The sequence below is a fragment of the Pedobacter roseus genome (genome assembly GCF_014395225.1).
GTDB lineage: Bacteria > Bacteroidota > Bacteroidia > Sphingobacteriales > Sphingobacteriaceae > Pedobacter > Pedobacter roseus.
In genome coordinates this window covers 3,460,293-3,517,963 of the sequence record NZ_CP060723.1, presented here as the reverse complement: position 1 = coordinate 3,517,963, position 57,671 = coordinate 3,460,293, and the positions used below count along the sequence as shown (strand labels likewise).

The window sequence follows — 57,671 nt, the reverse complement described above, 5'->3', positions numbered from 1 at the left end:
CTGATGATGGGCAAGATTTTCCAGAATGGAGGATATCAAACAGGTTATGTAGGGAAATGGCATTTGCCCGTACCCACCACAAAAATCAGTCAGCATGGATTTGAATACATCCAGAATACCAATTTTCTCGATTATAATGATGCCGGCACACCGGCTTATTGTGCACGTTTTATCAAAGAAAATAAGGACAAACCCTTTTTGTTAGTGGCATCGTTTTTAAACCCGCATGATATCTGTGAATGGGCCAGGGGCGAAACCTTAAAGATGGATTTATTGGCCGATGCGCCTCCTGCAGATCAATGTCCGCCATTGCCTGCCAACTGGAAAATACCGGCCAATGAACCTCAGATTGTGCGCGAGCAACAAAAAAAAGTGGGTTTACGCACTTATCCCTCCGTTAACTACAGTCCTGAAAAATGGCGTCAATACCGCTGGGCTTACAACCGCCTGGTAGAAAAGGTAGATGGTTATATCGAAATGGTATTGGCCTCATTAAAAAAGTACGGGGTAGAAAAAAATACGATCATCATTTTTACTGCCGATCATGGAGATGGTTATGCGGGCCACAGCTGGAACCAGAAACAGATTTTATACGAAGAAGCTTCAAAAGTACCTTTTATCATTTCGAAAATGGGAGAGTGGAAAGGGCGTACGGACGATATGCTGGTATGTAACGGTACCGATATGATCCCGACAATTTGCGGTTTGGCCGGCATACAAAAACCAGGTTATTTAAAGGGGATAGACATCAGTAAGAAACTGGCAGAACCCAATAAAAACCTGCGCGATACGCTGGTAATCGAAACCGATTTTGCAGATAATGAGGACTTGCTGGGCATTAATGGACATGCGGTAATTACCAAAGATTTTAAATACATCGTTTATAATAAGGGGGAGCAAAAAGAACAGCTATTTGATTTGACTAAAGACCCGGAGAAATGAATAACCTTGCGGTAAATGTGGCTTATAAAAAGAAACTGATAACAATGAGGGCTTATTTAAAACAATGGTGCAAAACAAATGGTGATCAGTTTACAGCCGGGTTATAGGTTTGGAAGGGGTTAAGAAATTTGAAATCTCTGGCATCGTTATCCTGGAAAAATCATATCCCCAAGCCCTGTAAGGGTGAAATTTGAACAAACGCATCGTTCTTAGATTCATATACTTAGCCCTTTATAGGCGATATTATGATAAAACTGCGCTCAGCCGTGTAGGGGCGATATTATGATAAAACTGCACTCAGCCCTGTAGGGGCGACATTATGGTATAAAAAATGGCAAATACATATTCACAAATTTCTATACACGCAGTGTTTGCCGTAAAAGGCAGACAAAATTTGATTGTAAAGCCGTGGAGGGATGAGCTGCACAAATATATAACGGGTATTATTTCAGCAAATGGAGCAAAGTCTTTAGCTGTGGGAGGCTGGTTAGATCATGTTCATATTTTTTTCGGGATGCCAGTTACCACCTGCATTTCTGATTTTATTGCGATTGTAAAAGCCAGTAGTAGCAAATGGATTAACGAACAGGGATTTGTTACAGGTAAATTTAGTTGGCAAGCGGGTTATGGCGCTTTTTCGTATGCCAAGAGTCAAAGAGATAATGTAATTAATTACATCATTAATCAAGAAGAGCATCATAGAAAGAAAACCTTTAAAGATGAATATTTAAAAATGTTAACAGATTTTGATGTAGAATACGATGGCAGATATCTATTTGAATTTATCTAGCTATAATGTCGCCCGCGGGGGCTACCATAATGTCGGCTCTAACGAGCCTTGCAATTTATATCGGGAGAGAATCTGTTAAAGTAAATTTCGCTAATATGATTTAAAATAAAGATGAATATGCGTGAGGGATAGCAGCGAAAAGCCCGGATCCCGATTCTTCATCGGGAGAGGACTTGTAGCGAATAGCCCGACCCGCAGGGGCACGCCCAAATAAAAAGAAAAGAACTGAACCACAAGCAATGAAGAAAATAATTATCCCAATCTTAACACTACTTTCACTAAATGTTATTGCTCAACAGCAGCCTGGCGTGATCAAATTAACCGCCGAAAAACTGCATGCACGGGTACGCGAGTGGCCTTACCCAATAAATGGCATTACGGTGCCTACCAATGCGCCAGCTTTATTGTGGCCGGGTACCAATGGTAAAAATATGGTAACGCCAATGGAAAGTGGAAGTGAAGTGCCCGAAGATCCGAATATTGGGAACGTGCATTATAAGGTAGTATTGGCGAGTGATAAAGATTTTAAAAGCGATTTAACAGAAAGCGAAGAGCAGCGTTGGGCGGTTTATCCTTTACACAAAGCCTTAAAACCCGGTAAATGGTATTGGAAATATGGCTATGCCTTAAAAGGGGCAAAACAATGGTCGTGGTCGCCAACCTATAATTTTGTGGTGGATGGAAAATATGCCAACGAAAAAGTAGCACCGCCCATAATTGAGGTTTTAAAACGCAACCAGGGGGCACACCCCTTGTTGTGGGGTATGAACAGGATAGGGGATGATTTTTACCGCAATAACCTCGAAAATCCGGAAGCTAAAAAGTTTATTGCTTTTGCCGAAAAACTGATAAAAGAACCTTTGCCAACCGAAAAACCACAGCGGATTATTGATACCACGGGGAAAAATGACCGGGAAAAGAAAATTATCATCGAACGCATGTACCATGGTTTTGGCGATGCCGTCGGCACACCTGTACGTAACCTTTGCATTGCTTATCAACTCACTAAAGACAAGCGTTTTATACTCGATGCTAAACGCAGGGCACTTAATATTGCCAAAATGGATCCTAACGGACTGGCCACGGGAGATGATTTTACAAGCGGGGCGGTATTGGAAGCCCTGGGCTGGTTTTATGATGCGGGTTATGCAGTTTTAGATCCGCAGGAGAAAGAACTGTTTAAAAACATCATTACCATCAGGGCTAAACGGGTTTACGACCATTTGCCCAACCGTTTCGAACTGCATGTTAGCGATAACCACGTATGGCAGATAACCCTGCGTAACTTAGCCATTGCTACCGTTGCTGTAGTAAACGAGGTACCCGAAGCCAAAGAATGGTTAACCTATATGTACGAAGTATGGTCGGCACGTTTTCCGGTATTGGGTACAACCGATGGCGGCTGGCATGAGGGCAATGGTTATTTCAGGGTGAATTTTAAATCGATTATTTACCTTTCGCAAATGTTCGGCGATTTTAGCGGTGTAGATTATTTTAAATTGCCCTGGATGCAAAATTTGCCTTATTACCTATTGTACACGCATCCTAATGGAGCTGCATCTACAGCTATTGGCGATATGTGGGAGAATATCCCTGATGTAGTAAAAGGCGAAGCGTGGTTTGCTGATGCACTTACTTTCAGGATGAACAATCCTTACCTAAACTGGTATGTAAATGCAATAAAAACGAGCCATCCCGATTATTTCCGAGGAACGGATGATTACCTTTTATTCCGCCTGTTAAATTATAAACCAGACCGCAAATTGCCAGTTTTATCGCCCGAAAAACTGCCTAAAAGCCGCGATTTTGCTGATGTGGGGGTAGTAGCCATGCACGAGGATTTAGCAAATGCGGATAAAACCTTAAGCAGTTACCTGTTTAGCAGTCCATTTGGTTCATCAGGTCATGGTCATGCCTCGCAAAATGCTTTTACCATTAATTATAAAGGAAAGGTATTGTTTGGTGGAAGCGGCTATTACAGCAATTTTAGTGATAAACATAATTTGTTGTATTACCGTAGTTCAAAAGCATACAACACCATTCTGGCCGATAGTTTAAACCAAAAAATTGGCGAAGAAGGTTATGGCTGGATTCCGAGGGCAATTACCGGACAGCACATTCAATACGCCCTGGGCGATGCCAGCAAGGCTTATGGCGAAATTAAAAGTGAATTTTGGCTGGATCGCTTTAAGCAGATCAATTTAGTGCCAAATAAAGCGAATGGTTATGGCGAAAGTGGTGTAACCCTGTACCGTAGGCATATATTGCAGTTGGAGGGTGGCTACATTTTACTATATGATGAACTGGAAGCAAATAAACCGGTAAAATGGACTACACAATTCCATGCGCCTTATTACACTATAGAAGCACAGCCCACCAATAACACCAATGAACAGCATTTTGCCTTAAAAACAGATCTGGGTAATGTAAATGCTGCCGTATTTGCAAACAGTGCCTTAAACTTAAATGTGCACAACAAATTTTACGAAACTGCGGTGAACTGGAACAAGGTAACCAACGATGAAGGGAAAATTAAAGATTTTGTTGATCAATGGCATGCCGGTATTACCTCATTGCCTGCACAAAAATTTAGGTTTTTTACCATCATTCAGGTTAAAGATGGCAAAACAGAAATGATTAAAACACTGCCAGCCACCAACGGACTTGCTCATTTGCAAGTAGGCGATTGGAATATAAAGGTACAGCTGGATGGTAATAAAAAAGCCGCATTACAGGTTTTTGGCAAACAGGCTAATGCGATGTTCAACTATGGCGATTTACCCATCAGTTTTAATGGTCAGGCTTACAAACCCCAGCTAACGGGCAGTTCTACCTTATTAGAAATGAAAGGAATAAAACTGGATAAACAGGAAGTGGTTGATAAATTACCGGATGTTGCCCTTTATGATAAAGAATAATTTAAACCAATTTTAAAATAAATGTAAATTATAGAGGATTTTTAGTGTAGTAATAGGATGTTGGGAACCGTAATGCAATAAGCTTTAAGATTCCCACCTGCGCTGGATCCGATAGCCATCGGATGACGACTGCAATACACTCGAGATAACAACGAAAATTATTAAATTTGAAAAACGTATGTTTCAAAAAACAACCATAAAAATATTAAACATATCCAGCAGTACTTACCGCTGGCTGGCTGTTTTTGTAACCTTCACCACCCTTGTTTTTGTTGGGAGCCATGCTCATGCACAATTAGAAGAACGTTATTTTCGTAATATTTCGGTTGATAAAGGATTATCGCAAAGCACTGTTTTTTCCATCAAACAAGATACCTTGGGCTTTATCTGGATGGCCACACAAGATGGGCTTAACCGTTACGACAGCAAGGGTTTTAAAGTTTACCGTCCAGTAAAATCAGATCCTAAAAGTTTACAGTCTTACTATACCCGTACCCTTTTTATCGATCATAAAGGCAGTTTATGGGTAGGCGGAAACCAGGGCGTAAGCTGTTACAACTATACTACAGATGGCTTTACCAATTACAAACTGCCCCGTAGTCTTGGCGAATGGTATGTTTCTTCCATTACTGAAGATCCTCAGCATAATATATGGGTTACTTCTGTAGTGGGTGGTATTTTTAAACTGGCTGCGGGCGAATCGCAATTTAAACAGGTTAATTACGACTCATTTAATACCGGTATTAAAAGGGTTGTTTATATCGGCAGCTGGAAACAGACCATTTTAATCGGTACCGAAGTTGGTCTGTTTAAAATGACCGGCGCCAAAAACAAACTCGTTAAAATTGATTTAGGAACCGATAAACCGTCCATTAACGACGTGTATATCGATGGAAATGTATTTTGGGTCGCTACAGAGGGTAAAGGACTTATCCGGTATCATTTCGAGACCGGTGAAAAGAACGTTTTTCTACATTCGCCGGGTGTTAAAAGCATCGCCGATAACAATATCCGCTGCGTTGGAAAAGATACTGACGGAAATATCTGGCTTGGAACTTTTAAAGGTTTATCCATCTTAAACCTGAATAATAATACGTTAGAAAACTATTTTCATCAGGTTTCTCAACCTTATACCATTAGCCAGAATTCGGTCCGTTGTTTTTTTAAGGATAAACAGAATGGCATCTGGCTTGGGACTTTTTACGGTGGGGTTAATTATTACCATAAAAACGACATCAAATTTAACCTGCTCAGTCAGAATACAGGCCGGCTTTCGTTAAATGACGAAGTGGTCAGCGCGATTAAAGAAGACGCTAAAGGTAACTTCTGGATAGGGACCAATGATAAAGGTCTTAACTATTGGAACAGGGCAACCAATACCATCAGCTATTTTTCAAACAACGAAAATAATCCCAATAGCTTAAGTACAAACAACATCAAGGCCATTGCTTTTGATAACGACCAGAACCTTTTGGTGGGCACACATAATGGTGGATTGAACATCTTAAATCCGAATACAGGAAACGTAAAACGGTACCGCCATAACGAGAACGACCCCAACAGTATTGCCGGCGACCTGGTTTATGGCATCTTAAAAGATTATAAAAACAGGATCTGGATAGGCACACGTTCTGGCCTGGACGAGTTTAACCCCAAAAGCCAGACTTTTACACACATTCATTTAGACAGGGCGGGTAAAAGACCGGGTTCTGATGATATCACCTATCTTTTTGAGGATCGTAAACACCAGATCTGGATTGGTTCGACCAACGGCATTACCCTTTTTTATCCGGATAATGTGCTGTTTGGCAATGATATTAACAGTCAGTTAAAAGAAGAAGTAATTACCTGCATTACAGAAGATAAAAAAGGCAGGATCTGGATCGGTTCGAGGGAAGGATTAATTTTGTATGATGAAAACCAGGAATCATTTATTACCTATAAAAACCAAAAGGATTTTATAAAAGGTACCATTTACGGTTTGCAGCCCGATAATGAAGGGAATATTTGGGTTTCAACCAATAAGGGCCTTATCCGTTTCAATCCGGATACCAAAACATCACAGGCTTTTGATGAATCAGATGGCCTGCAGAACAATCAGTTTAACGATTATGCTTTTTGCAAGGCAAAAGATGGAATGTTACTTTTCGGGGGATAAAAGGCCTATCTTATTTTTATCCATCAATGGTTAACCAGCAGCCGCTGAGTTTAAACCTAACTTTTACAGGCCTGGAGGTTTTTAATAAATCTGTTGCTGCGGGCGACGGGACCGATATTTTACAGGGATACATCGATCAGGTAGGTAAGCTTGAACTGGGTACAGAGTTTAAGCAGTTTAGTATTTTGTTCAATACCTTTAATTATATCTCGGCTAACCGTACCCAGTATTACTATAAATTGGAAGGGATTGATAATATATGGCAGCAAACCAGTGAGCTTAAGGTGAGTTACAACAATCTCCCGTCGGGGAATTACACTTTTTTAATTAAAGCTGTTGGTCCAAATGGTGAAGTTAGCCCAGTTAGACAGTTAAAAATTGCAATTTTACCCCCCTGGTACCGTACTTTATGGTTTTACCTGGTGCTGTTTGTGGTGCTTGGTGTAGCTTCATACCTTGGCTATAAAATTATTGCCGAACGGATTAAAGCCCTGCAACAATTAAAGCTGGAGCGGATTGAAAAAGAGCGGGTGAGGGACATTAACCAGGTGAAGATGGATTTTTTCACCAACGTATCGCATGAGCTGAGAACGCCATTAACGCTGATTTTGGCACCATTGGAAGAATTATTGAAACTGCCGCAGGTAGATAAAAGCCTGAAAAAGAAATACGACCTGATGCTGATCAATGCCAAAAGGCTGTACAACCTGGTTGATCAGTTGTTCGAATTCAGGAAAACCGAAATGGGCACCCGGCAGCTTAAAGTAGATAAAACTGACATTGTGAGCTTTGTGCACGAGATTTACGAATCATTCAGGCCGCTTTCAGAAAAAAACAACATCAGTTATACCTTTCATTCAACAGAGGCAAAACTTTCTTTCTATTTTGATAAAGATGCCATGGAGAAGATTTTGTTCAACCTCTTATCCAATGCATTTAAATACACCGTGGCCAGCCAGAAAATAAGTATCGAACTGATTAAGCAGAACGATAACATGCTGATCAAGGTAGCCGACACGGGCGTTGGTATTGCTGAGCAGGATTTATCAAAAGTATTCGACCGTTTTTATCAGGTAAATAACCGCGAAATGAACCTCGGCTCAGGCGTTGGTTTGGCTTTTACCAAAAGTTTGGTAGAGCTGCATCATGGTTATATTACGGCACAAAGCGCAAAAGGACAGGGTAGTGTGTTTACGGTAACCATCCCCATTTCGGATGAAGTGTACCGCAATCATATCAATACGGAAACCAAAATGTACGAATTGTCCATCATACCCGATCAGGCTGCTCCGATAGAAGATATTGCGGTTTGGGAAGAAAGCGAAACCTTACAGGAAGAAGAAAATAGCTCTGCAACCAAACTCTTGATTGTGGATGATAATGAAGAAATCATCGCTTACCTTCAGGAATATTTTAGCAGACTGTATCAGGTAGCCGTTGCCTATAATGGGCAAAAGGCATTAGAAATGCTCGAAATAGAACAGTACGATATCATTATCAGCGACGTGATGATGCCCGAACTGGATGGACTGCATTTTTGTAAGCGCGTAAAACAGAATATCAATACCTCGCATATTCCTTTAATGCTGTTAACCGCCAGAAACGAAACCAGTCAGCAGATAAAGGGTTTGGAAATGGGCGCTGATGATTATATCACAAAGCCATTTTCTACCAGTTTATTAGCTGCCAAAGTGGCTAACCTGCTTCGTTCACGCAAGCGCTTAAAAGAACACTATTCTACCCGAAAAGAAATGGTGCCCGAAAATATTGCCTTTAATACCCTTGATGAAGAGTTTTTGAAGCAGGCCATCGCCATTGTAGAAGAACACCTGGCTGATTCTGAATTCTCGGTTGATAAATTTAGCCGGGCCATTGGCATGAGCCGTTCTAACCTCTATTTAAAGTTTAAAGCCATTACCGGCGAATCGGCTACCGATTTTATCAAGCGGATCCGTTTTAATAAAGCAGTAGAGCTGATGCAGAGCAAACGTTACACCATTGCACAGATTACTTATATGTGCGGCTTTAACTCGCCTTCCTACTTTTCTACTGCATTTAAACAGCATTATGGCTGTATGCCAAGCGAATATCTCACCCGTGCTGATGAAATGAAATAATAGGCTTTTTCTCGCTGATTAGCATAATATTAAATCATTATCCTGATGGTCGGTGTCTCACTGATCATAGTTTCTGACATCGTCATCGTTTGTATTATACGATGCGCGCACAATCACCATAACCCATAGTAGTAAGATTGCTTCATCCAATGAAAAATTGGCTTCGCAATGACGATCCATCTATACTAATCCTCATTACTTATTTTCTTTAGTAAAAAAACACTAAAAATCCCCTCTTAATAACCGTTTAAGCCAAATTTATTTTGCAATCGTCACACCAATCGTTCCAATCAGATTTAACAATTTAATAATCTAACAGGTAAATGGTGCTTACATCAAAAGAACATCTTTGTGCGATTTCTATTAAAACGATTTTCCAAACCAAACACTTACGATTTATTAATTATGCAAGGACTTTATGCTATTAAATTCCGGTTACCGCAACATCTTTTCCAGAAGGTGTTATTATCTGCATTACTGCTAGTTTCGGCGTTTGCCGTATCCGCACAGCAGACCGGCCGCACGGTAAGCGGGCGTGTTACCGATGAAACGAATCAGGCCCTTACAGGTGCCACAGTAAAAGAACAAAACAGCAGCAATGCGGTTTCTACCGACGCCAAAGGCGCGTTTAAGCTGAACAATGTAAAAGGTAAAACCCTTGAGGTTTCTTTTATCGGTTACAAAACAAAACTGGTTGCTGCAAGTGGAGATTTACTCAACATCAGCCTCGAGCCCGATGCTTCTATGATGGATGAGGTAATGGTAGTGGGCTATGGTAAACAAGCCAAAAAAGACGTTACCGGAGCAGTTACCCAGCTCGATGCCGCTAATTTCAGGCAGGGTGTTGTTACCTCTGCCGATAACCTGTTACAGGGCAAGATTGCCGGTGTAAGGGTAGTGGCCAGCAGTGGCGAACCCGGTGGTGGTGTGGATGTAACCATCCGCGGTACCGGTTCAATCCGAAGTGGCAGTACGCCGCTCTTCGTGGTTGATGGGGTGCCTTTAACCAACGATGATGTGAGCCCGGGCGGCTCAAATGTGGGTTTTGGTTCATCAAAAGCCAAAAACCCTTTAAATTTCCTGAACACCAGTGATATCGAATCAATCTCGGTACTGAAAGATGCCTCTGCGGCAGCAATCTACGGTGCCCGCGGTTCGAACGGTGTGGTAATTGTAACTACTAAAAAGGGTAAGTCGGGCCAGGGCAGTTTTACCTACGACTCCTACCTGGGCCTTTCAACTATTGCTCATAAACTCGACCTGCTGAATGCCGATGAATACCGTGCGGCAATCAAAGACAAATCATTCGACCACGGCGGCAATACCGACTGGCAGGATGTGATTTACCGCCAGGCAAAAACTTTAAATAACTCGGTATCCTTCTCAAAGGCCACCAATACAGGCAACTACTATGTTTCGGCAGCACAGATGGATCAGGAGGGGATCGTGAAAAACAGTGAGTTTAAACGTACCTCGGCCAGGATTAATGCATCTGAATCTTTCCTTGACGATAAACGCCTGAAAATCGGCATCAACTTGACCGGTAGCGAAACCCGCGATGACGGTGTACCTACCAGCGACGATGGTGGATCGAACGGCCAGCTGATCATCCAGGCACTGATGTCGAACCCGACCCGTTCGGTATACGATAACAATGGCAATTTCACCAACTTCAATGCCAACGCGCACTATAACCCGGCCTATCTTTTGGATATCTACCGCGACCGTACCCGTACTTTAAGGGTACTGGGTAATATGGACGTATCCTTCAGGATCGTAAAAGGATTAGAGTACAAGTTCAATTTAGGCCTCGACCGTTCGGTAGGCGAGCGTAACACCACCATTTTTCCCAACATAACAGATCTTAATCCAACGGGAAGATATGTACAGACTAATCTCGATTCGAAGAGTACGCTGATGGAGCATTACCTGAACTATAACCTGCTTGCAGGTAAACACAAAATTGATGCTGTTGCCGGTTTCTCTTATCAGAAATTTGAAAGGGGAGGTACGGGTTTTAGTATCATTGGTTTAGCCAGCAAGAATACTGGTGTTCTGCCTGAGAATAATCCGGGTTATGCAGGTACCCAGAATGGTGTAACGGGTTTTGCACAGATTAACGAGTTGCAGTCGTATTTCTCGAGAGTGAATTATGCCTACGATAATAAATACCTTTTTACCGCATCGGTACGTGCTGATGGTTCAACCCGTTTCGGCGAAAACAATAAATACGGTTACTTTCCTTCATTCGCGCTGGGCTGGAACATTGCCCAGGAAGATTTCCTGAAGGCAATTCCTGTTGTAAACGAACTGAAACTGAGGGCAAGCTGGGGCCAAACCGGTAATCAGGAGGTACAGAACAAACTTACCAAGGCAAGTTATGCACTCTCGCCTGCTCAAGGTTACTACCTCAACAACGATCTTACATTGGTAAACGGTATCAATGTGATCAGGACACCAAATCCCGATCTTAAATGGGAGGTGGTTACGCAGTACAATGTGGGGCTAGACTTTGAACTCTTTAAAGGCAAATTTTATGGTACGCTGGACTATTTCAACAAAACCACAACTGATGCCATCCTCAATATTCCTGCGCCGGTGCTGAGCCCTACAAATGATATTTGGGTAAACCTCGATGGAAACTACGGAGGCAAGATTGTAAACAAGGGTTTTGAATTTATGCTTGGCTCAAAATTGATCAGCAATGGTAAATTTAACTGGAGTGTTGATGTAAACGGTGCCACGCTCAACAATAAGGTAAAAGATCTTCCCATTTCGGAAATCACTTCAGGTACCATTTCGGGGCCAGGCCTTTCGGGCGTAACGGCCAATATCTATAGGAACGGTTATGCAGCCGGCTCTTTCTATATGTGGGAGCATATCGGTTTCGATAGCAAAGGCAACAATATCTTTAGAGATGTGAACGGCGATGGGGTGATCGACAACAATGATAAGGTGGTTTTTCAAGGTGCCATTCCTACCTTTACCTACGGACTGAACAGCCAGATGACATACGGGAATTTCGACTTCTCGTTCTCGATTATCGGGCAAAGGGGCGGTTACCTGGTGAATAACACTGGGCTGAACGCACTGAATATCAATAATCTTGCATCGGACAGGAACGTATCAAAACATTATTTTGACATGGGAGCCAATCCGGCCAACCCGCCGCAACTGTCGTCGCTGTACCTGGAGAAATCCGATTTCATCAGGCTTAACTCGGTACGCCTGGGCTATAATATCAAAGTAAAACAACTGAGCTGGTTACAAGGGCTAGGTATTTATGTTACCGGGCAGAATCTGTTCACCATTACCAATTACAGCGGTTACGACCCGTTGATCAACAGTCCGAAGGCAGTTAATGGTAACCAGTCTATAGGTATCGATTATACCAGCTACCCAACCGCTCGTACAATTATTTTTGGTGCCACCTTAAAACTATAATAAAATGAAAAGCTATCACATATTCAATATAAAAAACATTATGCTGCTTGCTACTGCGCTCGTTTTTACTGGCTGTACCAAGCTCGACGAAAAAGTGCTTGATGAAGTACTGGGCAGTAGTGCTTCCAACCCTGCAGGCGCACTAACAGCGGCATATAGCCGTTTGGGCGAAGGTACCTTTGTAGATCATGGTGCAGTTTTTTCACTGCAGGAATACACTACCGACGAGGCTATTTTGCCCACACGTGGGAGTGATTGGGGCGATGGGGGCAAATGGCGCTCGATGCACGAGTTTACCTGGGCGCCTAACAACCCAATTGTTACCGATAACTGGAACATGCTCACCAACGGGATCACCCGATCATTAACGGCAATAAAGGAGGTAACCAATAGCAGCATCCCACAGAAAACACTCTATTTGGCAGAGGCTAAAGGTTTACTGGCCTTTTATACCTACACCACTTTGGACCTTTTCGGGCAGGCGCCTTACCGCGACCCGATGGATGAGAAAGCCCCATTGGAGATGAAACAGGGTGCCACAGCGATCGATGAACTCATTCTGCAGGTAGAAGCCCTGATTCCGAATCTTGCCCCTCTGGGTGAGCAATCTACCCATAACGGCAGGTTTACCAAAGAGGCTGCTTATGGTTTGCTGGCAAACATGTACCTGAACCGTGCGGTTTTTAAAGACCGTTATGCGGCCAGCTTCAACTTCAACGAGAAATCGGTGAATACGGCTGAAACGGATATGGATAAGGTGATCAGTTACACCTCTTTATTAATCAACTCTGGTAAATTCAGCCTGCTAAGCAACTATTTCGACAACTTTGCGATCAAGAACTCTGGAGGCAAAGAACTGATTTTTGTAGTGGTACAGAAAATCGATTACCTGCGTAATGGCTCGAACTCCTTCGCTTATGTGTGCGTGGAACGTAACCAGAAACCCTCGCCGGCCAACAGGGGTACCAACGCCGCTTGTATCAGTCCGCAGTTTTATGCCAGCTGGGACGGTAACCACGACGACCCGAGGTTTACACAAAAATACCAGTATGCCGACGGTACCTGGTTTACCAACGATGGCCCGGGAAGTGTACCAGCCACCGATATTGTGCCGAAGAGCAACAACCTACCCTGGTTCCACTTTAACAGGGGAATTATGGCGGGCCAGCAGTATGGGCCAAAGCTGACCACTGGAGGTGGTTTTGAAATGACCGCCGATGGCAGGATCAAGGTTTCGGAACTGGTTATGGAGAAGAGTACCTCTACAAAAATGGACTTTACACCAGAACTTAACTTCTCTAATCCAACACAGGCAGTGTTTGCACAGAATGAGATCAACCGCGGTGCACGCTGTTTTAAATACGAGTTCGACCCTGAGCTGGATAACGGAACGAGCAATGTAGATATTCCATTGATCCGTTTGGGCGCCATCTACACCATGCGTGCAGAAGCCTATTTTCGCAAGGGGATGGTGGCAGAGGCCATGGCCGACATTAACAAACTGCGTACCTCAAGAAAACGTGAAGCTTATTATAACAGCACACCAGGTACACCGATCACCTCGCTGAACGAGGCTACACTTTACAAGGAAATTGCTTACGAAACCTATTGGGAGCTGTTAAGGCGTCCGCAGATGATCCGTTTCGGAAAATATGAGCTACCTTTTAGCGCAAAACCGACTACCCAGCCCTTCAGGAGGATTTTCCCGATACCGCAGGCAACGCTTGATGTGACCAAAACGATCAAACAAAACCAGGGCTATTAGTATACCTGATTTCCCGATCAATCCTGAATGAATGAGTAAAAAATAAATTTATTTAAACAGTAGCAAGCATGAGTTTGCTACTGTTTTTGTTTCTTGCGATCTGATTTCAATATTTTTGTTGTTATATATCAGATGTAAAGTTAACCTCACTTTTTTGAACCATTTGTTGAACATCTGACGCAACCAGGCCATCGGGACCAAGAATAATCTGAAACAGCACCAAATCCCGGTGTTGATATCGCTTTCTATCAGGCCAAGATCAAAAAAAATGTCCTGCCCGTTTTCATCTTCGATAACACCCTTTCCAAAAAATGGATCAATTTGTATAACAATACCCTTTCTCATAAATGATTGCTTGAATGTATTAACTGATAAATGTTAACGTGAATATAACACGTTTGTTACATTAAAGCAATAATTTATTGCTGGTTTAAATTTTCTTCATAATTAATTCATGTCCCGTGGCAGAAAGGTGTAAAAAAAGCATATATAAGGATTAGGATTCTTTAATTTATCAAAGATATTCTTTTGCCGTGAGCGCGTTAATCACCTATTATTTTACCGCACCAAAGGCTGCGAAATACGAATTTTTATGCAGGATCTCCGTCACCTTAAACCCTACTTTTTGCAACAGCGCCAACTGATAATTTAAAGAGCGTGGGGTATCCTCATAAGCAATGTAATCGAATACCTTTTGTTTATATTCAGGGCCGCCAAGTGTTTCTAAATAGGCACCGTAATGATCCTGAAAAAGCTGGTCAATCAAATGCGAATCATGTGCTATCAGGTCCGAAATCCAGATGCTTCCCCCAGGTTTTAAAGCCTTATAAACCTTTGTAAATACAAGTTCCCAATCTGCATCCGTACGTAAATGATGAAAAGTTGCGGCAGCAAGTACAATATCAAAATGATTGCCAGGAAGATCGAGGTTGCGCATATCATCCTGTATAATCGTTATTTCTCCGTTGGTTTGTGCCGAAACGCGCTCTTTTGCACGCTCAAGCATCGGCAAGCTAAGATCATTTAAAGTGCAGTTAAGGTCTGGAATCTTGCTCAACATTTTTAAAGTATAATTACCTGCTCCACAACCAATATCCAACAGTTCTTTGGCACCCGGATTAATGTATCCGGCTGCGCCCGTACAAAGTTCCATGGTTAGGGGTGCATCAATAGTGGTCTGCTGACCGCTTTCGAGGTTAGAAAAACGTTCTACATCATGATCGAACCTGGTCTTAATTTCTTCATTCGTTGCTTTCTGCGAATAATCTGTATCCATATTTTATTTTTTTGATAAAGTTAAGCTTGTTAATCATATTTGTAAAATATCAATATTTGCATAAATTGATACTTATTAAGTATTATAAATATGGAACTCCGTCATCTTTTATATTTCAAAACGGTTGCAGAAGAACTTCATTTTACAAGGGCTGCAAACAGGTTATTTATTTCGCAGCCGCCTTTAAGCCGGCAGATTAAAGAACTGGAAGAAGAACTTCAGGTACAGTTATTTAAACGGAGCAACAAACAGGTAACCTTAACCAATGCCGGGAAATACTTTATGGCTGAGGTGGATGCTTTATTTGCCAGGCTCGAAGAAAGCAAGGAACTGGTGCGTAAAATACATACTGGTGTAAGTGGCGAACTGAAAATCGGTTACATCAGTTCTGTTTACCAATCGCACCTTGCCGAAATTTTAAAATCAATGCAAAAAGAATTCCCTTATCTAAAAACCAGTTTGTTCGAAGTACCCACACTTACACAGATCAAGGAACTGGAGGAGGGGAGACTTGATGTTGGCATTTTACGGGCACCCGTATTATCTGAAAAATTAAAAGTAGAATCTTTGTTTTTTGATCCCTTTGTGGTGGTCATTCCCTTAACGGATCAGGAGTTTTTGAGTGAAGAAGCATTTGTCAATTTTTTAAAAACCAGCCCTTTTATCTTCTTTAATAAGGATTTCGCCCCGCAGTACAATCAAAAACTAATCGAAATCTGCCAAAGAATGGGCTTTACACCCGATATTACCCATGAAGCCAATAATGTGCATTCCATTTTGCAACTGGTAGAAGCAGGGTTGGGCGTATCTATTTTGCCTTCATCCTTAAAAAATCAATATGCGCAATTGAAGGTAGCTTATATCACGCTTGATGATATTCCTGTGGATACGGAAGTTGTGCTGGCTTATAAAGAATCGAATCAAAACCCTGCATTGGAATGGTTTATTAGTCATTACAGGGATAACCAGAGGTTTTAGTTTATCCATGATGACACTAATTCCGTCATTTTACTTTGATTTGTCGCCACCTATGGTGGGAAGGTTTCAAAGTAGGTTTGATTTGCCGCCACCTATGGTGGGATGGTTTCAAAGTAGGTTTGATTTGTTGCCACCCATGGAGGGAAGCTTTCAAAGTAACTTTGTTTGGTCGCCACCTATAGCGGGAAGGTTTCAAAGTAAATTACCGCTTCGAAATGAAAAAATATTCCTATTTTCAACCTGATTTTAAATTATAAAAAATAAACGCTTCTCTAATGTTTAATGACCCTTTTTCATTTTATGGCAGGATTCGCCGTACCGAATATGCCCTGACAATCATCATCTATTACATTTTTTACTTTTTTGTAATGGTTTTCCAGAACAATGCTACATTCGGCGATTGGATTGGCATCATCTTACTTTTACCCATCTACTTGGTGATCTCCCAGGGAGCAAAACGTTGCCATGATCTGGGTAAATCAGGTTGGTGGCAATTGGTTCCTTTTTATGGTTTCGCGATGTTATTTTCTTCTGGTGATTATGGTCCGAATGAATATGGCGATAATCCCAAAGGTGAGGGGAATGAAAGTTATGATGAATTTGGCTACGATGTTAAAACCGGTAAAATGATGGATGTTAATGGCAATGCAAGCCAGCTGGGAGAAGAGATTAAAGCAGAATAGGATTTATATACTGAGTCTTCATCCCGAATAAGGTGTTACTTGTAGCGATTTTATTAGAGAGGTCGTCATCCGATAGCTATCGGATCTCGCGCAGGCGGTAATCTTAAAGCTATTGCTGCGTGGTTCCCAATCAACCCGAGAACTATCGGGTTGGGAATTACGATTTCCTGCGCTTGTATCACTTGATTCACAAATCCCAATCTCTTAATTTAGCGCTTCCATGAAAAATATAGCAGAATTTAAAGCATCGTTTGATGCACCGCATCCTGATAACAATCTTTCGGTTCAATTGAAAGCGCTTTGGTATGATGGCAAAGGAGATTGGCACAAAGCCCACCAACAGGTTGATCATTTAAACGACAGGGCCTCTGCGCAAGTTCATGCCTATCTTCACCGCAAAGAAGGTGACCTCTGGAACGCTGGCTACTGGTACAACAGGGCAGAAGAGCAAATGCCTAAATTCACACTCGAAGAGGAATGGGAAAAACTGGTATTAAAATTTTTGTAGTTCAAAATTATTCTTCTTCTTGTGTTATTGGTTTTCCTAAATAAAACTTCCTAATACCCTAAAAACCGGGTATTAAATCTTCTGAAAGGCTTTTTTATTCATCTTTAAGTGTTTTACTGTAGTACAAAAGATCTTTATGGAGCGATTTACAGTATTTATAGCAGATTTATGCCTGCTTAACTATTCTCTATTTCGTTAAAACACGATTGACCTACCTTTAGTACTGCAAATATTCGGATAAAAATGAACGCGGATTCACGGCCTGTAAAAAGCTTTGGATACGATTCTTACCTATTTGAAGAAAAAGAAAGGAGTCGGTAGATTATGTACATTAATAAAAACTTTAATTTTCGTAGATTGATGGAATTCGCCGGCCGGCACCTGATTTGGCTGGCTTTGTGGTCGGGCATTGCCGTTTTTGTTTATAAATACCTGAATATAAAATGGGTGGCTATTCCATTATCATCAGTAGCCATTATAGGTACTGCGGTTGCATTTTATATTGGCTTCAAGAATAACCAGGCTTACGACCGGCTTTGGGAGGCGCGTAAAATATGGGGATCTATTGTGAACGGCAGCAGGGCATGGGGTACAAACCTTCGGGCTTATGTTGGCAACCAGTTCCGTAAGGAAGCACTATCAGAACCTGAGATAAACGATATCGTAAAAACGCTTGTTTACCGCCACATCGCCTGGCTTTACGAATTACGTAGCGAGCTGCTGGCGCCAACTTCCTGGGAACATATCAATCAGAGTGTGCAAATAGCTAAGCTTACCAGGCGGAGGATACAGAATCATGGTATTGGTTTATTGGAGGGAGAGTATGATCAAAGCCAGTTAAGCAGGCACCTGCAGGCCGGCGAGTATGTCGATCTAATTAAATATACGAATATAGCCACACAGATTATAGACAGGCAGTCTCAGCAGCTGAAACAGTTAAGAGCGCAGGATCTGATTGATGATTTTCGCCATGTAGAGTTGCAAAAAATCCTGAACGATTTTTTTGAGCAGCAGGGCAAGGCCGAGCGCATTAAAAAATTTCCGCTGCCCCGTCAGTACGGAACTGCAAGTTTGCTGTTTCTCTCTATTTTTATTTTTCTATTGCCTTTTGGTTTGGTAGCAGAGTTTGATAGGCTGGGTGCCTACGGAACCTGGCTGGCTGTACCGGTAATTACCCTGATTGGCTGGCTTTTTGTAATGATGGAGCTGGTGGGTGACTATTCAGAAAATCCGTTTGAAGGACTTCCCAATGATATTCCAATGCTTTCATTGTGCCGAACCATCGAAATAGACTTAAAGGAAATGATCAGAGACGAGGATATACCATTGCCCATTAAGCCCAAAAAAGGAGTATTGATGTAAATGTGGATTTGGATTAAAGCGATCAATTTGCTCCGTCCCTTCAAAATAGAAAATCGCATTTAGCTAACTTAATTTATAGCTAAATGCGATTAAAAAAAAATGTAGCCTGGTATTATCCTTTTCTGGCCATATCAATCATCATCGATATTTCATCTACAGCAGCTTCGTTACTGCCATCGAAACCCATTAAATTGAATCTGATATTTCCCTGGGGATCAATCACAAATTTTGATGGGATTCCATTCACTTTATAATCACTCACTACTTTGTTTATTTTCGTTTCAGGATCTTTGGTATCCATTAACACTTCGAATTTGTAATTTTGAGATTTGATATAATCACCCGCATCCTGGATTGGTGAAGCCGTTTTTTCCCAGGTGTGAATAAACAGGAATTTTACCGTTGGATCATCTTTATATTTATTTACAGCCATTTGCATCGCAGGGAAAGAAGCTTTGCACGGACCACACCAGGTTGCCCAGAAGTCCAGGATTACCGTTTTTCCTTTTAAGCTGCTTAACGTAACCTGTTTGCCATCCAGATCGGTTAAAGTGAAATCTATGGCTGGTTTTTTAACCATTTCTTTATTTAATTTTTGCTGAAGATTGGCGATGATACCTTTTCTGATTTCGGCAGCATATTGGTCGAAACCGGCATCGCTGCCTTTCAGCTTTATGTAAAGTGTTTTAAAAGCCGCACTCATTTCATCATTGGCCTTGCCCGATTTTACGGCTTCTTCCAGTTTGGCATAAGCTTCCTGGTTTCTGTTTAAGGCCATCAAAATTTTGGCATATTGGAAATTAGACCTTGGCGATGCAGTTTTTGGATTAGTAGAGGCTAGTTCTGCGTACTTTAGAGCCTCGTTATAGTTTTTTTGTTCGAAAAGAACACCTGCATACGTCATGGTTAAACCTGGATAGCCCGAGGCCGCAAATTTTGAGGAGTTTTCATTTGGTAATTTCCCGTCGTAATAAACCTTGGCAACTTCCATTGCTTTTTTATAGTAAACAGAAGCGTTTTTCAGATCTCCATTTTTATAAAAAGTTTCTGCCAGACCGCCATAACCACTGCCTTTCCAAAAATCTACCTGAAGTTTGTTCGCATATTCAATGGCCTTTGCGGTATTTTTTTTCTCGGCATATCCAATTGCAATTGAACTTACAACATAATCATAAACAATTAAATCCTCACCGCCATCTTTATTTGGTGGAAATTTTTTAACCCATTCCTGATATGCTTTTTCTTTTTCCTCAACAGTTTTGAGCGGATAAATTTCATCATTGGCCGCTTTACTTCTTGCCCTTGATCCACTTGGGAATTTTACAACTTCATTTTCCAATAAAGAATCGGTCGCCTTTTGGTTTTTTAAGCGGTAGTAGTAGTTAATGGCAATATCCATTTCCTTTTCACTATTCGAAGCAGCAAGCGTTTTAAGTTTTGCATTTAAGAGTTCCTTGTCTGTAGGATTTGTTGATGCAATTAATTTATCCAGATATAATCTGGTGGTATCTGCCGGTTTGGTTTGTGCCATTAATTGCCCTGATGCTACAATCAGTGCAAATGTTCCGATAATTTGTAATGCTTTCATTTTATGTAATTAAGTTTTGGTCGGCTAATTAATTATAGCCCGGGTTTTGTGTCAGATTGGTATTGATAATGATTTGGGCCTGTGGAACCGGATATAAAGCCGAAGTTGTTTTCCAGGTAGTCGGTCTTAAAGCACCGAGAACTGCATTGGCGCGATCCGTTCTTTTTAAATCGAACCAGCGGTGTCCCCATTCGCCGAATAATTCTACCTTCCGTTCCTGTTCTACAGCACTTAACATTTGTGGCTGTGTTAAAGTTGCACTCACGCCTGCTAAGCCAGCACGGGTTCTCACGGCATCTAAATCCGTTTTTGCACCGGTAAGGTTGTTTTGTTGTGCCCTTGCTTCGGCACGGATTAAATATTGTTCTGCAAATCTTAAAGCCACATTGTACTCATTCCCGGTTCCTGACGATACTTTGTACTTCGCAATGCCATAATAAGTTTTGCCGGCAATGGTTTTAGGCGTTACCCAGTTTGTTCTCCGTAAATCGGTAGTGCTTTCGAAGCTTAAATAAGTGGCATCGGCCAAAGAGTAATTTGGAACAACAGTGGCTAAGGTAACGTAAGCGGCCCCAGGTACTGAAACACCTGTAGCATTGGCAATTTGCCAGATAATTTCATTGCTGTTATTTACAAAATTCAAATCGGGACCTGGCAGGCTGTAAGTAGCTGAAGCAATTACCGAAGTTGCTTGTGCTTCGGCATTCACATAATCTTTTTGATAAAGATAAACACGGGCTAAAAGGGCTGATGCCGCATATTTGTTTACCCTGCCCCTAAATGTGCCTACATAAGCGGTTGGTAAAGCTGCCTGTGCTTCGGTTAAATCTTTCACAATTTGTGCATATACCTGTGCAACCGGTGTACGGGGTAGGACTGCGTTTTCAAAGGCCGAATAATCATCTTTCAAGGGCAAAGGTACATCACCGAAAAGATTGACCAGGTGGAAATAAAAAAATGCCCGCAGAAACTTGGCCTCACCCAACAGTTGAGATTTTGTAGCTGGCGTTAAGGAGTTGGATGCGGTAATACCGCTAATGGCATTATTGGTATTTTTGATCAATGGATAAATGTTCGACCATGTTGTGCCGACAAAACCATTGGTATTTAAAAGGGAATTTTTAGCAAACTCCTGAACACTGGCATCCGTACCATTGTATTGAAGATCATCTCCCGAAATGCCAGGATAAAATGTAGCATGGGTTAAAAAACCGTTTATACCTGCTGATGCGAGCGAATATATGCCCATTACTACACTTTGTGCAGAAGCATCAGTTTTAAAGGCGTCTTCAAATAATACCTGGGTAGGAGGGGCTCCTAATTCTACAAATTTTGAGCAGGAGGAAACAGTTAAAACTGTTCCGATAATCAATGTTTTATAAATGAAATTTTGATATGCTTTTTTCATGATTTTTTTGATTAGAATGAACAGTTAACACCGAAAACAATTGTTCTTAATGGAGGTAAAACCTGACCAAGCGTTCCGGTACCTAAGCCCGGAGGACCGCCCTGAATGGTGGTTTCGGTATCCAATGTGTATTTGTTTTTGGCCCAGGTATATAAGTTCTGTCCTTGAACAAAAATACTTGCATTAGATATTTTTACATGTTTAAGCCATTCTTGTGGCAGGGTATAAGACAAGTTAACCGATCTTAATTTCAAATAGGAAGCATCGCCGTAAATGGCATCAGATGATGTATAGTTGTTGTACGAAGTATAGATGGCTGAGCCCGCAGTTGCAGTTGCCCCCGGAATATCCGAAGAGGTATTTGTTGGTGTCCATCGTCCGAGCCAGAAATCATTTTGGTTAAACAGTACACCAGGACGAGTATTTAATATCTGGGTTACACCAAAACGATGGTTAAACTGAAAGAAAATCCCCAGTTCAAAACCCTTGTAGCTAAACGTATTGTTAAAACCACCAAAAAACGGCGTTCCCAAATCTGCTACATAACGGTCGTTGGCATTAATTATACCATTGCCATCCCTGTCTTCAAACATCGCCGTTCCATTTGTTGGATTAACACCCAGATAGTGGTAAAGACGGATGAGGTTGATTGATTCTCCAATTACGTAAGTAGAAGCAGAAAAGGATTTATCCAGGTTAGGGAAATCGACTAACTTATTGGTTGTGAACGTAAAATTTACCGATGTTTTCCAGCTAAAATCCTTGCTGTTTATGTTGGTTGTATTTAATTCAAACTCTAAACCTTTATTCTGAATAACGGCTGGTAGATTTAGCGTATAACTATTATAACCACTTTGGAAAGCGATCGCATTTGAAGTAATCTGGTCGGAAGATCTGTTTCTAAAGTAGTTTGCTGTAAATGAGATGCGGTCTTTTAAAAAGCCTAAATCAATTGCGAAATCTAACTTTTTGGTTGTTTCCCACTGGATGGATTCATTCGGAAGGGTAAAAACATTTGTTGCCGCATTACCCAGGTAAGCTGTTGTAGAAGAGTACAATGGCAGGTAAATGTAATTTGATATCTGATCATTACCAGTTGTTCCGTAGCTTCCTCTTAATTTACCAAAACTCAGGAAGGGGAGATTGTCTTTAACAAAATCTTCATTCGAAAATACCCAAGCAGCACCAACTGCACCAAAATTCCCGAATCGGTTCGCCGGACCAAATCTTGATGAACCATCTCTTCTAAAAGTGGCATTGATCAGGTATTTTTCATTCCAGTCATAGTTTAACTTTGCAAAAACAGCGTTGTATTTATATTTAACAATATTGTTGTAATTAACAGTAGTAGTACCTGCCGCACCCAATGTTCCTAAAAGCGCTTCGTTGCTATAGTTTGAGCCAAAAAGAGATAATCCGTTAGAGGTGTTTTGTTGAAAACTCGTACCAATTAATGCAGTTAAATCTCCCTGACCGATTTTTTTAACATAATCCAATGTTGGCTCAATAATCCAGTTTTGGGCATTTAAATTCGTAAAAGTGGCCGAGCTGGTAGGGTTGTTTGCGGGGTTTTGAGATGAGGCTGGCGTTGTAGCAACCTGGTCGAGCCGCGTATTGGTATATCCAAAATTGGCTTTTGCATTTAAACCCGGTAAAATGGTATATTTTAAGTTTGCATTCGCAATTAAATTATTGGTTACCCCGCTATATCTTCTTAATAAACTTGCTAATGGATTTGTAAAACCGTTAGCCCAAAATAACTTTCCTGCTGCATCATATAATGGCAAATTTGGAGGTAAATTATAGGCTGAAGAAACATCTGAGGTTGGAATATTTGTATTATCGTTTGTATAACTTGCCGAAAATGAAACCGTAAATTTCTTATTTGGGGAAGTGTGGTCTAAATTAAGTCTGGTCGAAAAACGTTTGTCACTATTATCACCCAGGAAAACGGTACTCTCTCTGCGATAGGCCGAATTAAAGAAAAAGCGGGTCTGATCATTACCTCCCGACATTGAGCCCTGGATTTCGTTTACATGCCCCCTGTTTCCGATCAGCAACTTTTGGAAATCTGTCCCGTTGTTTTGATCCCAAACCGTTAAATCGGGTGCAGTAGTAGTATTTGGCGTAACACCATCGTTCTGGAATGCTTCTTTTCTTAAAGCCAGATACTGTTGAAGATCTAGCGTAGGGATAAAGCGGTTAACTTCTGTAAAACCAGTGTTCAGGTTCAGGCCAATTTTAACTTTTCCTGATTTACCTTTTTTAGTAGTAATTAATACAACACCGTTTGCGCCACGCGAACCATAAATTGCTGTTGCATCAGCATCTTTCAAAATATCTATACGCTCAATATCAGATGGATTAATCATTCCAAAAGGACTGATTCCCCCACTCGCACCAGATGTTCCGAAAGCATTTAAGTTATCAGTTGCTGGTGAGCCTCCGTTAAAATTGGTAAAAGGAACACCATCAATTACATATAAAGGAATCCCACCTGAAGATAAGGAGTTTTGCCCGCGGATCTGTACCTGGATCGCTCCACCGGGTACACCATTGTTTTGCGCAATCAATACACCCGACATCCTGCCCGATAAGGCCGCTAATGGGTTGCCTACAGGTTGTTTTTCGATTTCTTTCGCGGTAATTGAGGCTACAGAACCGGTGCTGGTTTTCCGGGTAGTAGTACCGTAACCTATAATCTGCACTTCGTTTAAACTACCAGCTTCGGGTACTAAAGCTATTTTAAGCGCCGGGGTTTTGTCGTCAACTGCAATTTCTCTGGTTACATAACCAATGTAGCTGAAAATAATGGTGATGCCATTTACGCTGGGCACGGTAATGCCAAAATGCCCGTACTGATCAGACGCAGTGCTGAACATTTTATCGCCCTTAATCCGGATAGATACGCCCGGAAGCGGATTGCCGATCTCATCAGTTACCATTCCGGTTAAACGGATATCTTTCGCAGTTTCGGCTGCGGTTGGTAAAGACTGTTTTGAAATCAGGATTTTATTGTCTACCTGAATAAAAGTGAGTCCCGTTCCCTTTAAAATAATGTCTAAAGTTTCTTTAACGGTTCTTTCGCTAAGAGGAAGATTTACGGTTTTAAGGTTCTTGAGTTCATTGTTGCGGTATAAAAATCTGAACTGGCTGTTTTGTTCGATTTTTTTGATCGCTGATGCTATCGTTTCATCATGTACTTCTAAAGAAATTTTCACCTGTTGTGCCGATTGAGCTTTTAAATCAATTGCAAATAAACATTGTAGAGAGGCGGATAATACGATAGCAATAATTAAGCTGATACGCATAAGCTGACGAATTAAATATCGTGTGTGGGATGATGCAGTGAAGAAAACATATTTCTTCCTGCCCTCTGCCGATTGTGCAGAAAAATACATAATTTTAAATGTTTTAAATGAATCCTAGAAAATTGTTTAAACACGTTGATACAGTTAGCGCTGTATCAACAGCCTACTCCTTGTTTAGCGACAAGGAGTTTTTTTATTCATTTAAATCCGCAGCTGGTAATTTTTTTTCATGTTGTTTGGTTTAGTTGGTTAATTGATTACTTCGTGTTATTCACATCCTCCGCCTTTGATGGTTATTCCGCCGGTGTTGGTTTGGTATTGTGCATTGTTATAGGAGCAGATGATTTTAAGGATCTCCTCAAGCGATTCTCCTTTTAAAAAGGTTGCCGTAAACCTGCATTTTTTTGCCAGGTCGTTACTGAAAGTAATAGGGGTGTTAAATTTTTTTGAAAGCACCTGTGCTGCCTCTTCCATTGAAATATCGTCGAAAAAAAGATCGCTTTCCTGCCATTGTACAATGTTTTTGGCAATAACTTTTGTAAGGTTCGATTTTTTGTAATCCTTATTGAAAACGAACTGCTGGTTGGGTGTTAAAATGCCGAGTGTGGCGTTACTATTCAATACACCTACTTTTCCCCGGGTTACCGTAACCTCTATGTTTTTGTCGGTATCGTAAGCTTTTATATTAAATGCAGTGCCTAAAACAGTTGTTCTGAGTTTGCCGGTATAAACGGTAAAAGTTTTTTTGTCATCATGTTTAATATCGAAATATCCCTCTCCAACTAAGGTAACGGCCCTTTTTGCCCCAAAAACTTTAGGATAAACCAATGAACTGTTATTGTTTAAAATAACAGTACTGCCATCGGGTAGGGTTATTTTTTGGTGTTCCTTATAGGTTTTGGCCGTGATCGATTCTACGGCATGTTCAATCGGATTTACAGCCACATCATTATTGGCAAATTCTACCTGTTTTTGTGACCGCTCATTTATTAAAAGTGCAGCAAGCCCGATAACGAAAATTGCGGCGGCCCAACCTAACCATCGCAGCGTTAGTTCAGGCTTTTTTACAGGCCTCACATTTGAGGAAAAAACTTTATCCAATATAGCCTCCGCCTTGTTTTTATTCATTTCAATTTCTTCACTTTTGTTCCAGAAATTATCCATGATGATATCCAGCACATCCGAATCATCCGAATTTTTTACGATATCCATAAATTCCTGTAATTCTGCCGGAGTACAGGTTTTATTAACATATTGCTGAAATAAATAGGCTGATCTATCTTGTTCCATTTTGTTTGGTTTTAAGCGTCATCAGTAGATGATCTGAACGCTTTATATAAACATGACAAGTGGAATCGGGAAAGGAGGTAGTGAAAAATGAAATTATTTTAAAAAAAATAACAAAAGAGGTGCAGCTATTACCTCATCGTGGGTTGAAAGGTAGTTTTTAATCGCTTTTACAGCATCTCTTAGGTGTGTTTTTACAGTTGAAGGGGAGATATTGAGTTGATTTGCGACATCTTTTTGTTTTAATCCTTCAATATTGCACAAATTATAGACTAATTTTTGTTGCGGAGGGAGTTTTTCGATGGCGGCATCTAGTAATTTTTTGGTTTCGCGGAATTGAATTGCATTTTCTGTGCTAAGATCAATTTCTGTAGCGCCTAAATTTGCAATTTGATGGCTTTTATGTGTTAATGCGATTTTTTTTAATGCGTTAAGCGTTTCATTTTTAACGATTGTTCTCAAGAAACCGCCAAAATTATCAATGTTGGTTAAAGTCTGTCTTTTGATCCAGAGTTTTATAAAAACATCCTGAACTATTTCTTCTGAGGAAGTATCGACTTGAAGGATGGCATAAGCATAACCATACACTTTATTCCTGTAGAAATTAAAAAGACTGCCGAAAGCCTGTTGATCTCCATTGGCAATTTTTGCCAGGATCAACTTTTCGTCCGCCAGTTCCTTTTGCATAGGGCTAATATATCAATTAAACTTAATTTATGTACTTAATTATACAATTTGAGAGGTGTTTTTACATCTTTTGTGAATATTTTAATATTGTTTTATACATGACAATATTAATTGAACGATTTGCAAAAAGGGCAGACCATCCGATACTGCCCTCTAGTCATCATTATCTAAAACTAAATCAAACAGCCTTCTACAACTGTTTGGTATTTTCTTCTATTTAAAAGCTGTTAATCCGCTTTCCAGGAATTTTTTGTAATTGGCAACCTCATAGTCTGCCCCCTGCGGAGCTACTATAATCGTTTCATCTTTCGGGTCGAGCAATACATAAAAAGGCTGGGAGTTGGATTGAAATTTTCTAGCCTGTAAATCGCTCCATTTTTTGCCTATTGTATTTAACTTTTTGCCTTCGGGTGTAGTTACCACATCTTCAGGTGCTAATTCAGATTTATCATCAACATACAGTTGAATAAGTATATAATCCTGATTGATCATTTTATAAACTTCCTTATCTGGCCAAACTGTTGCTTCCATTTTTCTGCAGTTTACACAGGCATGTCCGGTAAAATCGATCAGTACTGGTTTGTTGAGTTTTTTGGCCTGCTCAATGCCTTCCTGATAATCAAAATAGGCATTCAGCTTTAATGGGGCATGAAATTTATCGGCATATTTATGTGTTTGTGTGCTTTGGTTATTATTTCCCCCGGTAATACTGGCTGTGTAAAGGTCGAAATCTTGAGTGTCCTGTGGCGGAAGAAATGCAGAAACCGACTTTAAGGGCGCTCCCCACATGCCCGGAATCAGGTATATCGTGAAAGCCAGAATAACGATCGCCATAAAAAGCCTGGGTACCGGAATAAATGCCAGCGGACTATCATGAGAAAACTTTAGCTTTCCAAGTAAATAAATACCCATTAAACCAAAAATGATGATCCAGAGCGCTAAAAACAATTCACGGTCAAACCATTCCCAGTGATAAGCCAGATCTACATTGCTTAAAAATTTTAATGCAAAGGCAAGTTCCAGGAAGCCAAGTACAACCTTTACGCTGTTTAACCAGCCACCAGATTTCGGCAGTTTGTTCATTGCCGATGGAAAAAGTGCAAATAGTGCAAATGGAATTGCCAGGGCAAGTGAAAAGGCAAACATGCCAACTGCCGGCCCTAACAGTGCACCTGTTGTGGCAGCCTGTACCAATAATGTTCCGATAATGGGACCTGTGCAGGAAAAGGAAACCAGGGCAAGCGTTCCTGCCATGAAGAATAATCCTGCTAAACCACCTTTATCTGAGTTGGCATCCATCTTGTTTACCCATGAAGAAGGTAGGGTAATTTCGAATGCACCAAGAAACGACGCGGCAAAAACAACCAGTAAAATAAAGAACAAAAAGTTGAAAATACCATTGGTAGATAAACTGTTCAGCGCATCGGCACCAAAGATGACGGTGACTAAAAGGCCAAGAACAACATAGATCAGTATGATAAAAAATCCGTAAAGTGCTGCTCTTCTAAAGGCGCTGCTTTTTGCAGATCCTTTGGTGAAATAACTTACCGTTAAGGGCAGCATTGGGAATATGCAGGGCATTAACAGTGCGGCTAAGCCCCCAATAAATCCAGCTAAAAATATGCCCCATAGTGTTTTTTGTTCCTCCTTTTTGGTTTTCGTTAAAGCAACTTTATTTTGTTTTGTAGTTTTAACCGAAGCTACAGATTGAACTGAAGGTTCTGCTTTTTGGATGCTGCTATCGGGCGCATCCATTTTTATTTCAGTAAATTGAAGATCGTCTGTTGAGGTACTGTTTTGTGCATATCCAATAATGGATAAGGTGCTGATCAATAAAATTGTCAGGGTGAATCTTTTAAAAAACTTCATCAGTGTTTGATTATTTTACCGGAACACTAAAATCTATCTGATCGGGAGGAAGGCATTGTTTGTCATCGCAGACCATAAATTCTACACTGCCTTTCACTACCTGGTTTTTGCCTTTAAGCTTAACTTTTTGTTGAAAAACAACAGCATTTTCAAAATAACTTACATCCATTTTAAATGTGCTTTCGAATCTGGTAACCGGTTTAGGCTCTATGGTTTTTCCTATTGGCGTATATGTACCTGCCGTTGGAAAAGTAAAAGTAGTTTTAACGGGACCACCGTCTTTAACAAACTGCGAATACAAATGCCATCCCTTATCTATGGTAGCTTTAATGTAAATTGTAGCCTCAGTAGCGCTTGTTTTTTTTGCAGCATAACTCCAGGTAACCGGTTTTAGGATTTGGCTGAATGCGCTAATGCTCATAAGCATGGCTACACAGCATAACAATGTGGTTTTTTTCATTATATGGTTTAGGTTTATTTGTTTTAATGTAATCTGCTGAAAGCCTGGTAGTCCAGGAAATCGACATTTGGGGTGATGTAATCAGGTTTTATTGGTTCCTCTTTCATCAGATCGGTACTGAGGTATTTCTTATTGCTGTCTGAAAATATGGTTACTACACAGCTATCATTGCCGAGTTTCTGTTGAAGTTTGATGGCGCCAATTACATTTGCACCGGAAGAAATTCCTACCGCAAGGCCAAGTTTGCTTGCCAGTTTTTGCGCCATTAAAATCGCATCACCGTCGTTAACCTGTATGACTTCATCCAGCTCGTTCAGCTTAACAATTTCTGGAATAAACTCATCGGATATGCCTTGAATCCTATGACTGCCAACTTTATAACCTGTAGTTAAAGTTGGTGATTCAGCAGGTTCTAAAGGATGGATTTTGATATCGGCTTTAAGTTTTCTTAAACAATTCCCAACACCCATAATGGTGCCTCCGGTGCCTACGCCCGCAACAAATGCATCCGGACTAAGGTTTTTCAAACGCAACTGTTCCCAGATTTCCTTGCCGGTAGTAAACTCATGTGCCTCAGGATTTGCTGTATTTTCAAACTGTTTGGGTAAAAACACATTTTCGTTTTGCGAGGCCATGTATTCTGCCAGCTTAATGCTGCCTATAAAACCACCTTCTTCTTTACTTACCAAAATAATTTCGGCACCAAGGCTTTTGATGATGTCCATGCGCTCTTTACTTAGCCAGTTCGGAATAATAATCTTAACCGTATGACCAAGTGCTTTACCAATTGCCGCGAAGGCAATTCCGGTATTGCCGCTGGTTGCTTCAACAATCTCATCACCAGGTTTAATTTTACCTTCAGCATAAGCTTTTTTTAGCGTATAAAGCGCCATTCTGTCTTTAATGCTTCCGGTAAGGTTATAGTGCTCACACTTCGCGTAAATTTTCCCGGTTTTACCTTCAAAATTATATTTCAGTTCAAGCATTGGTGTATTGCCCACTAAAAGGGAAAGATGCTCGAATTTTCCTTGAAGTGAGGTGTTGATTTCAGTAGAAGTTAATGTTGCCATCTGGTATATATCTAACGATTATAATTCCGGTAAAAATCAGTATTACTGTTGTTTATATCAATATGATTTGATTTTTACAGAAATTTTCTGTTTTTTAGCTTAATAAATAAATTAATTTTCAGTTTATGATCTGATTTTTAGTCGCTATTATATTTTTTTTCAATCTGAACAGTGTATGATACAAGGAGATTTAGACCACGTTGATGTAGAAATTTTAAAAATTTTGCAGCAAGATGCGTCCTTAACCAATAAGGAGATTTCAAATAAACTGCATAAATCAATCGCTACCATACACGAACGCATCAGAAGATTGAAGGAGCAGGGCTATGTCAAGCGTATTGTGGCCATCCTGGACCGAAAAAAAATAAACCGCGATTTAATAGCTTTTTCGCACGTGCTGCTTAAAGAACATACTGCAAGTACGCTAATTGAATTTGAAACCGAGGTTTCTAAGTTTAGTGAAGTGATGGAATGCCTGCAGATGACGGGTGCGCATGATTTTATCCTTCGCATTGCCACCAAGGATATGGATGCTTATCATCAGTTTTTAAGGAATAAGTTAGCTACATTACCAAATATAACAACTGTTCAAAGTTACTTTGTACTCTCTGAGCCAAAAAGTGAAACTGCTTATCCTTTGTAGAAAAAAATGTGCTCCCGACGAGATTCGAACTCATATCGATGGTACCGGAAACCATAATTCTATCCATTGAACTACGGGAGCAAGGCTGCAAATATAGAAAAATCAAATACATTTCTCCGAAATATAAAGGCAAATTTTAACCAATAATCCAATCTTAAATTCACTTCCGCTTAAGCTGATGTTTTTTGTGTTAAAAAATGATTAAATCATTGCTTAAACATTCTCGTATGTTGAGTTTATGCATCCATATTTTTAAATTCGGCTGTTTGGTTCTCTGTTTTTAAGTGCTTAGGTTGGCTTTTTAGGAAATAAAAATGCACCTTTGCGAACCGTTAATAGAGGTTTAAGCATGTAATAAATTAAATTTGGTGTATGGCAGAAATGGTTGTGGAAGAAATTCAGGAACTACTTGAAAAAAAGGACGATAAAGCGTTAAAGCAATATCTTGATCAACTGAATATTTCGGATGTTGAAGAACTGATTGATGAACTCCCACAATATGCGGCTAAATTTATCGAAACCCTATCCCTTAACAGGGCTGTAAACGTATTCAGGATCCTGGATTTTCCAACCCAGGAGCGTATCATTAAAAAACTTTCGGGTAATAAACTCAACCAGATCATCAAAGATCTGCCGCCAGATGACCGTACCGCACTTTTTAGTGAGTTAAAAGGCGATGTGGTAAAAAAGATGATCACCCTTTTACCGCCCGAAGAACGTAAAGAATCACTTGCACTTTTAGGTTATAAAGAAGACAGTATTGGTCGTTTAATGACTCCCGATTACATCGCCGTAAAACCCGAATGGTCTATCACAAGGGTTTTGGCGCACATCAGGCGTTATGGTAAAAACTCCGAAACCATCGATGTAGTTTACGTCATCGATAAAGACGGCGTGTTATTGGATGATATCCGTATTCGTGAGGTTTTATTGGCCGATCCGGAAGCCATAATCGGCGAATTAACCGATAAACGTTTTATTGCACTCAAAGCCAACGATCCGCAGGAAGACGCGATCAACATCTTCAGGATGAATAACCGTGTGGCTTTACCGGTAGTGGATGAAAATAATGTCCTGTTGGGTATCGTTACTGTTGATGATATTTTGTGGATTGCCAACGAAGAATATACCGAAGATATGCACAAAATTGGGGGTACCGAAGCCCTTGACGAGCCTTATCTGGATATTCCGATCCTTAAACTGGTAAAAAAACGCGCAGGCTGGCTAATTGTACTGTTTTTAGGAGAGATGTTAACAGCAACCGCCATGCAGCATTTTGAAATTGAGCTCGAAAAAGCTGTTGTTTTATCACTTTTTATACCGTTGATCATGAGTAGTGGTGGTAATAGCGGTTCGCAGGCTTCCACATTAATTATTCAGGCTATGGCCCTGGGCGAAGTAACCATTGCCGAATGGTGGCGCGTAATGCGTCGCGAGTTGGTATCAGGTGCTTTGCTTGGTATTATTTTGGGTACCATCGGTTTTATCCGCATTGTTACCTGGCAAGAATTACATCTGTATAATTATGGCCCGCATTGGTTTTTAATTGCAGCAACCATATTTTTTACCCTGGTCGGCATTGTATTATGGGGCAGTTTAATCGGTTCGATGATGCCTATTATTCTGAAAAAACTGAAACTCGACCCGGCCACTTCATCAGCGCCATTTGTAGCAACCATGGTAGATGTAACCGGAATTGTAATCTATTTTAGTGTTGCCGTATTAATTTTAAAAGGCGTATTACTTTAAACCTAAACCATGCAAAAGAAAATTACCACACTTTTTACCGATATCGGCGGCGTTTTATTAACTAATGGCTGGGATAGGCACGCAAGGGGAGAAGCTTCTGTGCTTTTCAACCTCGATTCTGTTGACCTGGAAGAACGTCATCACCTTACTTTCGACACTTATGAAGTAGGTAAACTTACCCTTGATGAATATTTAGAACGTATTGTATTCTTCGAAGAACGCAGCTTTAGTTATGATGACTTTAAGGAATTCATGTTCAAAAAATCACTTCCACATCCCGAAATGATCCAGCTCATCTGCGAGCTTAAAAAGAAATATAACCTTAAAGTAGCCGTAATTAGCAATGAAGGTAGAGAATTAAATCAATACCGTATTAACACCTTCAAACTGAATGAATTTGTTGATTTCTTTGTCTCATCCAGTTTTGTACATTTCCGCAAGCCAGATGCCGATATTTTTAAAGTAGCCATCGATATTTCGCAAAGTGACGTAGAAACAAGCTTGTATATTGATGATCGTATGCTTTTTGTACAGGTTGCCGAAGGTTTGGGGCTAAGGGGCATTCATCACAGCAACTACGAGGATACAAAAGCGCAATTAGCCGCTTATGGATTAGAGATTTAATTTACAATAAGGGAGTTGACAACTTTACGGCCAGCTTTGCTTGTAAGTTGTCAACTCTGGATAAAAAAAACTTGCTAATTAAGAAAGTATATTTACCTTTACATCGTGAAAATTACAACAGAAAAATATTGTTTGAACTCGTGTTTTTGTTACTCAAAAAGTAACGGGTTGACTTTATTTATCTGATAAAAAAATATAAAAAGATTTAAAAGCCGCTTGTTACAAATGTAATAAGCGGCTTTTTTATTGCTAGTTGTTTGGTATGCACAATGGATGTGTGCTGGTCTGCAAAACCAGTGTAGTCAGTTCGATTCTGACACCAAACTCAAAAAAGAAGAGATTGTGATTAACCAATTATCGTTTCTTATAGTTGAAGGCCCTGATAAAATATCCCTAACCAACAAATTGGTCGGTTAGTGCCATTTCCAGTTTAACTCACTAACAAATTCAATATTTAATTTGTTAGCTAAAGTTGTTAGAAAGAATCTAGTACTTTCATGATCCACTCTATCTTTGGGAACTATTAAATATTGATTGGATTTTGTTCTTATATAAAAGTATTCATTTATTTCAGTGATTTGGTCAACCTCTGTAATATTGATTTTAGCTAGCCCCGTTCTATCCGAAGTTTCAATAAAATTGTCGTTAAATTCAATGACATTTGATTCATTGAACAAGTTTTGCATATTACTCTTTACATGATTTCTATAATGTCTTTTATAAAACCATGCTTGGTATTTTGGATATAAGAAAAGAGCTAATATTCCCAAAAACAACAGGTAATATGCGAAAAAATTATTTTCCCGAATGAGCATTAGAAATCCAATTATTAATAAACTAAAAGTTACTATCAGGTAATTTTTTTTACGATTTTTTTTAGTGGTTTTACTTTTTGAAGAAATAAAGAGCTGTGAATCTAGATAATCATCTTCTCTTAGTGTGTATTTGAGAGTCATTTTGAATATTATGAATTACAAAAAGCCACTCGTAAGAGTGGCTTTTTGTAATTCTATCTTTAAAATTTAGCAGTTAAACATTAAACCTGAAGTGCATAATGTCGCCATCTTCCACTACATAAGTTTTTCCTTCTACGCCAAGCTTACCAGCATCTTTACAAGCGTTTTCAGAACCTAAGGTTACGAAATCATTATATTTAATCACCTCTGCACGGATAAAACCTTTTTCAAAATCAGTGTGGATTACACCTGCAGCCTGTGGAGCTGTAAAGCCTTTTGTAATTGTCCAGCCTCTAACTTCTTGCACACCTGCAGTGAAATAAGTGTAAAGATTTAATAATTTGTATGCGGCACGGATCAGCTTATTTACACCCGATTCTGTCAATCCTAAATCTGCTAAAAACTCCTGACGCTCTTCGTAGCTTTCCAGTTCAGCAATTTCTGATTCAATTTTTGCCGAAATAACCAGAACTTCAGCATTTTCATCAGCAACATTTGCCTTTACCAGATCTACATACTTATTGCCATTAATTACTGATGCTTCATCAACATTACAAACGTACATTACCGGTTTTTGGGTAAGTAAGCCTAAATCTTCGATAAAATCAAAATCATCCTGAGCCAATGCTGCAGTGCGGATCGATTTACCAGCTTCTAAGTGAGCTTTAACTACCGTTAAAATTTCATAAGTACGTTTAGCATCCTTATCGCCGCCGGTTTTAGCCATTTTCTCTACTTTTTGGATGCGTTTATCAACCGTATCCAAATCTTTAAGCTGTAACTCCGTATCGATAATTTCCCTGTCACGGATCGGGTCAACAGAGCCATCAACGTGGATTACATTTCCGTCATCAAAACAACGTAAAACATGGATGATAGCATTTGTAGCACGGATGTTTCCTAAAAACTGGTTTCCCAGGCCTTCACCTTTCGATGCACCTTTTACCAATCCGGCAATATCAACAATCTCGATTGTATTCGGCTGAACTTTGTTAGGTTTAACCAACTCAGCAAGTTTGGTTAAACGATCATCAGGAACCGTAATTACGCCAACATTCGGCTCAATAGTACAAAAGGGAAAGTTTGCTGCCTGCGCTTTTGCATTTGATAAACAGTTAAAAAGAGTCGATTTCCCCACATTTGGTAAACCAACTATACCACATTGTAATGCCATTATTTATTAGTCTTTATATCTTTAGTTTTTGGCTATTGGGTTCATAGTCTTATGGTCAATAGCCTGGTGTTTTATTTTTGAGCTTTATTCGTGTATTTTGGCTATCATCCATCAAACCATCACATCTCACATCTCACATCTCACATCTCAATTTCCGCGCAAAGATAAGCTTTTAAAATCTTTATTTAAACCCTTGCTATTGTATCAAATCTATATTTTATCTATGTTTAGCCGAAAATATATAGATAAATGGAAGATTTGGAAAAAGAAGTACCTCAGGAAGTAAAGTTGGTTGTAACCGAAGAAATGCGGAGCTACTTTTATGATATGAGTAAATGGGCCAGGTTTTTATCAGTTGTAGGTTTTGTGATCTCTGCATTTTTAACTTTAGGCTCATTCGGTATAGGTGCTGCAGTAACCGCTAATCCAGGAGTACTCAATCAATTGGGGCCATTAGCTGGCCTTGGTGCTACAGGGATTACCATATTTTACCTGCTGTTGGCTTTGTTCTTTTTTTATCCGAGTTTATTGCTTTTCCGTTTTTCTACAAAAGGAAAACAAGGAATTTTGTTTGGCGATCAGGAAAATTTTAATGAGGCCATTGCACATGTAAAATCGCTTTTTAAATTTTGGGGAATTCTTACCATTTTATTTATCGCCGGTTATTTTTTGTTGTTACTGGCAGTGCTTGCAAGCGGAGGCATAAAATAAAATATTACGCATAAAAAAAGCCTTCCAGTTTATAAAATCGGAAGGCTTTTTTATTGAAATTATATTACTTAAAAAGTAAAATCGTCGTTTGTTCTGGTGCTATGTTCTCCATTTTCAGAATATTCATAACGTTTTTCAACCACATCCTGATGGGTTTTAATATAATCAACAGTTTCGTTTAATCCTTCTGCAAATTTTTCGAAATCTTCTTTGTATAAAAAGATTTTATGTTTTACAAACACACCGTCTTCTAATCTTTTCTTGCTCTCGGTAACTGTTAAATAATAATCACCCGATCTAGTAGCCTTCACGTCGAAGAAATAAGTTCTCTTACCTGCTCTTACTTTCTTTGAAAAAACTTCTTCTCTTTCCTTGTTGTCGAATTCTCCCATGGTTGGTATTGATGTTGGTTTTTGGTTTCGGTAAATATAAAGCAAATATTTAAAGTTCAAAATACAATTTTAATACAATTTAAATAGTTCGCGTTTCCTCCTCCAAAAGTTGGTTATTATAAAGCTCCGTATAACTGCCGTTTAGGTTAAGTAATTCATTGTGTGTGCCTTGTTCGATGATTTTTCCATTATCGAGTACTAAAATCTTATCCGCATTTTTAATCGTCGAAATCCGGTGGGCAATTAAAATACTGGTTTTTCCGGCCATAATTTTACCCAGGTTTTGTAAAATTTCTTCCTCCGTTTTGGTATCGACAGCCGAAAGACAGTCATCAAATATCAAAATCTTAGGCGATTTAATTAGTGCACGGGCAATAGAAACCCTTTGTTTCTGTCCTCCGGAGAGCGTAATACCACGTTCACCAAGCATGGTTTCGAACTTTTCTTCAAAATCAATGATATTGGTATAAACCGAAGCATTTTTAGCGGCTGTATGCACTTCATCATCTGTAACGGTATCTAAACCAAAGGCGATATTGTTCTTTATTGTATCCGAAAATAGGAAGACTTCCTGTGGTACAAACCCGATCTGATTGCGGTAATCTTTCAAATTGAGATCTCTAATATTCTTTCCGTCCACATCAATAGTACCGTTTTCTACATCATACATCCGCATAATCAGGTTGGCCAATGTCGATTTTCCTGAGCCCGTTTTTCCGATAATGGCTACAAATTCGCCGCTGTTGATCTCAAAACTTACCTCTTTTAAAGCTTCAATGCCTGTGTCCGGATAGGTAAAGCTTACTTTATCGAATTTAATATTGCCCGATAAACTCCTTTCTTCGGTTTCTTTTGATTGGATATCTGATGGAATATCTAAAAATTCGTTAATCCTTTTTTGCGAGGCCGCAGCCCTTTGGATCAATGAAGTTACCCAGCCCAGCATCGTAACCGGAAAGGTTAGCTGGTTGATATAAATAATAAATTCGGCAATGTTACCTGCGGTAATGCTGCCGTTCATCACCTGAATACCTCCTATATATATGGTTAAAATCGTGCTTAAGCCGATTAATAAAAGCATGGTAGGGTAGAACAGGGCAGACACTTTAACCAAACTCATCGAGTCTTTTTTATAGTCATTACTCTGTATTTCGAACATATTCCGGGTGTAATCTTCACGAACATAAGATTTTATGATCCTGATGCCCGAAAAACGCTCCTGTACAAAACTCGAAAGATCTGATAACCGCTCCTGTATTTTTCCGCTTTTTTTAAAAATCAGGGTATTTACATAGTAGATTATCACCACTAAAAAGGGAAGTGGCAACAAACAATATATGGCCAGTTTCGAATTAACATCAAACATCGACCAGATAATGAGTACCGATAAAACGAAGGTATTAATGGTGTACATAATCGCCGGACCAACATACATCCTAACACGGTTAACATCTTCTGTGGCGCGGTTCATTAAATCGCCCGTATTGTTCCTGCGGTAAAAACCCAGGCTAAGTTCCTGGTAATGCTGATAAATATCATTTTTCATATCAAATTCGATATGCCTCGACATTAAAATGATGGTTTGCCGCATAAAGAATAAGAATAATCCCCTCAATAAGTAAAGCGCAATAACCAGCAGACCGAAATATAAAAGGTTGCTGCTAAAAATATCGTAAATAATCGCCTGTCGGTCAAAACCATGGAAAAGGTTAAAAATCTGGATGTTTTCGGTGATCAAATCAACCGCATAACCGATTACCTGAGCAGGTACAACACCAAAAATATTAGAAATCACCACGAAGATACTTCCGGGAATGATCCACCATTTGTATTTGAGAAAGTATTTGTTTAATCGGCTCAGATGTTTCATGTTGTACAAACTTAGATAATTTTGTTATTCTCTGCGGTATAATTATCCATTTGCAGATAAGCTTTAAAAAATAATGACACTTTCAGATGTAAATGGGAAGATGTGGTATGGAAGATGTAGGATAATTATGCTATTCTCGGTGACTTAGGTGGTCAATTATTATTTTGAAAAGCAAGGTTCGGAACTTATGGGTTATTTCAGCCCTGCTATCGCTTCAAGTCCTCTCCCGATGCTAATTTAGTGCCGATTCATCGGTAACGAATCGGGATGCGGGCTTTCCGCTTTATCAGGTTTATTTAACATTAGCCTGTAGTTCTTAAAGATGATCTCAGGCATTGGTTCATGTCTTCACAAACCGACATTTTTTTCCTAAATAATCCTTTTTTTAAACTAATAACTTTGTTTATTTAATCCTGTCCGAATTAATTTTGTTATAGTTTCGTTAAATAGATGTAATAATGGTTTTTTATTTTAATTTTGCAGCAGGTTAGCCGAACGTTAATATGCCAGCAAATTCTCCGTCAGATTCATCAATTTTAGATCAATTAAGTGCTTATGGGCATAAAAAATTGGTTTTCTGTAATGATCCAGATACAGGTTTAAAAGCAATTATTGCCATACACGACACCACTTTGGGTCCTGCTTTGGGCGGAACAAGGATGTGGAGTTACTCTACCGAAGCCGAAGCCCTGGAAGATGCCCTCCGTTTATCACGCGGAATGACCTATAAAGCAGCCATCACCGGATTAAACCTTGGCGGTGGAAAAGGCGTAATCATTGGCGATTCAAGAAAAGATAAAACAGAAACTTTAATGCGTAGCTATGGCAGGTTTATTAAGAACCTGAACGGCGAATTCATTACGGCTGAAGAAATGGGGACCAATACCCGCGATATGGAATATATCCGTATGGAAACAACCCATGTTACCGGTGTTCCCGAATCAATCGGTGGTGCAGGTAATCCGGCTCCTTTTACTGCACAGGGCGTTTATTTAGGTATAAAAGCCAGTGTTAAAGAAGTTTTTGGTACCGATATGCTTGCAGGCAGAACCATTGTAGTACAAGGTATTGGTAATGTTGGCGAGCACCTGGTTGCCTTGTTAAGAAAAGAAAACGCCGAAGTACTCATCAGTGATATTAACCAGGAACAGTTAACTTATGTTGCCAGGAAATATAAAGCCAAACCGATAGAAGCTGATAAAATTTTTACTACCGATGCTGATGTGTATGCTCCATGTGCCATGGGTGCTACCGTAAACAACAAAACCATCGAAAAAATGAAATTTGCAATTATTGCAGGTTCAGCAAACAATCAGTTAAAAGATGAGCTTTTGGATAGCCAGTTACTATTAAAAAAAGGAATTTTATTCGCACCCGATTATTTGATTAACGCCGGTGGATTGATTTCATGTTATTCTGAACTTACTGGTTTTGGTAAAAAACGTACCGTACAGCTTACAGAAAATATTTATGATGCTACCCGTAGTGTAATTAAATTAAGCAAAGCCGAAAACATTTCAACAAATATTGCCGCAAACCAGATTGCCGAAAAAAGGATTGCAGATGTTAAAAAAATTAAATCGTCATATTAAATCATAATTATTAAAACAGGTTTTAAAAAACCGCACTCGTTCTTACATTCATGTTAAACAGAAGGCACTTAAGAATCAAAGCTTTGCAAAACATTTTTGCATGGCACATGGCAGACAAAAAAGACATTAAAGGTGATTTGAAAACTTTAATGCAAAGTATCGATAGCGTGTACGAAATGTACATCTGGATGCTCTCTTTAATGGTAGAAGTTACCGAATTTACTGCTAACGACGCGGCAGAACGCGCAAACAAATTCATTAAAACAGCAGAGGATATCAATCCTAACATGAAATTGCTACACAATAAGTTTAGCATTTTATTGCAGCAGAATCCAGAATATGTATCTGCAATTAAAAAGTACAAGGTAGATTGGGGTTTCGATCCGGAAATCCGTAAAACGGTGTACAATTCGTTAAAAGCATCAAAAGAATATGCCGATTATCTTGCTGATCCAAACGAAAGTTTAGAATCATCGAAAGACATTATCAAATACATTTTCAGAAAAATAATCTTAAAAAACCAGGCCATTTTGCAGGTTTTTGAAGAGAAATTTATCAACTGGCAGGTAGATCATGAAGTGATGAAAGGAATGGTGGCCAAAACCCTGAAAAACTTTACTTTTGATGATCCATTTAAAAACAAACTGACCGAAATCAGTGCTGATTGGGTAGAGGATAGCAAATTTGTACAGGATCTTTTTGTACATACCTTACAAAATGATGCCAAATATCAGGAAATGATTGCCGATAGAACCAAAAACTGGGAATCAGAGCGTATTGCCCTTATGGATACCATTTTGATGAAAATGGCCATCTGTGAGCTGTTAAATTTCCCATCTATTCCGGTTAAAGTAACCATCAACGAGTATTTGGAGTTATCAAAAGATTACAGTACACCGAAGAGTAATTCATTTATAAACGGTATTTTAGACAAAATTTTAGGCGATCTTAAGAAAAACAACACCATTAAAAAGATTGGCCGCGGTTTAATAGAAGAATAAAAATGAAAAAAACATTTATCCTGGCTATCGCTGCACTTTCATTTGCAGCATGCCGTAATGCTAATAATCAAACATCAGAAACTAAATCAACAGTTTCTGTAGGCAACGATACTTCAAAAACAGCTAAAGTAGCCCCTGCAGATGCACCGGTGATTGTTTTTGAACGCGATATTTACGATTTCGGTAAAATAGAGCAGGGTGAAAAAGTGAAACACGATTTCAAGTTAAAAAATACAGGTAAGAGCCCGCTAGTGGTGAGCAATGCAACAGCAACTTGTGGTTGTACCGTTCCACAGGTGCCTGGAGCGCCAATTTTACCAGGTAAAGAAGGCATCATCAGTGTGGTTTTTAACAGCGAAGGCAAAATGGGCATGCAGGATAAAGTAGTAACCATTACTTCAAATGCAAATCCTGAAGTGGCTACCGTTCACTTAGTGGGAGAGGTGCTTGCCAAAAAATAATTTGGTTGATGGTTAAATGCTATAATGCATCAATCATCAACTATTTCAAAATACAAACAAAAAAATAAGAAATGACATCAACAGTAATTTTACAGGCAGCAGGAGGATTTGATCCAAGACAATTAATCATGTTTGGAGCAATTGCACTGGTATTCTACTTTTTTATGATCCGCCCTCAGCTTAAAAAAGCCAAAGACCATAAAAAATTAATCAGTGAGTTAAAAAAAGGAGATAAAATTGTAACCACAGCAGGTATTCATGGCCGTATTGCCGATTTGAATGATACAACTTTTTTAATCGAGGTTGAAGGTGGCGTGAAAATCCGTTTCGATAAATCGGCAGTTTCTTTAGATGCAACAAAAGCAACCGTAGCAGCACCTAAAGCTTAATATTCAACAAAAACAAAAAAAGCCATCCTAAGGGGTGGCTTTTTTTTTGTTTAGCGCTGAGCCAAATTGATGTTGATGTTATATTTTACCCTTACCGGAATACCATGTTGATTCCCTGGGATCCATTTAGGGCATTCATTTAAAACCCTCACGGCTTCTTCCTGCGTACCATAGCCCAAACTGTTTTTAAACTCATAATCGGTTAACCTGCCATCTTTTTCCACTACGAAGGAGATATATAACTTACCATTTACCTGATTTCTTTGCGCTTCAGCAGGGAATCTGTAGTTCCGGGCAAGATATTTATAAAATTCGGGCATGCCTCCCTTAAATTCAGGTTGTTGCTCCATTTTGTCATATTGTATCTGTTTCCCGTCAGCCAATGTACTTGTACCAGATTTGAAAATGCCGTTCTCATAAACTTCTTCATAACTGGCTATTTTACTTGCCCCTTTCCAGATTCCGTCTTTATACCCATTAAGGTAATTTCCTTCCTCTGTAAGCCCGCTCTTATCCGTTTTTTTATACAGTCCGTTACCATCTTTGATAAACTGATTGCCTAAGGAATCTATTCCGGTTACCCATTTTCGCTGTTGCTTACCAGGATTGTTACCCTGTTCATTATACTGAAAAACATTTTCAAGTTTTCCATTATCATAGTAATAAGAACATTCGCCAACCAGCACACCTTTTTTGAAATTAACTGTTGAGGTAAGAATACCCTGTTTATTATAACCTTGAAATATGCCTTCATAAACAACATTGGGTTCAAATTTCGAGATGGTTGCCAAAGTTTTTTCCTTATTATCCGGATAAAACTCATATAAACGATATATGGATGGAGTATCTGTTTCTTCAATTACCCTTCGGTAATCATAATTGTTTTTATTTTCCGTAATCATGCCTTTTTTGAAATAAGTAACCATTGTTCTTTTCTGGGCGTATGCGCTAAGGAATAATGTGATTGTAAAAAAAGTTAATATAATTTTTTTCATAGCTTGTTTTATCTACTACGAATATAGTTATCTAATGTGATTCTAATGAAATCAGTGCAATAATTTATCATTAAACGGATTAGTTTTTGAGCGGCTATTTAGTTTTATTACATTTGACGTGATTGTTGTAAAGAACAAAATTTTTTACACTCTTTTATTTTACATTGTGTTATGCCCTTCATCAGATTAACGAAGATTGAAAAAAGACGTGTATTTAGTTTATTGGCCTGCTTGCTGCTGGCTGTAGCTGCATGGCTTTTTATGGCATTGAACAATAAATATATTTATGTGGCAAAAACCGTTTTGGTTTTTAAAAATGCACCTACCAAAAGGGCATTTTATCCACTACAGTCTGATACGATAGATTTGCAGGTGGAAGGAACAGGCTGGCAATTATTATTTGCCAGGTTAAGGATTAGCCCGCCCTCCGTTTCTGTGAATTTAGGCCAGCTCAATTCAAAAGATTTTATTGTTTTTTCCGATCAGTTATTCAATATCAACAGGCAACTGGAAAGTACACAAAAAGTAATTTCAGTTAAACCCGATACGCTATATTTCGATTTCACCAAACGTGTGGTGAAAAAGGTTCCCGTAAAACTGATTGATAAACTGGGTTTTGCCAAACAATATGGTATTGCGAGCGAGATTATCCTCAATCCAAAATACGTTAAAGTGGCCGGGCCGACAGAAGAGCTGGCTAAAATTACGTTTTGGCCAACCGATACATTAAAACTCGATAAAATACAGAACAGCAGCACTACCAGGGTAGCCTTACAGCACAGTATCCATAAAAATGTAAGTATCTATCCCTCATCTGTAGAAGTTAGACTGCCTGTAGATGAATTTACAGAGAAAACGATCGAAGTCCCTTTAAAAGTAATCAATAACAGGAATTATAATAGCATAAAACTCTATCCTAAAAAGGTAAAAGTTTCCTTTTTGGTGGCACTAAGCAATTACGATCAGGTTGATGAAAGTTTTATTACCGCCATTGTTGATGTAGACGAATGGCAAAATTTAAAACACCGCCAGTTTACGGTGAAGATAACCGAGTTTCCCGATTATTGTAAACTGGTAAGCGTGGTTCCATCAAAAATTGATTTCATAGTAGAAAAATAATGTATAAAGTAGGCATAACAGGTGGTATAGGTAGTGGCAAAACAACTGCCTGCAAGGTTTTTGAAGTATTAGGAATTCCTGTTTTTTATGCCGATACCGTGGCTAAAGAAATCATGACCCAGGATGCTTTATTGGTAGAAAGCGTTAAAGCTGCTTTTGGTAATGAAAGTTATTTCGAAGATGGAAAAATAAATAATAAACACATTGCCGGCATTGTATTTAATAATGAGCAGGCACTTGCGCAATTGAATGCGCTGGTACATCCGGCTGTTTTCAGGGCTTTTGATGCCTGGGAAGCATCTATTCCCTCAACAGTTTCTTACACCTTAAAAGAAGCAGCAATACTGTTCGAAAGCGGTTCTTATAAACTTTGTGATACTACAATTTTGGTTACTGCCCCTTACGAAATCAAATTAAAGCGTTTAATGCAACGCGATGGCATTACTGAAGAGCAAGTGAAGGCCCGGATGGATAAACAGCTCAGCGATGAAGAAAAGGCAAAAATGGCTGATCATTTTATCGTTAATGATGAACAGCAACCTATCATAGAGCAGGTTTTAGCTTTGCACCAGCAATTGCTTAAGTCGGCAGAAGCATTTAAAAACACCAATGCTTAATCTACTTTAATCATACCATCCTTAAATCCTTTCCTGATCATGATTTTAGAAGATTTTATTACCATTACCCCAACAGGTTTATATTGTGCTTATGGCGATTTTTACCTCGATCCGCAACAACCTGTTAAAGAAGCTGTAGTTTCTCATGCTCATGGCGACCATGCCATCGGAGGAAGCCAAAATGTATATTGTACTGCTGCTACAGCAACATTTATGCAGCACCGTTACCGTAAGTTTGCTGCTGTCGATTTTTTTAACAAAAAATATCACGAGGCTTTCAAAATAAAGGATGTAACCATTACTTTTTATCCTGCCGGACATATTTTAGGTTCTGCGCAGGTTTTAATGGAATATAAAGGCATCAAATATTTGTATACTGGAGATTATAAGATAGAGCCCGATACCACCTGTGAACCCTTTGAATTTGTGCAGGCTGATGTATTAATTACCGAGAGTACCTTTGCTGATCCGGAAACAAAGCATCCCTCGCCGGTTGATGAAATCAAAAAACTGAACGAAACCAATGCCAATGTCATGCTCGGTTCTTACGCATTGGGCAAAAGTCAACGGATAATTCAGCTGTTGAGCGAAAATTGCCCAACAAGAAACATCATGGTTCACTTTAGCATTATGCCTTTCAATAAAATATATGAGGATTATGGCATGAAACTGGGCAATTATAAGATGTACGACCGTAAAGTGATGAAAAACAACCACGAAAACCAGGTATATATTGTTCCGCCTATGGTATTTCACAGCTATCATAAAGCAATTAATGTAGTACGTGCTTTTGCTTCTGGGTGGAAAAACCTTCAACAGCAAAACGGGATATCACTTTATATTTCTGATCATGCTGATTGGGCTGCAATTTTAGAAACCATCGAAAAAGTAAAACCAAAGCAGGTATGGACTTTGCATGGTGACGGCAAGCAGCTTAAAGATTATTTTAAAGGCAAACTGGAAGTTAAAATACTTAATTAGTGAATGAGAGAAGGATTGAATGATTGTATAAATTGAAACATCCTATCATTCAAAATTCATTCATTCTACATTCTCTAATTCAATCATTCAAAATTAACAATGAAAGAAGGCGAAGATTTTTATTTTAATGAAGATGGATTGATGGTTTTTACCGAAGCCTATCACCTAAAGCGTGGCTATTGCTGCAAAAATAAGTGCAAGCACTGTCCCTGGGGTATGGGAAGAAGAAAGAGAAAAAGTAATTCAGTTGGCAATTATTAATTTACAGTTGTAATTAACTTTGAACCCATAATTCAGGTTTGGATATTACTCTTTATCAAAGCGAACATGATTGTAAATATCATTTAAGGCTACATCAAATCCCATCGAAATTAAATTTAGGGTATCAGATATTTCCTTATGCTCGTTAAGTTTCCAGTTATTTTCGTCGTCAATATAAAAGGCCTGAACCCAAACCGATTCTGAATCGATCATAATGTATTCTTTTAATGAAGGAATATCTTTATAAAGTGTGAATTTTTTGCCCCTATCATAGTTTTTGGTCGAAGGCGAAAGAATTTCGATGATTACTGTAGGCAAAATAAAGCTTTCTTCATCAATTTCAATATGTTTTATGTCATTACAGTAGATAGAGATATCAGGATAAGTGAATAAGGTATTCTCGGGAATATTCATTCGCATATCACTTCCATAAGGACTGCATGCCTTGCCTTTTAGGTTAATACCTATTTCAACAAAGACATTGCTGAAGATCTTATTATGATTGTTGCCTGCGCCTGACATCGCAAATATCTCACCTTGGTAATATTCATGTTTAACTGTCGCTTCTTTTTCCATCTCCAGGTATTCTTCAACAGTGTAACGTCTTTTTTGATAGGCTACTGCCGGTTCATTTACAATTTCGTCCATATACGAATTTACCTAATTTTTTACAGCGGCTTTAAAATTTAAACGATTAAACGTTTAAAACGGATGTTGTATTAACTGGTTGTTAAACAGGTGTTTGAATTTGTGTTGTATCAATTAAAATATAGTTAAGATCTCCGATTTCAAAAAGTAACATAGTAGTAAATATCGCTTAAAGCTATATTGAATCCCATCGAAACAAAGGTTAATGCCTCAGAAAGCTCTTTATGTTGATTGAGCGCCCAATTCTTTTCTTCGTTAATATAATAAGCATCCACCAAAACCGATTCCGATTCGATCATAATGTATTCTTTTAACGAAGGAATATCTTTATAAAGGTTAAATTTTTTCCCTTTATCATAATTTTTGGTTGAAGGAGAAAGAATTTCGATAATTACAGTCGGTAAGATTGAAGTATCATCATCAAATTCGCTATGTATTAAACCATTGCAATAAATGGATATATCAGGATAAGTAAATAACGTATTCTCAGGAATGTTCATCCGTTTATCGCTTCCGTAAGGTCTGCACGGCTTATCTTTCAGTTTGTTACATATTTCTCCAAAAACATTGCTGAAAATTTCGTTATGATTGTCGCCCGCACCAGACATAGCGAATACTTCACCCTGAAAATATTCATGTTTAACTGTTGATGCCTTTTCCATTTCCAGATACTCCTCAACAGTGTAGTGCCTTTTTTGATAAGCTACAGCAGGTTCATTTACAATTTCGTCCATATACGAATTTACCTAATTTTTTATAGTGGTTGTAAAATTTAAACGATTAAACGTTTAAAACGGCTAGCAGGTGAATTTTTTGAAATGGGTACGAATGGTTAATCGGTTAACTGTTTAAATCGGTTAATCGACATATTACTAACTGAAAACTATCAACTGGTATTTACCAAATGAGAACTGAAAATTGCCAACTGACTTAGTGTCCGGCAAAGAATCCGATCAACGCCACGCCAATTCCCAATAAAACGGCAATCATTTTACGCGTATTAATTTTATGGTCGGCGCTCGATTCGAATAGGATAGTGGTAGAAATATGTAAGAAAATACCAATTACAATGCCCATAATCTTATTAAAATAGGCATCTAAACCGCCAATGGTTCCGTTGCTTAAACCTACGCTTACGTAAAAGCCCAATGGCGCCATTACCGCAAATAAAATGAGGTAAAGTATAATGCTGCCTTTCTTAAAATGGTTTTGCATTAATATACTCGCCAATGCAAAAGCGGCAGGAATATGATGTAATGAAATTCCAAAAATCAATTCATTATGCTGTTCTTTCGCCAATGGCATTCCTTCTAAAAAGGCATGTAAACACAAACTGATCATAATACCATAAGGGAAAATATGTCCATCATGATGTTTATGGATATGCCCATGTTCTACACCTTCTGAGAATTGCTCCAAGAAAATCTGTAATAGAAAACCAATCAGGATAAATACCCCGATCTGCCATTTATCTGGGCCGCTGTAAGCATCAGGAATTAAATGTAATACGGTAATGGCAAATAAATAAGCCCCGCTGAAAGATAAAATCAGCTTCAGCAGTTTAGATTTATCGCTTTTTACCAGAAAAATAGCTGTTCCACCTAAAAAGGCACAGAAAAAGAGTACACAGAGTTTCCAGATTTCCATAGGTTAAAAATCAGGTTGTAATTTTTTAAATATTCTTGAACAGATTATCCCGATGGTAATGCCCAGCAAAGCCCCGGTGGTTACATCAACAGGATAATGTACGCCTACATAAACCTGCGCGAAACTGATGATGAACGCCCAGAATATGCCAATGGGTAAAATAGGCTTCCATCTGCTGTAAAAAACGCAAATTAAAAATACAGCTATCGCGAAATGATTGGTAGCATGTGCTGAGGGGAAACTCAAGCCACTGCCGCAGGGCACCCGGTGGATAATATCATTGGCCAAACTCATATCGTTGCAGGGCCTCACTCTCTGTACCCAGGGTTTTACTACCCTTGATGCAATTAAATCGCCCATGGCAAAGGTAAAAAGCAACATACCGATAATGTAATAACCTTGTTTTTTGTACTGTTTGATGCAAAAAATAACAATAAAAAGATAAAGCGGCGACCAAAAGAAACGGTTGCGCATTAAAGGCATCAGCCAATCAAAAAAACTGTTTGAAAGTCCGCGGTGGATTTTCAAAAACAGTTCTACGTCGAATTGCTGTATGCTTTCTATCATGCTTTTTTACAGATTAAAATTAAGCGGTCAGAAATAGATTGGTCAAAATCGTCTAGGGCGTAGCTGCCAAAGGTTTTTTCGATCCGCATCCCAGCTTTGGTAAGCATGCGCTGAAAATCGTCTAAACTAAATGCCTGTACCCGTTCTTCGAAATTATATACCTTATGCTGGTCTTCAAAATTTATCTTTTTGATAATTTTCCCCTCAACAACGTTTTTGGTGATGTTAAAGGTGATTCCATCTAGCGATTTTACTTCACAGGAATTTAAGTTGCGTATAATTTTTTCGGTGTTAAAATAATCCAGCACCAAAATACCATCTGCAGTTAAGCATTTCCTAAAGGTTTTAAGTGCATTTACATGGTCTTTCTCGGTATCAAAATAACCAAAACTGGTAAACAGGTTTAAGGCCACATCAAAATAGTTGATGTAAAACAGGCGGCGCATATCGTGCACCAAAAAATGAAGTTTACTGTTTTCGAACTGTTTGGCGTATTTAATGCTCTGTTCAGAAAGGTCAATCCCTGTTACATCAAAGCCTTTTTTGTTCAGGTAAATGGAGTGCCGGCCTTTTCCACAAGCAATATCAAGCATTTTCGCTTCGGCTTTTGGATGGAGGTAATCCGTCAGTTTGTCAATGAAGAATTCGGCTTCAGCATCATTTCGTTGTTGATATAGAATATGATAATATGGCGAATTAAACCAATATTGAAACCACTTGCGCTGCATATAAAAGCCGTTTGTATCTTAAAAAGATGCAAATATAAGGTTTTACAACCGCTAGTAAAGTCAGAATATACTTTTATGCAATAAAGTTGCAGGAATATTATGAAGCAGATTTATACAGCACTAAAAATCAACTACCTGATCGGGAATAAAGCTGCCACTAAAACACACGTTTGATTTTAATGACGCGGCTAATTTCTACCAGAACCATCGTGTTCATAGATATAAAAACAATGTAAATTTGCACCGCAAAACGTTGCTGAATAGCGGCTATCTTGTTTTTTTTGTTATTTTTGAGCCTCAAATAAATTATATACGGTGACTTTAATAAAATCGATTTCAGGAATACGCGGAACCATAGGCGGAAGGGCTGGCGACGGCTTAACCCCATTTGATATTGTGAAATTTACAGCGGCTTTTGGTAGCTGGGTAGTACAAAAAACAGGCAATAAACGCATCGTTTTAGGTCGTGATGCCCGTATTTCGGGTGAAATGGTGAATAACCTCGTTATTGGAACTTTACAGGGCTTAGGCATTGAGGTAATCGACCTTGGTTTATCAACCACCCCAACTGTTGAAGTAGCTGTACCTGATGAAAATGCAGGTGGTGGGATCATTTTAACGGCGAGCCATAACCCAAAACAATGGAATGCTTTAAAATTATTAAACGCCAGTGGCGAATTTATTAGCGATGCAGATGGTAAAGAGGTTTTAGATTTAGCCGAAAGTGCCGATTTTGATTTTGCTGATGTTGATAAACTGGGAAAAGTAATTAAAAACGATACTTACCTTCAAAAACACATCGATAAAGTTTTAGCATTACCATTGGTGGATGTTGAAGCGATTAAAAAAGCCGATTTTAAAGTGGTAATCGACTGTGTAAATTCTACAGGAGGTATTTTTATCCCAGCTTTATTAAAAGCTTTAGGGGTAAACAAAGTGGTTGAACTGTATTGTACACCTGATGGACATTTTCCACACAATCCTGAGCCGCTACCAGAAAACCTGACTGAAATATCGAAAGAGGTTCAAAAACAGAATGCCGATTTAGGTATCGTAGTTGATCCGGATGTAGATCGCTTATGTTTTGTAAACGAAGATGGCAGCATGTTTGGCGAAGAATATACCTTAGTAGCTGTTGCCGATTATGTATTAAAAAATACACCTGGAAATACCGTTTCTAATCTTTCATCAACCCGTGCTTTACGCGATGTAACCGAAAGGGCAGGTTCAGAATACAATGCATCGGCAGTGGGTGAGGTAAACGTAGTAAATAAAATGAAAGCCACGAATGCCATTATCGGTGGTGAAGGAAACGGTGGAATTATTTATCCTGAATCGCATTATGGCAGAGATGCTTTGGTGGGTATTGCTCTGTTTTTAACGCATTTGGCTAAATTTGGCAAATCGATTTCCGTATTAAGGGCAAGTTATCCTCAATACCACATTTCTAAGAACAAAATTACGCTTACCCCAGAAATGGATATCGATAATTTGCTGAAACAGGTAGAAGAGAAATACAAAAACCAGCCTTATAGCACCATTGATGGCTTGAAAATAGAATTTGATAAAACCTGGGTACATTTGCGCCGTTCGAACACGGAGCCAATCATCAGGATTTACAGTGAGGCCGAAAATGAAACCATTGCTGAGAGTTTAGCAAATAAGATCATTTCCGACATCAAGGAAATATTACACCTCTAATCCCGAAAAGGATTTTAGGCTTAAGCATACCGGTCAGGACTTAATAAAACGATTAAGTCCCGACCACTTTAAACAGGGATGTTGATTAGCAAGACCTCTCTGTAAACACTAACTTTTAAATATTCGTAGAAATGAAAAGGGTCTATTTAGATAATGCGGCCACAACGCCTTTAGATGCGGCAGTAATTGCAGAAATGACAAATGTGATGGAAAATTATTTCGGTAATCCATCTGCCATTCATGCGCTTGGTCGCGAGGTGCGGACGCTTGTAGAAAAAGCCCGTAAAACCGTTTCTGGTCTGTTAAACGCATCACCTTCCGAAATATTCTTTACCTCTGGTGGTACCGAGGCCGATAATACGGCTATCCGTTGCGGTATTGCTGCTTATGGTATTAAACATGCCATTACCTCAAAAATTGAACATCACGCGGTTGAGCATACCTTAAATACCATGCTTAAAAATGGTGAGATCGATAAGTTGAGTTTTGTTAATATCGATGAAAAAGGAAATATCGACTATAATCATTTAGAAGAACTGCTTCAAAATAACGAGCGTACTTTTGTTTCCTTAATGCATGCCAATAACGAGTTAGGAACCCTAACCGATATGGTTAAAGTGGGCGATATCTGCGAAAAATACAATGCCATTTACCATGCGGATACTGTACAGACCATGGGGCATTATCCACATAATGTAAGGGAGCTTAAAGCACATTTTATTGTTTGCGCTGCACATAAACTGCACGGTCCAAAAGGTGTTGGCTTTTTATACGTAAACAGCAATATCAAAATTCCACCAATGATTTATGGTGGTGCACAGGAGCGCAACATGCGTGGCGGTACCGAAAATGTATATGGTATTGTAGGCCTGGCTAAAGCTTTAGAAATTGCTTATGCTGAGATGGCAGAACACCAAAGCTATATTCAGGGCTTAAAAGATTATTTAAAAGCACAATTAATTGCCGAAATCCCGGGGATTGGCTTTAATGGCGAAACGGATGCTGAAAAAAGCCTTTACACCGTACTAAATGTTTCTTTCCCTGAAATGGACATGGCCGATATGTTATTGTTTAACCTGGATATTAATGGTATCTGCGCCTCGGGCGGTAGTGCCTGTTCGTCTGGCTCAAACATTGGGTCGCATGTGTTAAACGGTATCAATGCCGATCCAAACCGTCCTTCGGTGCGTTTTTCATTTAGTAAATACACCACAAAAGAAGAGCTTGATTACGTAATTGAAAAAGTTAAAATGGTAGTAAAGCAGAATGCTTTAGCATAAAATATCATTAACCAAATAGGAGAGTCCCGGTATAAATCGGGACTTTTTTTGTGGGCAAAATAATTAATCATGTTTTTCTGGAAAGCAGGCATAGTATTTCATTTTAATGTTCGTCCTGCTTTTCGCTTATACGCCTGCAGGCCTTAATCGCTTGGCCGGTATCCGCTTCAATCAGGTTTACATACAATAAGCCGGTGCTGCTATTTAAGGTTGTATGATGCAAGAGAATAATTCCTTCTTGTAGCCAAATCCTTTGCCCTTTGCAACCCCAAATAGTATTGCAGATAGTGCCACCTAAACCCGATCGCAGTGTTCCCGACTTTACGTCGGGAAGGAACGAAGAGCGGGACTGTATATGCCTAAAAGCCACCGTACCTGATTTCCAAAGTAATTAAATGCTTTTATGGTATTTTGGAATGATTTAAGCTATTAAAGAAGAAAACCCTTGCAAAATCCGGAAATAAAACTTATATTTAATCAAACATAAGGCAATCCACGCCATTTTACCTGTTGTTCCTGAACGAAACCTTATCAAACACCCCATCGTATAAGGTTAAGCAAATTTTAAAATAGCTTTTTATTATTATTAAAATTGTTAACCCTGAAAGCCCGATAGGTTTTCAATAATCTATATCGTCATGGAAACTAACCACAACACTCAGAATCTGGAAAACGCAAAACTGGAAGAAAAATTAAACGAAGAAAGAAAACACATCTACAAGTTTATCTTCAATCCGTTTTCTTTCGAATCTTCGAACCATTTTAATAAAATCCATAAAAGGAGGTTTCATTCTTTTGGCTGCATCCATGAGTTAGGGAAATTGCCTGGAGCGATGTTGTAATAGATATTTACAGTTGTCACAACTTCTTGGTTGTTGGCTCACCATAACATTTTTCTTTTGCTAAATCCCATTCCCATAAGGATTAAAGAAAACAATCTTATTTTTAGCTTGTTCCTATAGTACATCAATTTACAATTACTATGGAAACGAATAAAGAAAAAGGTAAAGTTGTTGAGAACGATTTACTGGATAAGACCGCAGAAGATATTAAAGAAGATAGAACTTTAGATGAAAATAAATCGTCGAAAGTAACTACTAATCTGTTTAACAAAGATAAAGACCGGAAGAATAATTCCTTTGGTCCGGGGCATGAGCCAGGTACCACACCAGGTTCTGGTATATAATTTGTTTTTTCAGAATCTAAATCATTAAATTTAAACCACGGCATTCGCTGTGGTTTTTTTAGCTTAATCCCAAAATGGAAAGAAGAAACTTTATCAAAAATTCGGCATTGGCCATGGCCCTGCTTTCGATTTATAAAACAGATGTTTTTGCGCAGCAAGACATGTTCCGTGCTTATAATTTTAAACCGCTTCGCAATGATGTGGGTATATTTACCGAGCAGGGCGGAACCATTGGCTGGTTAAATTCAAGCAATGGTTTTGTGGTGGTAGATGCGCAATTCCCTACTACGGCTCCGCATGTAATCGACGAATTGAAAAAACTGGGCGAAAAACCTTTCAAATATTTGATCAACACACATCACCATGGCGATCATACCGCCGGAAATATTTCTTTTAAAGGATTAGCAGAAAAAGTGGTTGCACACCAAAATTCGCTGGTAAACCAGAAAAGAGGTGCAGAGAAAGCGAATAATTTAGATAAACAACTTTTGCCTGATACCACATTTGGTACAAAATGGACTGCAAAAGTAGGTAACGAAAATATCAAAGCTTATTATTACGGGTCTGGCCACACCAATGGCGATGCCGTTTATCATTTCGAAAATGCCAATATCGTGCATGTTGGCGATCTGGTTTTCAACCGTAAATTTCCATATATTGATAGAGAAAATGGAGCACACATTGGCAACTGGATCACTGCTTTAGATAAGATACAGAACCAGTTTGATAATGATACCTTATTTATTTGGGGACATAGCCTTGATCCTGAAAAAGTAACCGGAAATAAAACCGACGTTAAAGCATATCAAAATTACCTTCAAAACCTGTTAACCTTTGTAGGCGGCGAAATTAAAGCAGGAAAAAGCAAAGAAGATATTTTAAAAACGACTACGATCCCAAATGCACCCGAATGGAAAGGTGAAGGAATTGAAAGAAGTTTAACCGCTGCTTATGATGAACTGAAAGGGGTTTAGGCAACTAGCTTAATAGAAATTATTAACCACAGATAAAAAGGATACACACAGATAAAGGTATAATACCAGTAAACCTATGTTTATCTGTGTGCATCTGTGGTTAAACAAAAATAATTACTTCCGCAGCAACGAACATCCAAATCTTTTTTCAATTTATAAACGTTCTATATTTCAAATAATCCTTTCAACGTCATTGAATTACCATAGGCTTTAGTCTTTAACAACTATATTTGTTACAATTCAAAATCTACAGCCCATGGATGATTTTATTGCAGCCCGTTCCCAGATGGCCTTATCATTAGGCTTTCATATTATTTTTTCCTGTATTGGCATGGTGATGCCTTTCTTTATGGCCGTATCGCATTACAAATGGCTTAAAACAAACGATGAGGTATATAAAAACCTCACTAAAGCCTGGAGTAAAGGGGTAGCAATATTCTTTGCCACAGGTGCGGTATCTGGTACCATGTTATCATTCGAACTGGGCTTGCTCTGGCCAAAATTTATGGATCACGCCGGGCCCATTTTCGGAATGCCCTTTTCTTTGGAAGGAACAGCGTTTTTTATTGAAGCGATAGCTCTTGGCTTTTTCCTGTATGGCTGGAACAAGTTGAATAAATGGTTCCACTGGTTTACGGGTATGGTAGTAGGAGTAAGCGGACTAGCTTCGGGCATACTGGTGGTGGCTGCCAATGCCTGGATGAATAGTCCGGCGGGTTTTGATTTTGTAAACGGACAATATCTCAACATCGATCCCATACAGGCCATGTTTAATAAAGCATGGTTTAGTCAGGCTTTACACATGTGTTTGGCCGCTTTTACTGCTACAGGTTTTGCTGTAGCTGGTGTACATGCGTTAATGATCCTTCGTAACAGAAATGCAGCATTCCATTTAAAAGCCTTTAAGATTGCTGCTATATTTGCATGTATTGGTGCCTTATTGCAACCTTTAAGCGGAGATATTTCTGCGAAAGACGTTGCCAAACGTCAGCCAGCTAAATTGGCTGCAATGGAAGCGCTATACAAAACTGAAAAACCAGCACCGCTTTTGATTGGTGGTATTGTAAACGAAAAAGATAAAACGGTAAAAGGCGCAATCAAGATTCCGGGAGCTTTAAGTTTTCTGGCGCATGGCGATTTTAAAGCAGAAGTTAAGGGCTTGGATCAGATCCCGGAAAATGAACATCCACCAGTCGCTATAACACATTACGCTTTCCAGATTATGGTGGGGATAGGTACACTATTACTTTTGGTAGCGTTAATCTATTTTTTCATCCTTTTTAAAAAGAAACCTTTAACCGAAAAGCGCTGGCTGTTAAAACTGTTCGTCTTTGCCATTCCGCTTGGTTATCTCGCTTTAGAGGCCGGTTGGGTGGTTACTGAGGTTGGCAGGCAGCCATGGATTATTTATGGCATTATGCGCACTAAAGATGCAGTTACGCCCATGCCAGGTATTGCCTACTCATTTTACATCTTTTCTGCAATTTATGTATCGCTAAGCATTATCGTAACGTTTTTGCTTTACAGACAGATTAAAATGGTGCCTGTGCTTTATAATAAACCAGCAACAAATAATTAATTAACCACAGATAAAAAGGATGAACACGGATAAAAATTTAGTGGCTGTGGTAGAACAATTCAAGATTTGTGCAAATCTGTGGCAAAAATATAGACTATGGAATACGTTGTAATTACATTTTTATGCATGGCCATTCTGCTCTACTTTTTATTGGGTGGGGCCGATTTTGGCGCAGGAATTATAGAACTGTTTACTTCAACAAAAAACAGGAGCAGAACCCGAAAAACCATGTATCAGGCCATCGGTCCGGTTTGGGAGGCCAACCACATGTGGCTGATTATTGCTATTGTGATCCTTTTTGTGGGTTTTCCGCATATTTATACCACCATGTCCGTTTACCTGCATATTCCATTGGCCATTATGCTCATCGGTATTATTGCCCGTGGTACGGCTTTTGTATTCCGCCATTATGATGCCGTTAAAGATGATATGCAGTGGCTGTACAACCGCATTTTCAGGTATTCGAGTTTTGTGACCGCTTTATTCTTAGGCATCATTGCCGGAAGCCTGATTTCGGGCCATATCGACATACAAGCGACTGATTTCTATACTGCTTATATATCGGGCTGGTTAAACTGGTTTTCAATCGCTGTGGGCTTCTTTACAGTAGCACTTTGCGGTTTTCTTGCGGCTATTTATCTTATTGGCGAAACCAATGAATACCATGATAAACGCCGTTTCATTAAAAAGGCCGAATTTATGAATATCGCAGCGGTAGTTTTTGGTGCCATGGTATTTATTGCCGCACAGCGTGACAAAATTCCATTGATCGATTGGGTTTTTAAAAGTAATGTAGGTTTATCGGCCATTGTTCTGGCCAGTTTATCTCTTGTTTTGTTATGGTACCTGTTAATTAAAGGCAAAACCAAGGTTTTACGCATTTTAGCGGGCTTCCAGGTAACGATGATCCTTCTGGCGATTAGTTATGCCCACTTTCCAAATTTTATCCGCTTAAAAAGCGGAAATGCAATTTCGCTGTTAGAAACCGCTGGACCAGAGAAGACCATTTACAGTTTGGGTTTAGCCCTTTTATTGGGGAGTGTGCTGATTTTGCCTTTTTTAGGGTATTTGTTTTATAAGTTTCAGAAGAAAGAGGAGTAAGATTGGGAATTCGCGCACAAAGTTGTCATATCTAGCCTAATTCCTCATTAAGGTAGATAATAATCTAAAGGTATTTAAAAAACAATTGTAGTGGTTCTTCGGCT

The 57,671-nt window shown here is 39.2% G+C and carries 49 protein-coding genes and 1 tRNA gene (1 of these 50 only partly in view); 30 read left to right on the top strand and 20 right to left on the bottom strand.

From position 1 onward, the window contains the following. The 7 genes from H9L23_RS14605 to H9L23_RS14580 all read left to right on the top strand — a co-directional run. Positions 1-942, top strand: the 3' portion of a protein-coding gene (locus tag H9L23_RS14605) for a sulfatase family protein (RefSeq protein ID WP_246474696.1). It extends 315 nt beyond the left edge of the window; only the last 942 of its 1,257 coding nucleotides appear in the window; its start codon lies beyond the left edge, outside the window; its stop codon occupies positions 940-942. Positions 943-1,273: 331 nt separating this feature from the next. After that, a complete protein-coding gene (gene tnpA, locus H9L23_RS14600; RefSeq protein ID WP_187591105.1) occupies positions 1,274-1,732 on the top strand; it encodes an IS200/IS605 family transposase in 459 nt (152 codons plus the stop codon). Positions 1,733-1,971: 239 nt separating this feature from the next. Beyond that, a complete protein-coding gene (locus H9L23_RS14595) occupies positions 1,972-4,650 on the top strand; it encodes a DUF4962 domain-containing protein (protein ID WP_187591104.1) in 2,679 nt (892 codons plus the stop codon). 178 nt (positions 4,651-4,828) lie between these two features. Beyond that, complete coding sequence (locus H9L23_RS26645; protein WP_246474695.1) at positions 4,829-6,808, top strand: ligand-binding sensor domain-containing protein; 1,980 nt, start codon at positions 4,829-4,831, stop codon at positions 6,806-6,808. 26 nt (positions 6,809-6,834) lie between these two features. Beyond that, positions 6,835-8,925 carry a hybrid sensor histidine kinase/response regulator transcription factor gene (locus H9L23_RS26640; RefSeq protein ID WP_246474694.1) on the top strand — a complete coding sequence of 697 codons (2,091 nt, stop codon included), beginning with the start codon at positions 6,835-6,837 and terminating at the stop codon, positions 8,923-8,925. Positions 8,926-9,330: 405 nt separating this feature from the next. Then, positions 9,331-12,369 carry a SusC/RagA family TonB-linked outer membrane protein gene (locus H9L23_RS14585; protein WP_187591103.1) on the top strand — a complete coding sequence of 1,013 codons (3,039 nt, stop codon included), beginning with the start codon at positions 9,331-9,333 and terminating at the stop codon, positions 12,367-12,369. Positions 12,370-12,373: 4 nt separating this feature from the next. After that, positions 12,374-14,134 (top strand): RagB/SusD family nutrient uptake outer membrane protein, encoded by a 1,761-nt coding sequence (locus H9L23_RS14580; protein WP_187591102.1) that lies wholly within the window; start codon positions 12,374-12,376, stop codon positions 14,132-14,134. 553 nt (positions 14,135-14,687) lie between these two features. Here the strand turns inward: H9L23_RS14580 and H9L23_RS14575 are convergent. Then, positions 14,688-15,410, bottom strand: a complete 723-nt coding sequence (locus H9L23_RS14575; RefSeq protein WP_187591101.1) for a class I SAM-dependent methyltransferase — start codon at positions 15,408-15,410, stop codon at positions 14,688-14,690. 90 nt (positions 15,411-15,500) lie between these two features. Between H9L23_RS14575 and H9L23_RS14570 the strand changes: the two genes are divergently transcribed. The 4 genes from H9L23_RS14570 (at position 15,501) to H9L23_RS14555 (ending at position 18,941) form a co-directional block, all read left to right on the top strand. After that, complete coding sequence (locus H9L23_RS14570) at positions 15,501-16,388, top strand: LysR family transcriptional regulator (protein WP_187591100.1); 888 nt, start codon at positions 15,501-15,503, stop codon at positions 16,386-16,388. A gap of 275 nt (positions 16,389-16,663) precedes the next feature. Continuing rightward, complete coding sequence (locus H9L23_RS14565) at positions 16,664-17,071, top strand: DUF805 domain-containing protein (protein ID WP_187591099.1); 408 nt, start codon at positions 16,664-16,666, stop codon at positions 17,069-17,071. Between the two features lie 220 nt (positions 17,072-17,291). Beyond that, positions 17,292-17,579 carry a hypothetical protein gene (locus H9L23_RS14560; protein WP_187591098.1) on the top strand — a complete coding sequence of 96 codons (288 nt, stop codon included), beginning with the start codon at positions 17,292-17,294 and terminating at the stop codon, positions 17,577-17,579. Positions 17,580-17,939: 360 nt separating this feature from the next. Then, positions 17,940-18,941: a bestrophin family protein gene (locus H9L23_RS14555; protein WP_246474956.1), complete on the top strand. Its 1,002-nt coding sequence runs from the start codon at positions 17,940-17,942 to the stop codon at positions 18,939-18,941. A 112-nt stretch (positions 18,942-19,053) separates the two neighbouring features. Here the strand turns inward: H9L23_RS14555 and H9L23_RS14550 are convergent, their stop codons facing one another. The 8 genes from H9L23_RS14550 to H9L23_RS14515 form a co-directional block, all read right to left on the bottom strand. Next, complete coding sequence (locus H9L23_RS14550; protein WP_187591096.1) at positions 19,054-20,529, bottom strand: redoxin domain-containing protein; 1,476 nt, start codon at positions 20,527-20,529, stop codon at positions 19,054-19,056. A gap of 28 nt (positions 20,530-20,557) precedes the next feature. Further along, complete coding sequence (locus H9L23_RS14545) at positions 20,558-21,937, bottom strand: RagB/SusD family nutrient uptake outer membrane protein (protein ID WP_187591095.1); 1,380 nt, start codon at positions 21,935-21,937, stop codon at positions 20,558-20,560. A gap of 11 nt (positions 21,938-21,948) precedes the next feature. Further along, positions 21,949-25,338 carry a TonB-dependent receptor gene (locus H9L23_RS14540; RefSeq protein ID WP_187591094.1) on the bottom strand — a complete coding sequence of 1,130 codons (3,390 nt, stop codon included), beginning with the start codon at positions 25,336-25,338 and terminating at the stop codon, positions 21,949-21,951. 177 nt (positions 25,339-25,515) lie between these two features. Further along, positions 25,516-26,538, bottom strand: coding sequence for a FecR family protein (locus H9L23_RS14535; protein WP_187591093.1), 1,023 nt, complete (start codon positions 26,536-26,538; stop codon positions 25,516-25,518). Positions 26,539-26,631: 93 nt separating this feature from the next. Further along, positions 26,632-27,195, bottom strand: coding sequence for an RNA polymerase sigma factor (locus H9L23_RS14530; protein ID WP_187591092.1), 564 nt, complete (start codon positions 27,193-27,195; stop codon positions 26,632-26,634). Positions 27,196-27,435: 240 nt separating this feature from the next. Next, positions 27,436-29,091, bottom strand: a complete 1,656-nt coding sequence (locus H9L23_RS14525; protein ID WP_187591091.1) for a protein-disulfide reductase DsbD family protein — start codon at positions 29,089-29,091, stop codon at positions 27,436-27,438. Between the two features lie 10 nt (positions 29,092-29,101). Next, positions 29,102-29,551 carry a protein-disulfide reductase DsbD domain-containing protein gene (locus tag H9L23_RS14520; RefSeq protein WP_187591090.1) on the bottom strand — a complete coding sequence of 150 codons (450 nt, stop codon included), beginning with the start codon at positions 29,549-29,551 and terminating at the stop codon, positions 29,102-29,104. 23 nt (positions 29,552-29,574) lie between these two features. Further along, entirely contained in the window at positions 29,575-30,621 is a 1,047-nt protein-coding gene (locus H9L23_RS14515; protein ID WP_187591089.1) for a PLP-dependent cysteine synthase family protein, read from the bottom strand. Between the two features lie 175 nt (positions 30,622-30,796). Here H9L23_RS14515 and H9L23_RS14510 point away from each other — a divergent pair, with 175 nt between their 5' ends. Further along, positions 30,797-31,264, top strand: coding sequence for an Lrp/AsnC family transcriptional regulator (locus tag H9L23_RS14510; RefSeq protein WP_187591088.1), 468 nt, complete (start codon positions 30,797-30,799; stop codon positions 31,262-31,264). A 9-nt stretch (positions 31,265-31,273) separates the two neighbouring features. Here H9L23_RS14510 and H9L23_RS14505 read toward each other — a convergent pair. Further along, positions 31,274-31,345: transfer RNA gene (locus H9L23_RS14505), tRNA-Arg, on the bottom strand. A gap of 291 nt (positions 31,346-31,636) precedes the next feature. Here H9L23_RS14505 and mgtE point away from each other — a divergent pair. After that, on the top strand, positions 31,637-33,013 hold the full coding sequence (mgtE, locus tag H9L23_RS14500; protein ID WP_187591087.1) for a magnesium transporter: 1,377 nt from the start codon (positions 31,637-31,639) through the stop codon (positions 33,011-33,013). A 9-nt stretch (positions 33,014-33,022) separates the two neighbouring features. Further along, positions 33,023-33,637 (top strand): HAD hydrolase-like protein, encoded by a 615-nt coding sequence (locus H9L23_RS14495; RefSeq protein WP_187591086.1) that lies wholly within the window; start codon positions 33,023-33,025, stop codon positions 33,635-33,637. A gap of 413 nt (positions 33,638-34,050) precedes the next feature. Here H9L23_RS14495 and H9L23_RS14490 read toward each other — a convergent pair whose 3' ends face one another. Both H9L23_RS14490 and ychF read right to left on the bottom strand, forming a co-directional pair. Beyond that, the gene (locus H9L23_RS14490) at positions 34,051-34,593 is read right to left on the bottom strand and encodes a YcxB family protein (RefSeq protein ID WP_187591085.1); all 543 of its coding nucleotides are present in this window, start codon (positions 34,591-34,593) and stop codon (positions 34,051-34,053) included. A 73-nt stretch (positions 34,594-34,666) separates the two neighbouring features. Then, entirely contained in the window at positions 34,667-35,767 is a 1,101-nt protein-coding gene (ychF, locus tag H9L23_RS14485) for a redox-regulated ATPase YchF (protein ID WP_187591084.1), read from the bottom strand. Between the two features lie 249 nt (positions 35,768-36,016). On the opposite strand from ychF, the gene H9L23_RS14480 reads away from it, so the two are divergent. Then, positions 36,017-36,478, top strand: a complete 462-nt coding sequence (locus H9L23_RS14480) for a hypothetical protein (protein ID WP_187591083.1) — start codon at positions 36,017-36,019, stop codon at positions 36,476-36,478. A gap of 68 nt (positions 36,479-36,546) precedes the next feature. On the opposite strand, the gene H9L23_RS14475 is transcribed toward H9L23_RS14480, so the two are convergent. Together H9L23_RS14475 and H9L23_RS14470 are read right to left on the bottom strand one after the other, a co-directional pair. After that, complete coding sequence (locus H9L23_RS14475; RefSeq protein ID WP_025143846.1) at positions 36,547-36,870, bottom strand: DUF3276 family protein; 324 nt, start codon at positions 36,868-36,870, stop codon at positions 36,547-36,549. Between the two features lie 79 nt (positions 36,871-36,949). Continuing rightward, entirely contained in the window at positions 36,950-38,740 is a 1,791-nt protein-coding gene (locus H9L23_RS14470) for an ABC transporter ATP-binding protein (protein ID WP_187591082.1), read from the bottom strand. A gap of 503 nt (positions 38,741-39,243) precedes the next feature. Between H9L23_RS14470 and H9L23_RS14465 the strand changes: the two genes are divergently transcribed. From H9L23_RS14465 to yajC, 4 genes are all read left to right on the top strand, one after another. After that, entirely contained in the window at positions 39,244-40,332 is a 1,089-nt protein-coding gene (locus tag H9L23_RS14465) for a Glu/Leu/Phe/Val family dehydrogenase (protein ID WP_187591081.1), read from the top strand. A gap of 50 nt (positions 40,333-40,382) precedes the next feature. Then, positions 40,383-41,333, top strand: a complete 951-nt coding sequence (gene nusB / locus H9L23_RS14460; protein WP_025143849.1) for a transcription antitermination factor NusB — start codon at positions 40,383-40,385, stop codon at positions 41,331-41,333. A gap of 2 nt (positions 41,334-41,335) precedes the next feature. Beyond that, positions 41,336-41,794, top strand: coding sequence for a DUF1573 domain-containing protein (locus H9L23_RS14455; protein WP_187591080.1), 459 nt, complete (start codon positions 41,336-41,338; stop codon positions 41,792-41,794). Between the two features lie 71 nt (positions 41,795-41,865). Then, complete coding sequence (gene yajC, locus H9L23_RS14450; protein WP_187591079.1) at positions 41,866-42,183, top strand: preprotein translocase subunit YajC; 318 nt, start codon at positions 41,866-41,868, stop codon at positions 42,181-42,183. A gap of 50 nt (positions 42,184-42,233) precedes the next feature. On the opposite strand, the gene H9L23_RS14445 is transcribed toward yajC, so the two are convergent. Next, a complete protein-coding gene (locus H9L23_RS14445; RefSeq protein WP_187591078.1) occupies positions 42,234-43,178 on the bottom strand; it encodes an energy transducer TonB in 945 nt (314 codons plus the stop codon). Positions 43,179-43,349: 171 nt separating this feature from the next. Between H9L23_RS14445 and H9L23_RS14440 the strand changes: the two genes are divergently transcribed. The 4 genes from H9L23_RS14440 (at position 43,350) to H9L23_RS14425 (ending at position 46,156) form a co-directional block, all read left to right on the top strand. Next, positions 43,350-44,297 carry a CdaR family protein gene (locus H9L23_RS14440; protein ID WP_246474693.1) on the top strand — a complete coding sequence of 316 codons (948 nt, stop codon included), beginning with the start codon at positions 43,350-43,352 and terminating at the stop codon, positions 44,295-44,297. After that, positions 44,297-44,914 (top strand): dephospho-CoA kinase, encoded by a 618-nt coding sequence (gene coaE / locus H9L23_RS14435; RefSeq protein WP_187591077.1) that lies wholly within the window; start codon positions 44,297-44,299, stop codon positions 44,912-44,914. The genes H9L23_RS14440 and coaE overlap by 1 nt, the downstream gene beginning before the upstream one ends. A 39-nt stretch (positions 44,915-44,953) precedes the next feature. Next, positions 44,954-45,895: an exonuclease gene (locus H9L23_RS14430; RefSeq protein ID WP_187591076.1), complete on the top strand. Its 942-nt coding sequence runs from the start codon at positions 44,954-44,956 to the stop codon at positions 45,893-45,895. 99 nt (positions 45,896-45,994) lie between these two features. Further along, entirely contained in the window at positions 45,995-46,156 is a 162-nt protein-coding gene (locus H9L23_RS14425; RefSeq protein ID WP_187591075.1) for a DUF5522 domain-containing protein, read from the top strand. A 45-nt stretch (positions 46,157-46,201) separates the two neighbouring features. Here H9L23_RS14425 and H9L23_RS14420 read toward each other — a convergent pair whose 3' ends face one another. The 5 genes from H9L23_RS14420 to H9L23_RS14400 all read right to left on the bottom strand — a co-directional run bounded on the left by H9L23_RS14420 (position 46,202) and on the right by H9L23_RS14400 (position 49,746). Then, complete coding sequence (locus H9L23_RS14420; protein WP_187591074.1) at positions 46,202-46,804, bottom strand: Uma2 family endonuclease; 603 nt, start codon at positions 46,802-46,804, stop codon at positions 46,202-46,204. 140 nt (positions 46,805-46,944) lie between these two features. Continuing rightward, positions 46,945-47,538: a Uma2 family endonuclease gene (locus H9L23_RS14415; protein ID WP_187591073.1), complete on the bottom strand. Its 594-nt coding sequence runs from the start codon at positions 47,536-47,538 to the stop codon at positions 46,945-46,947. 196 nt (positions 47,539-47,734) lie between these two features. Next, positions 47,735-48,451, bottom strand: coding sequence for a ZIP family metal transporter (locus tag H9L23_RS14410; RefSeq protein WP_187591072.1), 717 nt, complete (start codon positions 48,449-48,451; stop codon positions 47,735-47,737). A gap of 3 nt (positions 48,452-48,454) precedes the next feature. After that, a complete protein-coding gene (locus H9L23_RS14405) occupies positions 48,455-49,018 on the bottom strand; it encodes a phosphatase PAP2 family protein (RefSeq protein ID WP_187591071.1) in 564 nt (187 codons plus the stop codon). Beyond that, entirely contained in the window at positions 49,015-49,746 is a 732-nt protein-coding gene (locus H9L23_RS14400; RefSeq protein WP_187591070.1) for a class I SAM-dependent methyltransferase, read from the bottom strand. Before H9L23_RS14400 ends, H9L23_RS14405 begins: the two co-directional genes overlap by 4 nt. Before the next feature lie 315 nt (positions 49,747-50,061). On the opposite strand from H9L23_RS14400, the gene glmM reads away from it, so the two are divergent. The 7 genes from glmM to H9L23_RS14365 all read left to right on the top strand — a co-directional run bounded on the left by glmM (position 50,062) and on the right by H9L23_RS14365 (position 57,567). Next, a complete protein-coding gene (gene glmM, locus H9L23_RS14395; RefSeq protein ID WP_187591069.1) occupies positions 50,062-51,447 on the top strand; it encodes a phosphoglucosamine mutase in 1,386 nt (461 codons plus the stop codon). A 131-nt stretch (positions 51,448-51,578) separates the two neighbouring features. Further along, entirely contained in the window at positions 51,579-52,727 is a 1,149-nt protein-coding gene (locus H9L23_RS14390; RefSeq protein WP_187591068.1) for a cysteine desulfurase family protein, read from the top strand. A gap of 638 nt (positions 52,728-53,365) precedes the next feature. Next, positions 53,366-53,569: a hypothetical protein gene (locus H9L23_RS14385; RefSeq protein WP_113947076.1), complete on the top strand. Its 204-nt coding sequence runs from the start codon at positions 53,366-53,368 to the stop codon at positions 53,567-53,569. 140 nt (positions 53,570-53,709) lie between these two features. Beyond that, positions 53,710-53,913, top strand: coding sequence for a hypothetical protein (locus tag H9L23_RS14380; RefSeq protein WP_025143865.1), 204 nt, complete (start codon positions 53,710-53,712; stop codon positions 53,911-53,913). 74 nt (positions 53,914-53,987) lie between these two features. Further along, positions 53,988-54,887, top strand: a complete 900-nt coding sequence (locus H9L23_RS14375) for an MBL fold metallo-hydrolase (protein WP_187591067.1) — start codon at positions 53,988-53,990, stop codon at positions 54,885-54,887. 256 nt (positions 54,888-55,143) lie between these two features. Further along, positions 55,144-56,466, top strand: coding sequence for a cytochrome ubiquinol oxidase subunit I (locus tag H9L23_RS14370; RefSeq protein WP_187591066.1), 1,323 nt, complete (start codon positions 55,144-55,146; stop codon positions 56,464-56,466). A 96-nt stretch (positions 56,467-56,562) separates the two neighbouring features. Then, positions 56,563-57,567 (top strand): cytochrome d ubiquinol oxidase subunit II, encoded by a 1,005-nt coding sequence (locus H9L23_RS14365; RefSeq protein WP_187591065.1) that lies wholly within the window; start codon positions 56,563-56,565, stop codon positions 57,565-57,567. Positions 57,568-57,671 lie beyond the last annotated feature (104 nt).

Excerpts from the sequence above, each read along its gene's own strand:
- tnpA (WP_187591105.1), top strand. The coding sequence starts at position 1,274 with ATGGCAAATACATATTCACAAATTTCTATACACGCAGTGTTTGCCGTA.
- H9L23_RS14595 (WP_187591104.1), top strand. The coding sequence starts at position 1,972 with ATGAAGAAAATAATTATCCCAATCTTAACACTACTTTCACTAAATGTT.
- H9L23_RS26645 (WP_246474695.1), top strand. The coding sequence starts at position 4,829 with ATGTTTCAAAAAACAACCATAAAAATATTAAACATATCCAGCAGTACT.
- H9L23_RS26640 (WP_246474694.1), top strand. The coding sequence starts at position 6,835 with ATGGTTAACCAGCAGCCGCTGAGTTTAAACCTAACTTTTACAGGCCTG.
- H9L23_RS14585 (WP_187591103.1), top strand. The coding sequence starts at position 9,331 with ATGCAAGGACTTTATGCTATTAAATTCCGGTTACCGCAACATCTTTTC.
- H9L23_RS14580 (WP_187591102.1), top strand. The coding sequence starts at position 12,374 with ATGAAAAGCTATCACATATTCAATATAAAAAACATTATGCTGCTTGCT.
- H9L23_RS14575 (WP_187591101.1), bottom strand. The coding sequence starts at position 15,410 with ATGGATACAGATTATTCGCAGAAAGCAACGAATGAAGAAATTAAGACC.
- H9L23_RS14570 (WP_187591100.1), top strand. The coding sequence starts at position 15,501 with ATGGAACTCCGTCATCTTTTATATTTCAAAACGGTTGCAGAAGAACTT.
- H9L23_RS14565 (WP_187591099.1), top strand. The coding sequence starts at position 16,664 with ATGTTTAATGACCCTTTTTCATTTTATGGCAGGATTCGCCGTACCGAA.
- H9L23_RS14560 (WP_187591098.1), top strand. The coding sequence starts at position 17,292 with ATGAAAAATATAGCAGAATTTAAAGCATCGTTTGATGCACCGCATCCT.
- H9L23_RS14555 (WP_246474956.1), top strand. The coding sequence starts at position 17,940 with ATGGAATTCGCCGGCCGGCACCTGATTTGGCTGGCTTTGTGGTCGGGC.
- H9L23_RS14550 (WP_187591096.1), bottom strand. The coding sequence starts at position 20,529 with ATGAAAGCATTACAAATTATCGGAACATTTGCACTGATTGTAGCATCA.
- H9L23_RS14545 (WP_187591095.1), bottom strand. The coding sequence starts at position 21,937 with ATGAAAAAAGCATATCAAAATTTCATTTATAAAACATTGATTATCGGA.
- H9L23_RS14540 (WP_187591094.1), bottom strand. The coding sequence starts at position 25,338 with ATGTATTTTTCTGCACAATCGGCAGAGGGCAGGAAGAAATATGTTTTC.
- H9L23_RS14535 (WP_187591093.1), bottom strand. The coding sequence starts at position 26,538 with ATGGAACAAGATAGATCAGCCTATTTATTTCAGCAATATGTTAATAAA.
- H9L23_RS14525 (WP_187591091.1), bottom strand. The coding sequence starts at position 29,091 with ATGAAGTTTTTTAAAAGATTCACCCTGACAATTTTATTGATCAGCACC.
- H9L23_RS14520 (WP_187591090.1), bottom strand. The coding sequence starts at position 29,551 with ATGAAAAAAACCACATTGTTATGCTGTGTAGCCATGCTTATGAGCATT.
- H9L23_RS14515 (WP_187591089.1), bottom strand. The coding sequence starts at position 30,621 with ATGGCAACATTAACTTCTACTGAAATCAACACCTCACTTCAAGGAAAA.
- H9L23_RS14510 (WP_187591088.1), top strand. The coding sequence starts at position 30,797 with ATGATACAAGGAGATTTAGACCACGTTGATGTAGAAATTTTAAAAATT.
- mgtE (WP_187591087.1), top strand. The coding sequence starts at position 31,637 with ATGGCAGAAATGGTTGTGGAAGAAATTCAGGAACTACTTGAAAAAAAG.
- H9L23_RS14495 (WP_187591086.1), top strand. The coding sequence starts at position 33,023 with ATGCAAAAGAAAATTACCACACTTTTTACCGATATCGGCGGCGTTTTA.
- H9L23_RS14490 (WP_187591085.1), bottom strand. The coding sequence starts at position 34,593 with ATGACTCTCAAATACACACTAAGAGAAGATGATTATCTAGATTCACAG.
- ychF (WP_187591084.1), bottom strand. The coding sequence starts at position 35,767 with ATGGCATTACAATGTGGTATAGTTGGTTTACCAAATGTGGGGAAATCG.
- H9L23_RS14480 (WP_187591083.1), top strand. The coding sequence starts at position 36,017 with ATGGAAGATTTGGAAAAAGAAGTACCTCAGGAAGTAAAGTTGGTTGTA.
- H9L23_RS14475 (WP_025143846.1), bottom strand. The coding sequence starts at position 36,870 with ATGGGAGAATTCGACAACAAGGAAAGAGAAGAAGTTTTTTCAAAGAAA.
- H9L23_RS14470 (WP_187591082.1), bottom strand. The coding sequence starts at position 38,740 with ATGAAACATCTGAGCCGATTAAACAAATACTTTCTCAAATACAAATGG.
- H9L23_RS14465 (WP_187591081.1), top strand. The coding sequence starts at position 39,244 with ATGCCAGCAAATTCTCCGTCAGATTCATCAATTTTAGATCAATTAAGT.
- nusB (WP_025143849.1), top strand. The coding sequence starts at position 40,383 with ATGTTAAACAGAAGGCACTTAAGAATCAAAGCTTTGCAAAACATTTTT.
- H9L23_RS14455 (WP_187591080.1), top strand. The coding sequence starts at position 41,336 with ATGAAAAAAACATTTATCCTGGCTATCGCTGCACTTTCATTTGCAGCA.
- yajC (WP_187591079.1), top strand. The coding sequence starts at position 41,866 with ATGACATCAACAGTAATTTTACAGGCAGCAGGAGGATTTGATCCAAGA.
- H9L23_RS14445 (WP_187591078.1), bottom strand. The coding sequence starts at position 43,178 with ATGAAAAAAATTATATTAACTTTTTTTACAATCACATTATTCCTTAGC.
- H9L23_RS14440 (WP_246474693.1), top strand. The coding sequence starts at position 43,350 with ATGCCCTTCATCAGATTAACGAAGATTGAAAAAAGACGTGTATTTAGT.
- coaE (WP_187591077.1), top strand. The coding sequence starts at position 44,297 with ATGTATAAAGTAGGCATAACAGGTGGTATAGGTAGTGGCAAAACAACT.
- H9L23_RS14430 (WP_187591076.1), top strand. The coding sequence starts at position 44,954 with ATGATTTTAGAAGATTTTATTACCATTACCCCAACAGGTTTATATTGT.
- H9L23_RS14425 (WP_187591075.1), top strand. The coding sequence starts at position 45,995 with ATGAAAGAAGGCGAAGATTTTTATTTTAATGAAGATGGATTGATGGTT.
- H9L23_RS14420 (WP_187591074.1), bottom strand. The coding sequence starts at position 46,804 with ATGGACGAAATTGTAAATGAACCGGCAGTAGCCTATCAAAAAAGACGT.
- H9L23_RS14415 (WP_187591073.1), bottom strand. The coding sequence starts at position 47,538 with ATGGACGAAATTGTAAATGAACCTGCTGTAGCTTATCAAAAAAGGCAC.
- H9L23_RS14410 (WP_187591072.1), bottom strand. The coding sequence starts at position 48,451 with ATGGAAATCTGGAAACTCTGTGTACTCTTTTTCTGTGCCTTTTTAGGT.
- H9L23_RS14405 (WP_187591071.1), bottom strand. The coding sequence starts at position 49,018 with ATGATAGAAAGCATACAGCAATTCGACGTAGAACTGTTTTTGAAAATC.
- H9L23_RS14400 (WP_187591070.1), bottom strand. The coding sequence starts at position 49,746 with ATGCAGCGCAAGTGGTTTCAATATTGGTTTAATTCGCCATATTATCAT.
- H9L23_RS14390 (WP_187591068.1), top strand. The coding sequence starts at position 51,579 with ATGAAAAGGGTCTATTTAGATAATGCGGCCACAACGCCTTTAGATGCG.
- H9L23_RS14385 (WP_113947076.1), top strand. The coding sequence starts at position 53,366 with ATGGAAACTAACCACAACACTCAGAATCTGGAAAACGCAAAACTGGAA.
- H9L23_RS14380 (WP_025143865.1), top strand. The coding sequence starts at position 53,710 with ATGGAAACGAATAAAGAAAAAGGTAAAGTTGTTGAGAACGATTTACTG.
- H9L23_RS14375 (WP_187591067.1), top strand. The coding sequence starts at position 53,988 with ATGGAAAGAAGAAACTTTATCAAAAATTCGGCATTGGCCATGGCCCTG.
- H9L23_RS14370 (WP_187591066.1), top strand. The coding sequence starts at position 55,144 with ATGGATGATTTTATTGCAGCCCGTTCCCAGATGGCCTTATCATTAGGC.
- H9L23_RS14365 (WP_187591065.1), top strand. The coding sequence starts at position 56,563 with ATGGAATACGTTGTAATTACATTTTTATGCATGGCCATTCTGCTCTAC.